Below are 57,220 nucleotides of genomic sequence, written 5' to 3' on the forward strand. Positions count from 1 at the left end.
TCCCCTCCTACGGGGCGGTGGTGGTGCGGGTTGTGTGGTTGGCGGATATTCCTCGTCGGCCAGCTGTCGTGTTCGTCTCGGCGCGGACTTGTCCGCGAAGGTTGTCGGCTCAGGGCACAGCATCGCGGACAAGTCCCCTCCTACGGGGCGGTGGTGGTGCGGGTTGTGTGGCTGGCGGATATTCATCGTCGGTCTGCGGTCGTGTTCTTGTGGGAGCGGACTTGTCCGCGAAGGTTGTCGGCCCAGGGCAGAGCATCGCGGACAAGTCCCCTCCTACGGGGCGGTGGTGGTGCGGGTTGTGTGGTTGGCGGATATTCATCGTCGGCCTGCGGTCGGGCTTTTGTGGGAGCGGACTTGTCCGCGAAGATTGCCGGCCCAGGGCAAAGCATCGCGGACAAGTCCCCTCCTACGAGTCAGTCTTGATCTTTCGGCTTCCAGGTTTTCAGCAGCAGCGCGTTGCTGACTACGCTGAGGCTGGACAGGGCCATGGCGGCGCCGGCGAGCATCGGGTTGAGCATGCCAGCTGCGGCCAGGGGAATACCGATCAGGTTGTAGACGAAGGCCCAGAACAGATTCTGCCGGATCTTGTTGTAGGTACGCCGGCTGATGTCCAGCGCCGCCGGCACCAGGCGCGGGTCGCCGCGCATCAGGGTGATGCCGGCGGCATGCATGGCCACATCGGTGCCGCTGCCCATGGCGATGCCGACATCAGCGGCCGCCAGCGCCGGGGCGTCGTTGATGCCGTCGCCGACCATCGCCACCACGCCGGTTTTCCTGAGGTCGCCGATGATTGCCGCCTTGTCTGCCGGCAGCACCTCGGCATGCACCGCGTCGATGCCCAGGGCACCGGCCACTGCGTTGACGCTGCCGCGGTTGTCGCCGCTGATCAGGTGGCTGTCGATACCTTGCGCCTTGAGCTGGGCAATGGCCTCGGCGGCCCCGGGTTTAAGGGTGTCGCCAAAGGCGAACAGGCCCAGCACCTGCGGCGTTGGCGCCAGCTCCATCAGCCAGGACAGGGTACGGCCCTCGGCTTCCCAGGCCAGGGCGTCGGCGGCCAGGCTCGGGTTGTGCAACCAGCGCTCTTCGAGCAGGCGTTTGTTGCCCAAGGCCAGTTGCCGTTCGCCGATCTGCCCGGCAATCCCGCGCCCGGCCAGGGCCTGGCTGTCGAGCACCTCGTCCAGTGACAGCTGGCGAGCGCTGCATTCGTCGAGCACCGCCTTGGCCAGTGGGTGCTCGCTGCCGCGTTGCAGGGCGCCGGCCAATTGCAACAGGGTCGTGGTGTCGCCATCGAGTGCCGTCATGTGGGCAATCTGTGGGGTGCCGGAGGTCAGGGTACCGGTCTTGTCGAACGCAATGGTCGTGACGCCATGGGCGACTTCCAGGGCCTCGGCATCCTTGATCAGAATGCCGTGGCGCGCCGCCACCCCGGTGCCGGCCATGATCGCCGTCGGCGTGGCCAGGCCGAGGGCGCAGGGGCAGGCGATCACCAGCACCGCCACGGCATTCAGCAGCGCGGTTTGCAGCGTGGCGCCCAGCAGCAGCCAACCGAGCAGGGTGGCCAGGGCGATCAGCAGCACGGTTGGTACGAACACCTGACTGACCTTGTCCACCAGCTTCTGGATTGGCGCCTTGGCGGCCTGGGCGTCCTCGACCAGGCGGATGATCGTGGCCAGTACGGTTTCCGCGCCCAGGGCTGTGGTCTCGATCAGCAGACGGCCTTCGCCGTTGATCGCCCCGGCGGTGACCTTGTCACCCGGTTGCTTGGGTTGCGGCAGGCTTTCGCCGCTGATCAGGGCCTCGTCGGCGTGGCTCTGGCCTTGCAGCACTTGGCCGTCGACCGGGAAGCGTTCGCCAGGCTTGACCAACACCTGATCGCCCAGCACCAGAGCACTCAATGCCACCCACTCCTCGACGCCATCGCGCAGGCGCAATGCCTGATCCGGGCGCAGAGCCTGCAAGGCGCGGATGGCGCTGGTGGTCTGCCGTTTGGCGCGGCTTTCCAGGTATTTGCCGAGCAGGATCAGGCTGATGATCACCGCCGAGGCTTCAAAGTACAGGTGCGGCATCGTGCCGCTCGGGGTGATCGCCCATTGATACAGGCTCAGGCCATAGGCGGCGCTGGTGCCCAGGGCGACCAGTTGATCCATGTTGCCGGCACCGGCGCGCAGGGCCAGCCAGGCGGCGCGGTAGAAGCGCGCACCGAGGATGAACTGCACCGGCGTGGCCAGGGCGAACTGCAGCCAGGCGGGCAGCATCCAGTGGGCGCCGAAGGGCTCCGCCAGCATCGGGATCAGCAGCGGTGCGCTGAGCAGCAGGGCCAGCGCCAAGGCCCAGCGTTCGCGTTGCAGATGGCGCTCTGCAGCTGGCTGGACGGATTTGTCGCTATCCAGCAGGGTGGCCGTGTAACCGGCCTTGGTGACCGCCTGTAACAGGCCTTGCGTGTCGAATCCTGGCGTGATCTGCAGCATCGCGTGCTCGGTGGCCAGGTTGACGCTGACCGAGAGTACGCCCGGTAGTTGCGCCAGGGCGCGCTCGACGCGGCCAACGCAACTGGCGCAGGTCATGCCGGCGATAGCCAGTTCCAGGCGCTCGCTGGGCACCTGATAGCCGGCACTGGTAACGGCAGCGAGTAACTGCTCGAGGCTGTCCGATGGCGCCTCGATGCGCGCTTGTTCGCTGGCCAGGTTGACCGTGGCGCTGGCGACGTTGGGCACTTTGCGCAAGGCGCGTTCGACCCGGCCGGCGCAACTGGCGCAGGTCATGCCGCTGATGGGCAGGTCGAACGTAGTCATATCAGGCATGTGGGAGCCTCCGTTGAGTTCCACTACAGGATTAACCTTGACCACTTGGTAAGGTCAAGTGCTGTTTTATGCCTGACCTTACCGATGGGGGAAGACGGACGCGGCGCATATCCCGCAAAATGGCGCATACACTTAATCAGGAGATTGCAGATGCAAACAGTAAAGGTTCACACATTCAGGATCGAAGGCATGACCTGTGAACATTGCGTCAAAACCATTAGCGAAGCCCTGCAGGCGCGTGATCCGGCGGCCGATGTAAAGGTGAAGTTGCAAGGTGGAGAAGCACGGGTGAGCAGCAGCCTGTCGAGCGACGAGCTGATCATCGCGATTGCCGAAGCGGGCTACGGGGCGGGCCTGGCGTAAGGTCTGATTGGGTTCGTTATTGCCATGCGTAGCGATCAGTCTGCGCCATGGCATTGGCTGCCGGTGCGCACGGCGCACCCTACACAGGTTGCTCTGCTTAGCCAGGCAGGGTGGATGACGTTTCACCCATTCACCAAATAGCGGTGGCGGATGAAAAAAGCGTCATCTACCTTGCGGTGTTTATCCTTGTTGCCAATCCTGCACCAGGCCGCGAAAGCAGGCGTCGATCATGGGCGCGGTGTCGCTCAGCGGGTCGAACAGCGTTGGGTCGCGTAACCAGTCATTGAGCAGGCCGATGATCATCGCGTGCAGGATGCGGGCGGCTAAACGTGGGCTCATGCCCGGTTGCAGGCGCGGCCTGACGCAGGCGTTGTCGAACTGCTGTTCGCACAGGCTGATGAATTGAGCAATAAAGGCCGCGTGCCGCTGCTCTGCCTCACGCAGTTCGTCGGTGAATTCGCAGCGGCGCAGGAGGATGGTGAAAATCCGCCGCTTCTGCTCGTCGCGGGCGAGGTTTTCGATGGCCTCGACACACAGGTCGCGCAGTGCCAGCAAGGGATCGCGTTCGGCGCAGGCGCTCAGGCGCATAGCCATCTGCTCGGGCGGCAGGCGTACCTGATTGAGCATTTCGTGAAACAGGTGGGCTTTATTCTCGAAGTGCCAATACACCGCGCCACGAGTGACCCCGGCGTGGCGGGCAATATGCTCCAGGCTGGAGTGAGCCACCCCTTTTTCCAGAAACAATTCCTCGGCAGCCATCAGGATGGCCGTGCGGGTTTGTTCGGCTTGTTCTTTGGTTCGACGCATGGCGGTAAGGGGTATTCCTTCCAGGTTCTTATTTTGGGCAACTGCAGCCTAGCGATTTAAGCATGATTATCTGTTTACAGACGCCGGTGTATGTAACTAGGATTGCCGCTTTCACGCGTTGCGCATTCTTTCCTTCATCTGTACCTGTGCGCAGGCTCGCGGCGCTGGCGACTGTCCTGGTCCCGATATTCTTCCTGTTAGTGGAGTCGTGATGGCCACGGAGAGCTGCATGGGCGTTGGCTGGTGCAGTTGTTCCCAGGCATGGAATAGTAAAGGAAGGGTTGAGAGCGCGTAATGATACCGCGGGCTGTCGCAGGCCTACGCCGCTAATCCGGCCTGCGCCAGGGGGGCCAACATTTACCTCATTTTAACGGGATACCAATGCCGCTTCGCCTTTTGCTGATCCTCGGCGCCTTGAGCGCGTTTGGCCCTTTGGCCATCGACTTTTACCTGCCGAGTTTCCCGACCCTGGCGCGGGTCTTCACCACCGACGTCGAGCATGTGCAGTTGACGCTGGCTGCCTACTTCATTGGCTTGGCGCTGGGGCAACTGATCTATGGCCCCTTGGCCGATCGCTTCGGCCGGCGCAAGCCGCTGCTCGCCGGGGTGCTGTTGTTCAGCCTGGCCTCGCTGGCCTGTGCGCTGGCGCCGAGCCTGGAGTGGCTGATTGTTGCGCGTTTCGTCCAGGCTCTCGGTGGCTGCGCCGGCATGGTGGTGACCCGCGCCGTGGTGCGCGATTTGTGCGATCCGATCACCTCGGCCAAGGTATTTTCCCAGCTGATGCTGGTCATGGGCCTGGCGCCGATCCTCGCGCCGTTGGCCGGTGGCGTGCTGCTGAGTTGGTTCGGTTGGCAGTCGATCTTCATCTGCCTGTTCGCGTTCAGTGTGCTCAGTTGGCTCGGCGTGGCGCTGTGGTTGCCGGAAACCCTGGCAGCCGATGCGCCCAGGGCGCCGTTACGTGGCGCCTTGGGCGAGTACCGGCGATTACTCGGCGACTGGCCGTTTCTCGGTCATGCGCTCACAGGTGGCTTATCGATTGCCGGGATGTTCGCCTACATCGCCGGTTCGCCCTTCGTCTTCATCGAGCTGTACGGTGTGCCTGCCGAGCATTACGGCTGGCTGTTCGGCAGCAATGCCCTGGGTTTTATCCTGGTGGCGCAGCTCAATGCCTGGTTGGTGGCGCGGCATGGGCCGGGCTACTGGCTGCGCTGCACGGTATGGTTTTACCTGGCTTGCGCGCTGCTATTGCTGGCGGTAGCGGCTTCACACCCTGCGGCGCTGTGGCCGCTCATGATTCCCTTGTTCGGCTGCATCGCCTGCCTCGGGATTCTCCTGCCCAATGCTTCAGCCTGCGCCATGGCCGGGCAAGGCACGCATGCTGGCAGCGCGTCTGCATTGCTCGGTTTTTTACAGTTCAGCATCGCCGCCAGTGCGGCGGCGCTGGTGGGTGCGTTGCATGACGGCAGTGCCTGGCCAATGGCGCTGGTGATCTGCGGCTGCGCAGCATTGGCCGTGCTTTGTTCGCGCTTGACGCATTGGGCCGAGCGGCGGAGCGGGCATCCGGGGTGGTGAGCCGGGTCGCACCGTCGCCGCCCGCCCCGACCTGCCCGCGCGATCCCTGCTCGGATGTATACGGCGCGCACATCGCCCGGCCGGAGTAGTCTGCGGGCTCACCTCAGGCAGTGCATCCTGGCTCTGTAAGCCTGCTGGCTGCGTTGCTCAGCTGGCTGCGCGTTGCTTCGGCCATTGATGAGGGGCCTGCAGGCGCGCTTCGAGGGTGGCAACGAATTGTCGGGCTTCGGCTTCGCTGCGGAAGGTCACGCTATGGCCAACAAAACGTACTTGCCAGCACATACCTTTACCTTCGGCTTTTTTCAGTGGCTGAATGCTGATGTTCATGAATGGCACCTCCGCTGGTTAGACGGATTAGTCTAGTCGCTACCTCTAGGTTTTTGCTGACATGGATCAACGGTCCGACTGCTGTTTTGCCCGCTATCTACCGTTCACGGCTGTAGTCGTTGCACGGCCAGACTGGCCAGGCGGGTGAACTCGGTTACCAGTGCTATTTCGGCCTGGCTGGGCCGCCGGGGCTGGTGGTAGTAGATGCCGAAGGTGCCGAGCACTCGGGCGTTATCGTCCTTGAACGGCAGTGACCAGCAGGCATGCAGGTCGGCGGCCTGGGTCTGGGCGCGAAACGCCTGCCAGTAGGGATGAGTCGCGAGGTTCTCGGCGATCACCAGTTCGCCGCTGCACGCGCAGTGTCCGCAGGACCCGAGTTCGAGCTTCGCCTGCAGGCCGTCGATGGCCTGTCGATAAGGTTCAGGTAAATCAGGCGCGGCTATCAAGTGCAGGCATTGCTGCTCGTCCAGCAGCATGATCGACACCAGCATGTGCGGATTGAGATCCTGCAGCCGTCGGCTGATGCCGTCGAGGATGTGCGCCAGGGGGCGCTGGGCCAGCAGTTCATCGAGCACCGCATTGCGTGCGTGTTGCAGTTGCTGGCGCTGATGGCGCTCGTGGATGTCATGCAGGCTGCCGTTGAGCATGTCGCCTGACGGGCTGGCGCTCAACTCGATGTCTACCCAGTGCAGTTGGCCCTGACGGGTGAGTAGGCGAAATTCGCCACGCAGGCTGGTTTGCTGGCCCGTGTCGAGGGCGCTGATCTGCCGGTTGAAACGTGCGGCGTCGGCGCTTTCGAGAAACTGCGCGAGCGGACGACCGAGGCACTCGTAGCTGGCATAGCCGCTGATTTTTTCCCAGGCCGGGTTGAGGAACGCCAGGTGCCCGCTGATGTCCGTCTGCACGATCACATCGCTCATACGCTCCACCAGTTCACGATAACGCGCCTCGCTGGCTTGCAGCTCCAGGTGGATTTGCTTCTGTTCGCTGAGGTCGATGTCGATGCAGTACAGCTCCATCTGACCGCGGTTATTGCGCAGCATCGAATGGCTGGAATAGACCCACACCTTGCTGCCATCCTTGCGCTGCAATTGCAGCTCTGCAGCAGCAATTGGCGGGCCGCCGAGCAGCCAATGATTGATTGCGCTAATGACCTTGTTGCGTGCGTGCGCAGGGATGATCAGATCTTCCAGGTGTCGGCCCATGGCTTCCTGCAGGCTATAGCCATAGAGCTGGGTGCTTGCCTGGTTCCAATAAATCACCCGGCGTTCGCGGTCGTAACCCTGCACGGCAATCCGTGGGACTTGCTCGAACAGTTGGCGGAAGCGCTGCTCGCTTTCGCGCAGAGCGTTTTCGTCACGTTTCTGGTTGCTGATGTCTTGCACGGTACCGAGAATCTGACGATTGCCATCGACCTCGCCTCGCAGCATCAGCCAGGTGGTCTGATGCTGCTGCGGTTGATGCAGGCGTGCAGTGATTGCCATTGGCGTGTGTTGCTCAAACAGAGCCCGCAGTGCTCGCTGCACCGCCGGCCGCTCGGCAGGGTAGAGCCAGCTGAGCAGTTGCTCGGCGCTGCTGTATTGACTGCCCAGGTCGCGGCCAAGCAGTTGCAGGGCTTCAGGAGTCCAGTGCAGACGCCCGTCGTATTCCCAGCTACCGAGGGCTGCGGTGCGCTGGGTTTGTTGCAGCAGGCGGCTGTTGCGCGTCAGCGCGTCGAGCAGCTTGCGCTGGACGTGCCGGTCACGCTGGCTGACAAAAAAAATCAGCGCGGTGCTGAGGAGGATAAACAACAGGCCTTTTGCCGTTTGCACTTCGGCTGTCAGTTCACTGTCTCTGGTCAGTAGATGCAGCAGGTAATCACTGCCCAAAATCCACAGGGCACTGAACAGGAGGTATACGCCAGCCAAGCGTATTGGGCCTTGATAATTGGGTCGCATCCCTTACCGCCAATGGTTAGCCAGTCTTAAGGTTGAAAGGGCTGTTGCCAGCAATACAGCAGGAGGTGATGGGCAGAGTTTAGCTCGCCCTGCATAGAATGCAGGGCGTGCGTTTAAAAAACCACCCGGCTTGCACTGATCGCGAGCCGGGTTTTTTTAGAAGCCTTCGAGGACGATCTTGCCCCTGGCTGTACCGCTTTCCAGCAAGCCGTGGGCGCGGCGCAGGTTGGCGGCATTAATGCTGCCGAAGTGTTCGCCAAGGGTGGTTTTCAGGGTGCCGGCATCAACCAGTTCGGCAACGCGCTTGAGCAGTCGATGCTGCTCGATCATGTCTGCGGTCTCGAACAGTGAGCGGGTGAACATCAGCTCCCAGTGCAGCGATAGGCTTTTACGCTTGAGCTGCATGATGTCCAGCGCCTGCTCCGGGTCGTCAATCAGTGCCAGGCGGCCTTGTGGGGCGAGGGCTTCGACCAGTTGTGCAAAGTGTTGATCGGTCTGGGTCAGGCTGGCGACATGGGTGACCTGGCTGATGCCGATACGCTTGAGCTCTTCGCTCAGCGGTTGGCGATGGTCGATTACATGGTGTGCGCCCAGCTCGCGCACCCAGGTCTGGGTCTCGGGCCGTGACGCTGTGGCAATCACGGTCAGGCCGGTGAGTTGGCGAGCCAACTGCACCAGCATCGAGCCAACGCCGCCAGCCGCGCCGACAATCAGCAGGCTCTGGTTCTGGTCTTCACTGCTCTGGCTGATTTGCAGGCGCTCGAATAGCAACTCCCAGGCAGTGATTGCCGTCAGTGGCATGGCGGCAGCTTCGGCAAAGGTCAACGTCTGCGGCATAGGCCCGACGATGCGCTCATCGACCACATGCAGTTCACTGTTGGTGCCCGCGCGGTTGATTGCCCCGGCGTAATACACCCGATCTCCCGGCTGGAACAGGCTGACATGACTGCCCACGGCTTTGACGATGCCGCTGGCATCCCAGCCGAGGACCTTGGCTGCACCGCCTTCGGGTGCCACGTTGCGGCGGATTTTGGTGTCCACCGGGTTGACCGCAATAGCCTTGACCTCGACCAGTAAGTCGCGCGGGCCAGGCATGGGTGCCGGTAATTCGACATCCAGCAGGGCGTCTGTGTGCTCGATGGGCAGGGACTGGTAATAAGCGACGGCTTTCATACGGGCGGCTCCTTAGGCAATGCGGTGCATCAGTTGATGATCGACCTGTGCCAGCAAGCTGCCGCAAGTCTCTCCAAAGTGCAGGAAATGCGCGGTCTGCTGGTGTGCGCTGAGGGCGGCGGCGTCCTGCCATTGTTCGACCATGACGAAGCAATCTGGCTGCTGCTGATGGCGGTGCAGGTTGTATTGCAGGCAACCGGTTTCAGCCTGGCTGGGTGGTACCAGCAAGCGCAGGCCAGCCTCGACGGCATCTGCCTGGCCGGGGAGGGTGGTGAGGGTCGCGATCAGGGTCAGTGGGCTCGGCATGCGTGGGCTCCGGTTAAATAGGCGGTCATGCTCGGTTATTTGATTGACGAGAAAAACAGGCTGCGAATAGAGTCTCTTTCAATATTATTTTGATAATAAGTCGCCATGCTGCGTTTTGATGATCTTCAGCTGTTTGTGTGTACCGCCGAGCTGGGCGGTCTCTCTGCGGCGGCGCGGCGCCTGGATATTTCTCCGGCGGTGGCCAGTGCCGGGCTTAAACGCCTGGAGCAGCAACTGCAAGTGCGCCTGTTTAACCGCTCCACCCGCAGCCTGCGCCTGACGCCTGAGGGTGAGTTGTTTCTCGGCCATGCGCGCCTGGCGTTGCAGAGTCTGGACGATGGGCGCCAGCAATTGGCGGGCAGCAAGGTTGGCATCCGCGGCCCGCTGCAGTTGTCCGCGCCCTCGGACTTCGGCCGCAATACCCTGTTGCCCTGGCTGGATGAATTTCAGCAGGCGCATCCGCAACTGCAGTTACGGTTGCTGCTCGGCGACCGGGTGGCTGATCTGTTTCGCGACCCTGTAGACATCGCCCTGCGTTATGGCGCACCAGAGGATTCCAGCCTGGTAGCCCTGCCGGTGGCCGCATTGAACCGGCGGGTGTTATGCGCTGCGCCGCAGTACCTGCAGCGGCACGGCATCCCTGATTGCATACCGGCCCTGGCTGAGCACAATTGCCTGCTTTATATGCTTGGCGGGCGGGTGCATGACCGCTGGCACTTCAGCGATGGTCGGCGTGAGCAGAGTATTTGCGTCAAGGGTGACCGGGTCAGTGACGATGCGGATGCAGTGCGGCGTTGGGCGGTGGGTGGCGCGGGGCTGGTCTATAAATCCTGGCTGGATGTGGCCGCTGATGTGCGGGCCGGGCGACTCAAGGTGCTGCTGCCCGAACTGCGTGGCGAGTCGGCACCGCTTAACCTGATCTGCGCGCACCGCGCGCAGCTGAGTAAGCCCGTGCTGTTATTGCGTGAGTTTGTCCAGGCGCGTTGCGCCGAGTTGTTGGCTTATGCGCCTTGGCCGCATTAGTATTGTGGCCAGCCAACTGCGGCAATCAACCGCAGCCGCGCAGCGCGAATCACGCGCATGAGCAATGCTAGAGTCGCGCCCCATGAAACTGACCCGCACCGACCGCTCGCTGATTGCCTGGATGCTGTATTTCAGCGTTCTGTTCAGTGCGTTCGGCTGCAGCATCAGTCATGGGCAAATGGCCGGTTTGCAACTCAGTGGGCTGGGCAGCCAGTACTGCTCCTTCGACGGTAATTTTGGTGCCGGTGCCGACCTGGAAGGCTCCGGTGTGGTAGCGCCCAATCCTGCGACTGGCTCCGGCTGCTCCCTGAGTTCCACCTTTAGTGCCATCATCCTGGCCGCGTTCTTCGGCCTGCTGGGCTTGCTGGTGGCCAACCGCGCGCCGCTGCTGACGTTCTTCTTCACCCCGCGTCCCGTCCGCTACCTCTGGCCTTCGGCCAACCCCCGCGCTTCTCCACTTTCCTGATGCATGGCGCCTTTGGGGCGCTCCCATGGTTTGCATGTGGCGATGTCATGCCGCGTGCGCTTGGTTTGGTTTTCAGGAAAACAACACGCTATGTCTATGCCGTCCTCGCGCGCCTTGAGCGCCGCCTTGCTGTGCGCTGTAACCCCTGCGCTGTGGGCCGAAAACGCGCTCACCTTACCCGACACTGAAGTCCGGGCCCGCGCGGCGTTGGCGTCTGAGCTGTCACTCGACACCCCGGCCGAGAGCGCATCACGTCTGGGCCTGACGCCCAGGGAAACGCCGGCCTCGGTCAGCATCGTCAACCGCGAGCAGATTGAACGTCGCGGTGCCGATAACACCCAACAGATGCTTAACGGTGTGCCGGGTGTGGTGGCTGCAGCGCCGCCAGGCTTTGCCGGTGCCGTGTCGTGGCGTGGCTTTACCGGCAGCCAGGTCACGCAGATGTTCAACGGCATCACGGTGCAGTACGACTCCATTGCAGCGCGTCCGGTGGACAGCTGGATTTATGACCGAGTTGAAGCGGTCGGCGGTGCGTCCAGCTTTCTCAATGGCTCGGGTGCTGTCGGTGGTTCGATCAACTACCTGACCAAATTGGCCACGCGCGATCAGGCGTTTAGCGAAGGACGCATCCGCTACGGCTCGTTTGATGCCAACGAACTGGCCTATGGTTTCAACCAGCCGCTGGGCGAGGCCAATCACCTGCGCATGGATGTCAGCCGCACCAGCAGCAATGGCTATGTGGACCGTGAACAGCGCGAAGCCTGGACCAGTGCATTCTCCCTGCTGACGGACTTCAATGAGCAGCTGTCGCACACCCTGGCGTTTGAGTATCAGGAAGAACAGGTCGACAGCCCTTATTGGGGCAGCCCGGTGCTCAAGGGCCGCACCGGTGACTTGAAGGTGGATGAGAGTCGGCGTTTCGAGAACTACAACGTTGCAGACGGGCGCTATGAACAGCGGGTGCGCTGGGCACGCTCCATCACCGAGTATCAGCTGACGGACGCCACCCGCCTGCGCAATACGCTCTATCACTACAACGCGCAGCGTGATTACCGCAACCTGGAGACCTACGCCTACACGGATGCCAGCAATAGCGCCGTGCAGCGCAGTAACGCACTCTTGCAACGGCATGATCAGGAGCTCAACGGCAATCGATTTGAGCTGCTCCATCAGGGCGGCTTGTTTGGCCTGTCGAGCGAGTGGGCAGCCGGGCTGGATTACAGCCATAACGTGCAAACCCGCTATCCACGCTCGGTCGCCGGTCCCTTCGGCGTGGTGGATGCTGAACACTTCGAGCCGGGGCATTTCTTCGACCTGCCTGGTATGACCCCTGGTTACGCACGCCAGCGCACCAATCAACTCGACACCTGGGCATTGTTTGTCGAAAACCGTCTGGCGCTGACTGAGCGTCTGTCCCTGCTTACCGGCCTGCGGCATGACCGCATCGACCTGGAAGTGACCAACCACCAGGCTGCCAGCCTGACCAACCCGGCGTTTTTCGCCCGTGAGTACGAGCCCACCACTGGCCGTGTCGGTATGGTCTATGCCTTGAGTCCCGCTGCCAATCTGTATGTGCAATACAGCACCGCTGCCGATCCGCCTGCTGGCATCCTCACCACCGCGACCCTCGGCCAGGTGCAGGATTTTGACCTGACCAAGGGCCGTCAACTGGAGGTTGGCAGCAAGTTTGATTTCCTCGATGGGCGCGCCTCCACCACCGTTGCTGCGTACAAGATCGAACGTGAAAACTTGGCCACACGCGACCCCGCTAACCCCGGGCAAACGCTGCCGGTGGGCAAGCAATCGACGCTTGGCGTAGAGCTGGCAACAGCGCTGCGCATCACCCCGCGCTTGCTGGCAGAAGCCAATTTGGCGTGGATCGATGCTCAATACGATGAGTTCAATGAAAGCGTGGTCGGGCAGTCGGTCTCGCGTAAGGGCAACACGCCGAGCAACGTGCCCGATCAGGTTGCCAACCTGTGGCTGACCTATGACTTGACCTCACAGTGGCAGGTTGGTGCAGACAGTCGTTATGTCGCTTCGGTGTATGCGGATGCGGCCAACCAGTTAAAGGCACCGGCCTATACCTTGTTCGGTGCATTTTTCAGCTACCGCCTGGATGCCGACAGCCTGCTGACCTTGCGGGCGCGCAACTTGACCGACGAGGTATACGCCAGTTGGGCCAGCAGCGACATGCTGTTCCTCGGCGCGCCACGTTCGTTTGAGTTGGCCTTGCAGTCACGCTTTTAAGAGGTCGCCCGATGAAGCGCTATCTCTACTTGTGGCATCGCTGGCTGGGGATTTTCCTCTGCCTGCTGATGGTGCTTTGGTTCGTGTCTGGCTTGGTGATGATGTATGTCGGCTATCCCAAACTGACCCAGCGCGAGCACCTGGCCCATCTGCCCCCGTTGTCGTTAGCGGGCTGTTGCGTACCGCTCGAGCAGGTGCTTGCCGCCACGGGCGAGAAAGCCGCCCCGGCATCTATTCGGTTGACCACGGTGGCCGGTGAGCCGCGCTTTGTTGTGCGGTTTGCGACGGGCGCGGTGGCGGTTGATGCGCGCAGCGGTAAGCGTATTGACTCGGTGACCCCAGCAGAAGCTGTGGCCGCCGCTCAACCCTTTGCCGCTGAGCGTGCGGTGCACTTCCAGGCCTCCATACAGGAGGATGCCTGGACGCACTCGCGCGCCCTCGACGGCGATCGGCCGCTGCATCGTGTGGGGCTGGATGACGGCACGCTGCTGTATGTCTCGGGGCGTAGCGGCGAAGTGGTGCGCGATGCCACTCTCACTGAGCGTACCTGGAACTGGCTGGGCGCCTGGCTGCACTGGCTCTACCCCCTGCGCGGCGGTGTGCTGGATCGCTGGTGGAGTGATGCGGTGATCTACCTGTCCGTGGCCGCCACCCTGATGACGCTCCTGGGCATTGTGGTAGGCATTCTGCGTTGGCGCTTTGCCAAACCTTATCGCAGTGGCGCACGCAGCCCTTATAAAGGGCTGGCACGTTGGCACCACATCGGTGGTCTGCTGTTTGGTGGGTTGGCGTTGGCCTGGATTTTCAGCGGCTTGATGTCGATGAACCCCTGGCGGCTGCTGGACAGCGCGACTCCGTTGAATCTGGCGCCCTACCAAGGCGCAGCGTTGCAGGCTGAAGCTTTTCCTCTCGGGCCTGAACAGGCTGTGTCGCGTTTCAATGCGATGGGCCTGCCGGTGCGTGAGCTGCATTGGCGTTTGTTGGCTGGCCGTGGCTATCTGCTGGGAGTGGACAATACCGGTGCCAGCGCGCTGCTGGCCATGGATGCATCCACACCGCAGTGGGGTTTGGATGAAGCGGACGTATTGCGCGCCGCTCAGGCGATTCGGCCAGAGGATGTACCGACAGTCGAGCGCCTGACAGCCTATGACTTTTACTACTACGCACGGGCCGAACACAGCATGACCGGGCACCTGGAGCGGCCGTTGCCAATCCTGCGGGTGCGCTTCAATGATCCGGCCCAGACCTGGCTGCACCTTGACCCGCGCACCGGTGCGCTGCTTGGCCGCATGGATGAAGGGCAGCGCACCTCGCGCTGGTTGTTTGCCCTGCTGCACAGTTGGGATTGGTTGCCGCTGCTGCAAAACCGGCCCCTCTGGGATGGCTGGATGTGGCTGGCCAGTCTGGGCGGTTTGCTGATTTGCCTGAGCGGCACGGTGATGGGCTGGCGGCGGTTGCGTGGGCGGCGCCCTGTGCGAGTCAGCAAACAGCCGCGCGTGCATCCATCCAGCGTATGAGTTTCGAGGATATGCCGCACTTAAGCGGCCTGAGCTGCTCAGGCTTGGCCCGCATCAACACTTTGCGTTACAACAGGTTTATTGGACATTTAGTCCACCACCGGAGGAACACCATGTTGCTGAAAAAGACCCTGCTGATCGCCGCACTGCTTAGCCCAAGCTTGTTTGCCAACGCTCACGACTACAGCGTCGGCAATCTGCACATCGAACACCCCTGGTCGCGCGCCATGCCGCCGGTTGCGCCCACTGCAGCCGCTTATTTTGTGGTGCACAACAAAGGCAGCGACGCCGATCGTCTGCTCAGTGCCAGCACACCGGTGGCCGGTAAGGCCGAACTGCATGAACACATTCACGCCGATGGCCTGATGAAGATGCAGCAGGTGCAGAACGTGGAGATTCCCGCTGGCGGCGAGGTGAAGTTCGAACCCATGGGCTATCACGTCATGCTGTTTAACCTGAAGCAACAAGCCAAAGACGGCGAACGCTTCCCGCTGACCCTGACCTTCGAGAAGGCCGGTGCTGTTGAAGTGGATATTGCTGTGCACACGGACGCGCCAGAGGCGGCGGGGCACGTTGAAGAGCCTCATCAGCACTGATGATCAAGTCGTCACAAGGACATCCTCTGGGGGCAGCGCTCGGCTTGCTGGCGCTTGCCCTGATTGTCCTTGCGCCGCTGTTTTCCCAGCTGCGCGCGGCGCCACAAGAGTGGTCGTGGCTGGCTGAACTGGCCTGTCACGATGGTGTGGCGCAGGCACCTGAGCAGAGGACCATGTTGCCCCAGGCCAGCATGCTGGATGCCTGTGGTTACTGCTCGCTGCTGATCCACAGTCCGGCCCTTGGCGGCCACGTATTCGCCCTGGCTGTCCATGCTCCTCACGCCGCGTTATCGCCCGTTCAATGGCGAGGCCCGCGGCTGGCACTGCGTTTCCCCGCGGCGCAATCACGCGCGCCACCTGCTGCGCTCGTTTGAGGTGAGTCTGCGCAACGTTGAGGGTTTCCCGGTTGCGTGTCCCCGGTCCGTGAGACCGGCCTTGCAAGGAGCGTGAATCATGCAGTTATGCAAACCCAGGGTGATTCCTGCGCAAAAGCGTGTCGCCCACGAATTGATCTTTCCGGACTACCCCAGCAATGCGCGGTCTTTTATCGCACTTGATGGCAAGCTGCTGCCTTATTGGCACCTGCTGTTTGACCTGTGTCCGTCGCTGCTCAAGCTTGATCCGCCCGAGGGATTGAACCTGTTTCGGCGGTTCATGGTGTGGGCTTATCGCCATCAGCCCGCGCAGGACTGGACCTTCCATATCAGTGTCTGTCGCTGGTTATTGCTCTCGGACTTTGCACCCAGGGTCAGCGCTGAGCAGGTGGAAAGTCTGCTGTCTGCGGCAGCTGCACGCTGGGTCAACTGCGACCACAGCTCTGCGCAAGGCATTCTGCTGGCCTGCCGGGAAAAGCCCATGACCTGGGTGGATTGGAAGCACCGTAATGTCGGGCAAAGTGAGGCCGTTGAGGTGCCGCCGCCGGCGCGTTTCGACTTTGCCTGGTCACCGTTACGCGGTACAGGCATTGCCGGTTTCAGCCGCTGGCTGCGAATTGCGCACTAACGTCTGCGACAGCTTGCCGCAGGCTGAGCTGCGCGCCCTGAGTAGGCGGTCGCAGGTTGCGTTGTGGTGAATTGTCGCAGTTGAGGGCGGCCGGCTGCCCTCATAGGATGCACTGACTTCGGGTTGGAATATGTCTTGTCTGGGCATCCACGGTTAAGCCCGGGGTCACTTTATCGGCTTAGGCTCGGTATCAGGCTCTCCCGCCAGGGAGAGCCCTCTTTTTACCCACTAACTTACGAAATATAGGCTTCCTGCTAAGCGCTGCCGGGTCATGGTTGTTCGTTGTCTGAAACAAGTATTTTTGGATGCGTTTACGCTGTTACAGAACGCGGTAGCGTGGGTCTGATGTTTACAACAACAGGTGAACCGATGAGGTCTTGATATGAAGAACGTTGTCTTGCTGGCATTCGCTTTGTTGTCGATGGGGGCGGTGCAGGCCGCTAAGGACCCTGAAGCGGTATACAACCGTTCCTGTGGCGTGTGCCACAACGGTCAATTGCCTACTGCGCCTCAGAAGGGTGATGCCGCCGCGTGGGCACCGCGTATGGCTGTGGGCATGGAAACCTTGGTCAAGCACGTGACCGAGGATTTCAACGCCATGCACGCCCCGTGGCTTGTGCAGGGATTGCAGCGCCGAGGATTACCAGGCGGTGATCCAAGTAACACGCGCCTAGCCCCGGCGCAGGGCGAGGTGTCGGCAAAGCGCGACAGCAGGTACTCGGCGTTGGTCACTGTTGGCGGCATCCGAGCAATTCGGTAGGCCGCTCACTTCGCTATCGCGGCTCGGAAAAGAGCGGCATGAAACCGCAGGCAGGCGAGCGCTTTCCCCCTGATCCTGAGCATCGCTATGGCTGAGCCAGCTAGCCATGACGCGCCCCATCAATATTGTTGAGTGCTGTATTGACCGGGGACAAGGAGCGCTTGACCACGCTTGGCGATAATTACGACTGGTGTGGAACTATTCAACATAAGTGCGCAGTGGGTTCGGCAGGTTATCGCTGCGTTTCGTGCGGGCTGCCAATGTTTGAAACAGTCGCTGCAGGCGAGAGCTTTCGCCAGCGTTCATGGACACTGATCGATGCAGGCATCAGCACATCCGGTTAACCGTCGCAGAGGGCTGATGCCGGCATTGCTGGCTATGCTGTTGCTCTGTGTCGGGCCGCTGCTCTCGCAGTTACTGGTGCCTAGCCAACCCGCCTGGCTTGCGGAACTGAGTTGCAGCGAGCACCCGGCCAGCCATTCGCCGACTACCAGCGACAGCCATGGGCATGATCCGCTGTGGGCCAAGTGCGGTTATTGCACCCTGCTGTTCAGCAGCCCGGCGCTGACCAGTTCCCTGCTGATGCCGATTGGCCCGCTGGCGTTCGCGGTACAACTGCTTCGCCTGCGCGCACCGCAGCACGTCCCTGCGTTGGCGATATTTCCTGGCTCGCGCAGTCGCGCGCCACCCGTGCGTTCCTGATCGTTTTTGCTGCTCTCGCGCGCCAGCCCTGCCTTTAAGGCGACTGTGGCGGTGCGTCGGATTGTCTCGATCTTGGAAATCATATGCCTGCCATTACCTGTGCCCGTATTCCAGGCGCCTCGCGTCTGCCTGTACCTTTTCGTCTGACGCCGCTGTGTGTTGCCCTGACCGCTACCATGCTCTGCAGCTCTCTAGCGCTGGCCGATGAGGTTGCCATCGAGTTGGCGCCGCTGGTCATTACCGGGGCCAGTCATCATGCGCCGCTGACCGTGATCACCGACCCGAAACAACCGCGCCAGCCGATGCCGGCCGCCGATGGTGCGGACTATCTGAAGACCATTCCCGGCTTCAATGCGATTCGTAACGGTGGCGCCAATGGCGATCCGTTGTTTCGCGGCATGTTCGGCTCGCGCCTGAACATTCTCATGGACGGCGGCCAGATGCTCGGCGCCTGCCCCAATCGCATGGATACGCCGACCTCTTACCTGTCACCGGAAAACTTCGATCAGCTGACCGTGATCAAGGGGCCGCAAAGCGTGCTCTGGGGGCCGGGCGGTTCGGCGGCTACGATACTTTTCGAGCGCGACACTGCGCCTTTCAATGAGCTCGGCGGGCGGGTCGATGGCAGCATCCTGGCTGCATCCAACGGCCGTTTCGACCGGCGCATCGACGCCACTGCCGGTGGCAGCCAGGGTTACCTGCGCGTGCTGGCGAACAAGGCCCAGGCCGATGACTACCAGGATGGCAACGGCGATAGCGTGCCGTCGCGCTGGGACAAATGGAACAGCGATGTGCTGCTCGGCTGGACCCCGGATGACGACACCTTGATCGAACTCAGTGCTGGCCGTGGCGATGGCGAGGCGCGCTATGCCGGGCGTGGCATGGATGGCAGCCAGTTCCTCCGTGAGAGCCTGGGGTTACGCTTCAAGAAGGACAACATTGGCGAGCTGTTCAGTGCCCTGGAAGGGCAGGTTTACTACAACTATGCCGATCACGTGATGGACAACTTCAGCCTGCGCAGCCCTAACCCACTGGACGTGATGGCGCCGATGCGCAACCCGATAGCCAGCAATGTCGACCGGCGTACCCTGGGTGGCCGGCTGGTCGGCACCTGGGACTGGCAGGCGGTCGAACTCAAGGCCGGCGTGGACGGGCAAACCAACGAGCACCGTAAGCGCGCATCCAGCTTCAACATGCTGAGCCGCACCTATACCGACTACGATCAGGCCGCCTGGGACAAGGACGCGGTGTTTCATAACTATGGCTTGTTCGGCGAGCTGACCTGGAAGATCGCCAGCCGCCAGCGCTGGATCGCCGGTGCGCGACTGGACCGCGCCTCGGTCAAGGATTACCGCCAGACCCTGGGCAGTGGCATGACTCTGCGGGCCAACCCGACGGCCGACGAAACCCGCAGCGCTACCCTGCCCAGCGGCTTCCTGCGTTATGAGCGGGACCTGGTCGGCATGCCTGCAATTGTCTATGCCGGCCTCGGGCATACCCAGCGTTTCCCTGATTACTGGGAGTTGTTCTCCGCCAGCCCCGGCCCCATCGGTTTTGTGCAGCCGATGGAAAGCCTCGACCCGGAAAAAACCACCCAGCTCGATTTCGGCGCGCACTACCGTGGCGCCAAGCTGGATGCCTGGGCGTCGGCTTACGTCGGCCAGGTGCGTGACTACATTCAGTTCAGCTATGGGCCAGGCATGATGCCGGGACATACCCGCTCGCAGGCGAGCAATATCGATGCGCGGATCATGGGGGGCGAGTTGGGCGCCAGTTACCGCCTGAGCCGTAACTGGAAAACCGATGCCAGCCTGGCGTATGCCTGGGGCAAGAACAGCTCGGACGGCCGCCCGCTGGCACAGACGCCACCGCTGGAGGCTCGCTTCGGCCTGGGCTATGAGCAGAGCGACTGGAGTGCCGGCGCCTTGTGGCGGGTGGTTGCAGCACAGAACCGAGTGGATGAGGGTAAGGGCAACGTGGTGGGTAAGGACTTTGGCAACAGCAGTGGTTTTGCCGTGTTCTCGCTCAATGCCGCTTATCGCCTGACTCCTGAGGTGAAGCTCAGTGCTGGCGTCGACAATCTGTTCGATAAGACCTACAGCGAACACCTGAACCTGGCGGGTAATGCCGGTTTCGGTTTCTCCATGGACGACCCCCAGGCGTTTAACGAGCCAGGTCGTACCCTGTGGACCAAGGTCGATTTCAGCTTCTGATCCGGCCGGGCTGCGCCTGTTCTTGCTGACGACGCTTCGAATTGCGGTTAAAACCAATCGTGGCTAAAGCCCCTCCCACGGGACGTGCTGTTCACTTAAGCCAAGTGAGCAGCACTTATTTGTAGTCCGGATGAAATCCGGGGGAAGTTGGTGCCCGACAAACAGCGCCCGGATTGCATCCGGGCTACGCGCGGGGAACCAGGCTGACGACAAGCGCCCTGACATGGCCCACCCACGGGACGCGTGCGGAGTGGGAGGGGCTTTAACCGCGACGTTCAGTCTCAGACCAGCCGTGCATCCAGGCTGTTCTGCGCCAGGCGTGTGGCCTGCTCCTTTGTCATGCCCAGGCTCTCGTGCAGAGCGGCAAAGTTCTCGGTGACGTAGCCGCCGAAGTAGGCCGGGTCGTCGGAGTTCACCGTCACTTTCACCCCGCGTTCGAGCATCTGCAGGATGTTGTGCTGGCGCATGTCGTCAAACACGCAGAGCTTGGTGTTGGACAGCGGGCAGACGGTCAGCGGGATCTGCTCGTCGATGATGCGCTGCATCAGCCGCTCATCTTCGATGGCGCGCACGCCATGGTCGATGCGCTTGATCTTCAGCAGGTCCAGGGCTTCCCAGATGTATTCGGGCGGGCCTTCTTCGCCGGCGTGGGCGACGGTCAACAGACCTTCGCTGCGCGCTTTATCGAAGACGCGCTGGAACTTGCGCGGCGGGTGGCCCATCTCCGAACTGTCCAGGCCGACGGCGATAAACGCATCGCGAAACGGCATGGCCTGCTCAAAGGTTTTGAAGGCTTCCTCTTCGGACAGGTGACGCAGAAAGCTCAGGATCAAACCGTGGCTGATGCCCAGTTGTTTCTCGCCATCCACCAGCGCCTGTTTGATGCCGCGCAGCACCACTTCAAAGGGAATGCCGCGGTCGGTGTGGGTCTGCGGGTCGAAGAACGGTTCGGTGTGGATCACGTTCTGCGCCTTGCACTTGAGCAGGTAGGCCCAGGTCAGGTCGTAGAAATCCTGCTCGGTGCGCAGCACGTCGGCCCCGGCGTAATACAGGTCGAGGAACTCCTGCAGGTTGTTGAAGGCATAAGCACTGCGCAGCGCTTCGACGTCGTTCCAGGGCAGGGCGATCTTGTTGCGCTCGGCCAGGGCAAACAGCAGCTCGGGCTCCAGCGAGCCTTCCAGGTGCAGGTGCAGTTCGGCCTTGGGCAGGGCATTGAGCCAGTCGTACATGGTCAGATCTCGTTATCAGGCGTAGTTGCGACAAAGTTTAACCGTAAGGACAGGATTTCGCTGAATCGGTACGGGTTGTTGACGACGTGGGGCGCTATGTAGGGTGGACATCGCTTTTTATGTCCACCAAGCGGGCTGCGTGACGCCGCTGATCGTAGGATGGGTTGAGCGCAGCGATACATATCGGTGGATGGTGCGAGTTTGATGGGTATCGCAAGCTCAACCCATCCTACGGTCTAGGTTTGGCTTGGCTCTTCGCGCCGATACGCATAGGTATCGGCAAAGCGCGACAGCAGGTACTCGGCGCTGGTCACGCTCGGGTACTTGGGTGGATGGGCTGCATCCGAGCAGTTGGGCAGGCAGCTGATCTCGGTGTCCGGATGCGGTTCGGCGAAGAACGGCATGGCGTAGCGGTCCACCCCCAGCGGGCTGATCACCCGGTGCGGCGTTGAGGTGTAACGGTCGTTGCACCAGCGCGCGAGCATGTCGCCGATATTCACCACAAAGCTGTCGGCAACCGGCGGCGCGTCGATCCACTCACCGTCACGGTTACGCACCTGCAGGCCGCCGGCGTCGTCCTGATAGAGCAGGGTGATGCAGCCGTAATCGGTGTGTTCACCCGCGCCTTGCTGTTCGGCGCTGCTGGCGGTGTGGCGCGGCGGGTAGTGGATCATGCGCAGCACGCTGATCGGCTGATGAAAGCGCGTGTCGAAAAAGTCGCGGTCGATATCCAGGGCAATCGTCATGGCGCGCAGCAGGGTTTGCGCCAGCGCCTGCATGTCGGCGTAGTGCTGCTCCATCAGTGCAGTCCAACCGGGTAGGTCGGGATGCCGATTGGCCCCGCGTAGCGGTTTGCCGGCCAGTACCTCGGGGTGGTTGAGGTCCATGTGGAAACCCATGTCGAAGGTTTCCTTGAGATCGCTGGGTTTGCTCGGGTCCAGCTGCTCGGTGGCAATCGCGCCGTAGCCACGGTGATGGGCAGTCTGGGTGATGTCGATCTTGAGCTTTTCGGCCGCCGGCAGGGCGAAGAAGGTCTTGGCGGCGCTGAGCAGTTCTTCTATACGCGTCGGACTGATCGGGTGGCCGGTGATGTAGAAAAAGCCCCATTCGCGGCAGGCGCGGTCAATTTGCTCAGCCACGACGGGCCAGGCGTCCTGATCGTCGCTGTAGAGCGGGGCTATGTCGATGATGGGCAGGCTGTTCATAAAAGCTCCGGGGTGTTGCTGCGAGTCTTCTCGTACCCAGGGCAGCGAATAAGAGCGCCCCGTATACAGGGCACCCTTCTGATGCGGTTCTGCCAGACGGCAGGGACGGCATCGGTCATTGTGGGAGGGGCCGGGCGGCGATCCGTTTTAGCCGCGACAATTAAACAGTTCGCGGCTAAAGCCCCTCCTACACAAGCTAGCCAGCCGCTTACTTCGGCAACTCGGCCTTTACGTTTTCCACGTAGTAGTTCATTGAGGCCAGTTCGGCGTTGGTCGCGGTGACACCGGCCGGGATTTTCTCGACGCCGCTCTGGTCCTTGATCGGCCCGGTGAACGGGTGCAAAGCGCCGCTCTTGATGTCGGCGATGATCTGCTCGGCTTCGGCTTTGACCTCCGCTGGCAGCAGGTCGCTGAGCGGCAGGCGGATAGTGTCTTCGGTCAAACCGCCCCAGAAATCTTCGGATTTCCAGGTGCCGTCGATCACTGCCTGGGTGGATTTGACGTAGTGCGGGCCCCAGTCGTTGACGATCGAGGTCAGCACGGCTTTCGGCCCGAAGTGCGCCATGTCCGAGGCATAACCCACGGCATACACGCCACGACGTTCGGCGGTCTGGATCGGTGCCGGGCTGTCGGTGTGCTGGAATACCACGTCCACGCCTTGGTCGATCAGCGCGTTGGCCGCGTCGGATTCTTTGCCCGGATCGAACCAGGAGTTGACCCACACTACTTTGATCTCGGTGCCAGGGTTGTACTTGTCCAGGGCCAGCTGGATGGCGTTGATGTCGCGGAGCACTTCGGGGATCGGGAAGGAGGCGACGTAGCCGACTTTCTTGGTCTTGGTCATCTTCGCCGCGAGGAAGCCGCCAACGTAACGGCCTTCATAGGAGCGCGACAGGTAGGTGCCGAGGTTCTTGTCCTGCTTGTAGCCGGTGGCGTGCTCGAAGGTGACTTTGGGGAATTGCTTGGCCACTTTCAGCGTCGGGTTCATGTAGCCAAAGGAGGTGGTGAAGATCAGGTCATAGCCGCCCTTGGCCATGTTGCGAATCACCCGCTCGGCGTCCGCACCTTCCGGTACGTTTTCCACATAGCTGGTTGCCACCTTGTCGCCGAGCTGATTGATCAGCGCCTGACGACCCTGCTCATGTTGGTAGGTCCAGCCATGGTCGCCAATCGGGCCGATATAGACGAAGCCGACCTTCAACGGATCAGCGGCGGAAGCGCTCAAAGTGGCGCTGAAACCAAGTGCGGCGACAAGGGCGCGCAGTAGCAGTTTTTTGCTGTTCTTCTGCATGGTCGATGGAACTCCAGTGTGGATTGAGGTGGCCTGTTGAGTGGCTGCTCACTGGGTTGCAAAAAACTGACCAACAAGACAGATAAGCCTGGCCGCGCAGTTTGCAGGCGTCGGTGTGATCCGCCCCGAGCTGCCTTGGTGCGCGGGGGGTATTTTTTGCTGTTTCATGGTGCGGCCCCATTGCCCGTAGGGTGTGCCGCGCGCACGGCGCACCCTACTGGTCAGCCGTTTACCAGGTGCTTGGCCGCCTGGCGGTGGTCGGCGATTAGCTGCGCCACGTCCAGGCCCTCAATCTGCCCGTCGATGACCCGCCAGGTGCCGCCGATCATCATCCGGTCGGCGCGGTCGGCGCCGCACAGCAGCAACGCCGAGAGCGGATCGTGGCTGCCGGAGAAACGCAGCTCGTCGAGCTTGAACAGCGCCAGGTCGGCCTGCTTGCCGACGGCCAGTTCGCCGATGTCGGTGCGCCCGAGCAGGTGCGCCGAACCGCGTGTGGCCCAGCCCAGCACCAGTTGCGGGGTGATCTTCTCGGCGCCATAGCGCAGGCGCTGAATATAGAGGGCCTGGCGCGTCTCTAGGATCAGGTTCGAGGCGTCGTTGGAGGCCGAACCGTCAACCCCTAAGCCAATCGGCGCGCCTGCCGCCAGCAGATCGAGAGTCGGGCAGATGCCCGAGGCCAGGCGCATGTTCGAGCTGGGACAGTGGCAGATACCGGTGCCGGCTTGGCCCAGGCGGACGATCTCATCCGGGTTGAAGTGAATGCCGTGGGCCAGCCAGGTGCGCGGGCCGAGCCAGCCGACGCTGTCCAGGTAATCCACGGTGCGCAGGCCGAAGTGCTGCAGGCAGAAGTCTTCTTCATCGAGGGTTTCGGCCAGGTGGGTGTGCAGGCGCACGTCCAGTTGTTCGGCCAGTTCGGCGCTCTGGCGCATGATCTCCGGCGTCACCGAGAAGGGCGAGCAGGGCGCCAGGGCGATCTGGATCTGCGCCCCGGCACCGCGCTCATGGTACTGGCGAATCAGGCGCTGGCTATCGGCCAGGATCACCTCGCCCTGCTGCACGGTTTGCTGCGGCGGCAAGCCACCATCGGCCTCGCCCAGACTCATCGAACCGCGGGTGAGCATGGCGCGCATGCCCAGTTCGCGCACGGCCTCGACCTGCACATCGATGGCCTGTTCCAAACCGTCGGGGAACAGGTAGTGGTGGTCTGCTGCGGTGCTGCAACCGGACAGCAGCAGCTCGGCCAGCGCCACCTTGCTGGCCAGCGCGAGCTTCTCGGGCGTCAGTCGCGCCCACACCGGGTAGAGCGTTTTCAGCCAGGGGAACAGTGGCTGGTTGACCACCGGCGCCCAGGCGCGGGTGAGGGTCTGATAAAAGTGGTGATGGGTGTTGATCAGCCCCGGCAGCACGACATGCTCGCGGGCGTCGAACGTTTGCGCGCAGGGCTGCGAGGGCTGTTGGCCGGCACCGAGCAGTTCGGCGATGACACCGTTGTCGATCACCAAGCCGCCAGCGGCGTCGAGGTTATTGGCGGTGAAAATGGCCAGGGGGTTCTTGATCCAGATACGGGTAGCTGCCATGAGCAGGCTCCTCTGAGGGTGAGTTCAGGTTAGCCAGCTCAGTGTTGACCCTGTCTGCTGATCCAGGTGCGCGTCTCGTTCAAGCCGCGCGGCGGTGACGATACCTGTTGCCGCGCAGTGACCGCAAGTCGCGCGGGTTACCAGGCTATGGTCTGGCCCTGATAATCGATGAAATGGTGCCCGCCCCGCCCGCTGTACTGCTCGACCTGCCTCACCAGGCCTCGGCAGCTGTCGGCAATTTCGACGTTGGCGCCATCGCCACCCATGTCGGTCTTGACCCAGCCTGGGTGCAGCGACAACACCGTGGGACGAGGCTCGGCAAGTTCGCAAACGAAGCTGTTGGTCAAGGAATTGAGAGCGGCCTTGCTCGCCTTGTACAGCGCCAGGTTGTTGCCTGCAGGGTTGGCCACGCTACCCAACGAGGAACTCATGAATGCCAGCACCGCGCTGTGCGGCCGCAGCTGTTCGATAAAGCGCTCGGCCAGACGAATCGGGGCAGCCACGTTGGTCATGAACAGGTGGCCCAGCTCAGCTGCTGTGGCAGCGTTGGCCGACTGATGGTCAGGTCCGAGAATGCCGGCGTTGACGAACAGCAGGTCGAACACTTGGTCCTGTAACTGCCTGGCCAGAGCATCCAGCGAAGCACTGTCGTCCATCTCCAGGGACTCGATGCAGACGCCAGGTACAGCGCGCAAGGCCTCGGCGCGTTGCGGGTCGCGCACGGTAGCGGTGACCTGCCAGCCATCGGCGCGCAACTGTTGCGCCAGGCCCAGGCCCAGCCCACGTGAGGCGCCAATGATCAGGGCGGTTCGAGTCGCGTTCATGAGGTTCTCCTGCTTGTAAAGCTGGCCATCATACCGGTCGCAGGTCCCGCAGACTCACCGCGATGCGGCTCGGATGGCCAGCAGGATTCAATAGGCCTGCTGCCCGAGCCGTTGTTGCCGCTCGTGGTGCGGGCAACTTGCCTCGCAGTCGACCAATAGCGGCGACAGGTGCATGCCAGATAACCCTGGTCTTTGCCACGCCCTGACGTCTGGCCGCGATTAACGGCCTACCCCATTGAGGCTGGTGAAAATCGCCGACGCCCGTCCCTCTCTGGCAAGGCCCAAGGGGCTCTGCTAATGCCCCGGCTGCCAGGGTTTGCCCAGTGACACAGGGGCAAACAGGCGGGTCTTGATCGCGTCGCGCGACAGTAATACCAGCACCAGGATGGTCGCCACATAGGGCAGCATCGCCAGCAGGTTGGAGGGGAACGATAGGCCGAAGCCCTGGGCCACCAGATGGATGATGCTGGCCAGGCCGAACAGGTAAGCGCCCAGCAGCAGACGGAACACCCGCCAGCTGGCGAACACCACCAGTGCCAGGGCGATCCAGCCGCGCCCGGCGGTCATGTTTTCTGCCCACATCGGCGTGTAGGCCAGCGACATATAGCCTCCAGCCAATCCGGCCATTGCGCCGCCGAACAGCACCGCCAGGGTGCGCACGCGCAGCACCGGCAGGCCCATGGCGCTGGCCGCGTCGGGGTTTTCACCGACCGCCTGGATGATCAGGCCAATGCGGCTTTTCAGCAGCACCCAGGCCACCAATCCGAACAAGGCGAAGGACAGATAAACCAGGATGTCCTGGGCAAACAGCATGCGCCCGATCAGCGGGATCTCACTGAGCAGCGGAATGGCGATGGGCTCAAAACCCGCCAGCGGCTTGCCGACCCAGGCCGCACCAACAAAGGTCGACAGGCCGACGCCGAAGATGGTCAGCGCCAGCCCGGTGGCCACCTGATTGGCGTTAAAGCCCAGCGCCACGGCGGCGAACAGCATCGACAACAGCATGCCGGCTGCCATTGCCAGCAGCACGCCGAGCCACAGGTTGCCGGTGCTCAGTGCGACGATAAAACCGATCACCGCGCCGAACAGCATCATGCCTTCCTGGCCGAGGTTGAGCACGCCGCTCTTTTCGCAGATCAGTTCACCCAACGCCACCAGCAGCAGCGGCGTACCGGTGCGCACCATGGCGTAGAAGATATTGCTTAATAGGTCGAGATCCATCGGGAATTCCTAAAGGTTTGTTAGGCCAGGGCCTCGGTGTTGGTTTTGGCTTTGCGCTGCGCCCACTGCAATTTCAGCCGTGGCCGATAGAGAATCAGCACGTCACAGGCGAGCAGGAAGAACAGCATCATGCCTTGGAACAATTGGGTGATCGCTTGCGGCAAATTCATGGTCATCTGTGCGTTCTCGCCGCCCAGGTACAGCAGGGCCATCAACAGGCTGGCAAACAGAATGCCGAGCGGGTTGAGGCGGCCGAGAAAGGCCACGGTGATCGCCGCGTAGCCGTAACCGGGGGAGACCTGCGGCACCAGTTGGCCAATCGGCCCGGCCACTTCACCGACACCCGCCAACCCGGCCAGGCCGCCGCTGACCAGCAGGGCAAACCACACCAGGCGCTTCTCGCGAAAGCCGACAAAGCCGGCGGCGCGGCGGTCGAGGCCGAGCACCTTGATCTGAAAACCGAGAAAGCTCTTGTGCAGCAGCACCCACACCGCCACCAGCGCCAGCAGGGCGAAGTAGAGGCCGCCGTGCAGGCGGCCATCCTCGCTGACCAGCGGCAGGCGGCTAGCATCGCCAAACATCGCCGACTCAGGGAAGTTGAAGCCAGCCGGGTCCTTCAGCGGGCCATGCACGAAGAACAGCAGCAGGTTCAGCGCGATGTAGTTGAGCATGATGCTGGTGAGGATTTCGTTGGCATTGAACTGGGTGCGCAGCCAGGCGGTCAGGCCGCCCCAGGCCGCACCGCCTACCATACCCGCCAGCACCACCCACACCAGCGCCCAGCGGCTGTCCCAGTCGATCAGCTGGATGGCCATGGCGCTGCCGGCCAGTGCGCCGAGCAGCAGCTGACCTTCGGCGCCGATATTCCAGATGCGCGCCTGGTAGGCCACCGCCAGACCAAGGGCGCAGAGCAGAATCGGCAGCGCCTTGACCAGCAGTTCGGAGACGCCATACCAGTCGGTCAGCGGCGCGATCAGCAGGGTGTGCAGGGTGTCCAGCGGGTCGTGGCCGAGCAGAGCGAACAGCAGTGCGCCGCTGCACAGGGTCAGTACCGCCGCGAGCAGCGGCGACAGCCAGAGCATGGCGCGTGATTGCTGGCCGCGCGGTTCGAGGGATAGCAGCATGGAAAACTCCGTCAGCTCAGGCGTGCAGCAGGCGCTGCGAGCGGGCTTGTAATGAGGGGCAGTGGAGCGAATTCACCGGCCATCCAGCGGCCGACTTCAACGGCCTCGGTGGTGGCCGTGGCTGCCAGGGGCGAGAGCTTGCCGCTGCACAGCGCGCCAATGCGGTCGCTGATCTGCAGCAGCTCATCCAGGTCTTCGGAGATCACCACAATCGCCGCACCCGCATCGCGCAGGGCAATCAGCGCGCGATGAATCGCCGCCGCCGCGCCCACGTCCACGCCCCAGGTTGGGTGCGCGGCGACCAGCAGCTTGGGCTGCTGCAGAATCTCGCGGCCGAGGATAAATTTCTGCAGGTTGCCACCGGACAGGCTGCGCGCCGGCGCATCGGCATCCGGGGTTTTCACCGCAAAGCGCTGGATGATCTGGTCAGCCAGGGCGCGTACCTTGCCGCGCTGAATCAGCCCTTTGCTGACTAAACCTTGCTGAAACGCGGTGAGCAGCGCGTTGTCGCTCAGGCTCATGTCCGGCACCGCGCCATGGCCCAGACGCTCGGCCGGGACAAAGGCCAGGCCCAGTTTGCGCCGTGCATCCGGGTACAGGTCGGCAATCGGTTGCGTGTCCAGGCTGATGCGTTCGCGCTCGCTGCGCGGCAGGCGGGTTTCGCCGCTGAGCAGGGCCAGCAGCTCGTCCTGACCATTGCCGGCGACCCCGGCGATGCCGACGATTTCGCCGCTGCGCACCTCCAGGCGGATCTGGCTGAGGGTGCAGCCGAACGGGTCGGCGTTGTGCCAGCTGAGGTCGTCCACGCGCAAACGCGGCAGGCCGCCCGTGACTTTCGGGTAGCTGCTTTCCAGCCCTTCAGCGTCGCCGACCATCAGCCGCGCCAGCTGTAGGTCGCTGCATTCGGCCGGCACGCAATGCCCCGAGACCTTACCGCCGCGCAGCACCGTGGCGCTCTGGCACAGGGCGCGCACCTCGCCGAGCTTGTGGCTGATAAACAGAATGCTGCAGCCCTCGGCCGCCAGACGGCGCAGGGTAACGAATAGCTCGTCGGCCTCCTGCGGGGTCAGCACCGAGGTAGGTTCATCAAGAATCAGCAGTTTGATGTCCTGCATCAGGCAACGGACGATCTCCACCCGCTGCCGCTCGCCGATGGACAGGCTGTGCACCAGCCGGCCCGGTTCCAGGGCCATGCCATAGCGCTGCGAGACTTCGCGAATCTTCGGCTCCAGCTGCTTCGGCGTACCGGCCGCTGCGCCCATGGCCAGGGCGATGTTCTCTGCGACCGTCAGGGTCTCGAACAGCGAGAAATGCTGGAACACCATGCCCACACCCAGACTGCGCGCCATAGCCGGATCACGCATCTTCAACATCTCGCCCTGCCAGCGAATCTCGCCGCTGTCAGGTTGGGTAACGCCGTAGATGATCTTCATCAGGGTGCTTTTGCCAGCACCGTTCTCGCCGAGCAGCGCATGGATTTCCCCAGGCGCAATGCTCAGGTCGATACGGTCGTTGGCCAGGCAGCCGGGGTAGCGCTTGCTGATACCGCTCAGCTGCAAGCGTGGAATAGCAGGGGAACTGGACATGGACAGAGGCTCGGAAATGACAACTGCCCGAGCTAAAGCAAAAAGCTGGCCAGTAAGTCAGAAAATAAATCGCTGCGGCACGCGGGGCCTGGGGCTGGCGCTGCATTGCTGCTGTGCCCTGTGCTGGTGCGCAATCAGGCTTATGTGGCTCCAGATTAGGTCGCGCAGCGACATATCCGCTGACAAACGGGCCTGGTTACAGGCTTCGGCTAAAGGTTGGTGAAAGGTTAGTGAAAGGTTCGGCCTTTAGCGTGCCTGCGGTTGTGCGTACGCACGCCAACTCACAAGAACAAATAGGGGTATTCGGTTTGTTGACTCTGATTGGTCTGTTGACCATTTGTAGCCTGGTAGTGCTTTTACTTATTGGGCGCATGTCGCCCGTCCTGCCCTTGATTGTGGTCCCGTTGCTCGGGGCGCTGGCCGCCGGCTTCGGCCCCGAGGCCATTTCCGGATTCTTCACCGATGGCGTCGGCCGGGTCATGGCGATCGCCACTATGTTCATTTTCGCCATCACCTTCTTCGGGGTGCTGCAGGACACCGGCCTGTTCCGCCCGCTGATCAACGGCATGGTGAAACTGACCCGTGGCAATGTGATCGCGGTGACCGTCGCCACGGCGGTGATCGGCATGCTCGCCCACCTCGATGGGGCCGGTGCGACCACCTTCCTGCTGACCATCCCGGCCCTGCTGCCGCTGTACAAGCAATTGCGCATGAGCCCCTACCTGATGCTGCTGTTGCTGGCCCTCGGTGCCGGTATCTTCAACATGCTGCCCTGGGCCGGCCCGCTGGGTCGCGCTTCGGCCGTCACTGGCATCGATGTGACCGAGCTATGGCGCCCGCTGATTGCCGTGCAGGCGGTGGGGGTGGTGTTGCTGGTCGCCCTGGCCGCGTTGCTTGGCTGGCGTGAGCAGCGGCGCATTGCCTCGGGGGCTGCCTTGGCCGATGACGGTGTACTGGTGGAAACCAGCAATGCCCTGGGCGAGATCAGCGACGAGGAGCGCGCCCTGGAACGCCCCGCACGGCTCTGGCTGAATAGCGGGCTGTTTCTGCTGGTGCTGGTGTCGCTGTTCGCCGGCGTGCTGCCGGCCGGCTACATCTTTATGATCGGCCTGTCGCTGGCGTTGCTACTCAACTACCCCGGCGGTAAGGCGCAGATGCAACGCATCGCGGCGCATTCGCCCGCGGCGCTGAGCATGGGCATGATCATCCTGGCGGCTGGCTCGATGCTCGGTATCTTCACCGGCACCGGCATGCTCACCTCCATCGCCCAAGATCTGGTGCAGGTGCTGCCCGCACCGCTGGTTGGCCAATTGCATATCGTGCTCGGCCTGTTCGGCTTGCCGATGGAGCTGATGCTGAGCACCGACGCCTACTACTTCGGCCTGCTCCCGGTGACCCTGGAAGTGGTCGGCAACCAGGGCGTCGACGCCGCCTCGGTGGTCTATGCGCTGATCATCGGCAACATCATAGGCACCTTTATCAGCCCGTTCTCACCGGCGCTGTGGCTGGCCCTGGGCCTGGCTGGCCTGGATCTGGGCCGACACATTCGCTACTCGCTGTGGTGGATGTGGGGCTTCTCGCTGGTGCTGTTCGGCGCGGCTTGGGCTATGGGGCTGTTTTAAGCCGCGAGGCTCCGCTGCCCAGTCGCGGCTAAAGCCCCTCTCACAAAGTGTATTGATCAGTTGGCGGCACTCCGCTTTAGCCCCGACTGAGTGTCGCCCAGCCCGCTCTCACAGCGCGCGTTGAATCGTGGGAGGGGCTTTAGCCGCGACAGGATCTAGAGCGGCAGTAACTCAATCCGCCCACGGCTGATATCCGCCAGCAGTCGTTGCAGCTCGGCGAGGCGTGGTGCAGGGATGGCCAGGTGCAGTTCGGCGCCAGTGGCGTCGTAGTTTTCTTGTTGCAGCAGGCAGTCAAGGTCGTTCAGGCGCGCTTTCAGCAGCGGCAGTTCGGCGAACAGGCAATGGCAGCGGTATTGGTCGCGGGCCACCAGTTGGATGCGCGAGGCGGCTTGCAGGCATTTGTTGGCGCTACCGCCATAAGCGCGGGCCAGGCCGCCGGTGCCGAGCTGGATGCCGCCGTAAAAGCGAATCACCAGCACCGCCACCTGATCCATCTCCTGCGCCTCGATCGCCGCGAGTATCGGTCGGCCTGCGGTGCCGCCGGGTTCGCCGTCATCGCTGAAACGGTACTGCTGGCCCACTTTCCAGGCCCAGCAGTTGTGGCTGGCGCTGGCATCGCTGTGGGCTGCGATAAACGCCTGCGCCTCGGTCGCGCTGGCAACCGGCGCGGCGAGGGCAATAAAGCGGCTTTTGCGAATCTCCTCGCGGTACTCGCAAGGGCCTGGCAGGGTAAAGGGCATCAGGCGTCTTTGGCCGGCGGCGTCAGGCCGCAGCCCTTGAGGATGATGCGGATCAGGTTGTCGCCGGCCTCTTGGTAATCCTGCTTGGTCAGGCGCGAACGGCCGCTAACGCGGCAGATCTGCGAGGTGAAGTCGGCGTAGTGTTGGGTGCTGCCCCACAACAGGAATATCAGGTGCACAGGGTCGACCGGGTCCATCTTGCCGGCGGCACTCCAGGCTGCGAATACCGCAGCCCGGCCGCGGAACCAGGTTTGATAATCCTGGCTGAGCATCTGCGAGAGGGTTTCGCCGCCGCTGATCACCTCCATGGCGTAAATACGCGAGGCTTTCGGGTGGCGACGGGAGAACTCCATTTTGGCGCGAATATAGCCGGCCAGTGCTGTGGCCGGATCATCGTCGACGGTCAGGTTGTTGAAGGTGCTGTCCCACAGTTCGAGGATGTTACTCAGCACCGCTTGGTACAGGCCCAGCTTGTTGTTGAAGTAATAGTGCAGGTTGGCCTTGGGCAGGCCGACGTTCTGCGCGATGGTGTTCATGCTGGTGCCTTTGAAACCGTGACGGGCGAACTCTTCTTCGGCGGCCTTGATGATTGCGTCTTCGTTTTTCTGCCGAATACGTCCGGCCGGTTTGCAGGTTGGGTCGGCACAGTGCGCGAGTACTTCAACAGTCATGGGCGATTCCGCAGTGGTCAGGTTTTCGGACGCTTGCACTGATACCCCAGCGCCGCTCAGGTGACAAGCGCAAGGGGCAGAAAAACCGATGCAGTTATGCTGCAACCCGGCTTGTGCACCAGGCTTGTGCGTGTAGGTGGCGTGCTGCGGCCCTGGCGGTGTGTCTTGGAGATCGCTCAACCGCTTGCCGCCAGGCCCTCAAGAAAGCTTTCCAGCACCAGGTGCGGGCGGCGGCCCTTGCGGGTGACGGCGGCCAGGCTGACGTCGTAGAAGCGCGAGTCTGCTTTCAGCGCACGCAGGCGACCCTGCTGTACCCAGGCTGCCGCGTAGTGGTCGGGCAAGTAGCCGATAAAGCGTCCGGTAAGAATCAGAAAAGCCATGCCCTCACGGTCCGAGGCGCTGGCGGTGCAGTTGAGCACCTGATAGTGGCTCTGCACCTCAGGCGGCAGGCGAAAGGTCGGTGCAATGGCGTCCTGGTCATTTAAACGCGGGTCTTCAAGCTGCTGGTCGTCGACATAGAACAGTGGGTGACCAACTGCGCAGTAGAGCAGCGAACGCTCGTCGTACAGCGTCTGGTAGTCCAGCCCCGACAGTGCGCCGGCCTGCGGCACCACGCCGATATGCAGGCGGCCGTCGAGCACGCCTTGCTCGACCTCGCTCGGCGGGGTCATGCGGATGTGGATGCGCACGTCCGGGCCGCGCTCCTTGAGCCGTGCCAGGGCATTGGTGATGCGCATGTGCGGCACCGTCACCAGGTTGTCGGTCAGGCCGATATTCAGCTCGCCGCGCAGGTGTTGATGGAGGCCGTTGACCTCGGTGCGAAAGCTTTCCAGCGCCGCCAGCAGTTGCTGGGTCGACTGGTACACCTCGCGGCCTTCCTCGGTCAGGGCAAAGCCGGCGCGGCCGCGCTGGCACAGGCGCAAACCGAGGCGTTGTTCGAGGTCACTCATCTGCTGGCTGATCGCCGAGCGGCCGATCCCCAGTACGCTCTCGGCGGCAGAAAAACCGCCGCACTCGGCCACGCTGCGAAACAGCTTGAGCAGGCGGATATCGAAGTCACTGACCTGGGCCAGGGGAGCTGGGCGGCGCGTGCTCATTGTTTAGTAACCAGTTAACTAAAGTTAAGAAGAGTGTGGTTTTACTGAATGTATGCCCGTGGCACCTTGTATGGCAACAGATTCGCTTTTGCTTGGTGGGATCGCCGTCCAGCCGCTCCCGCAAAATAATCAAGTCGCCCATACGCGAGGCCGCCGATGAACATGCCGCAAACCGCCACCCCGTCACTGGCCAGCCAGCTCAAGCTGGATGCCCACTGGATGCCATTTACCGCCAACCGCAGCTTTCAGCGCGACCCACGCCTGATCGTCGCCGCTGAAGGCAGTTGGCTGACCGACGACCAAGGTCGCAAGATCTATGACAGTCTGTCCGGATTGTGGACCTGCGGCGCTGGTCACTCGCGCAAGGAAATCCAGGAAGCGGTGGCCAAGCAGCTTGGCACCCTCGACTACTCGCCGGGCTTTCAGTACGGCCACCCGCTGTCCTTTCGGCTGGCCGAGCAGATCGCCGACCTGATGCCGGGCGACCTCAATCACGTGTTCTTCACCGGCTCCGGCTCCGAGTGTGCCGACACCGCAGTGAAAATGGCCAAGGCCTATTGGCGCCTGAAAGGCCAGCCGGCCAAGACCAAGTTCATCGGTCGCGCCCGTGGCTACCACGGCGTCAACATCGCCGGCACCAGCCTCGGCGGCATGGGTGGCAACCGCAAGATGTACGGCCAGTTCATGGACGTCGACCACCTGCCGCACACCTTGCAGCCGCACCTGGCCTACACCAACGGCATGGCCGCGACCGGCGGCGTCGAGTTGGCCAATGAACTGCTCAAACTGATCGAGCTGCACGATGCCTCGAACATCGCCGCGGTGATCGTCGAACCGATGTCTGGCTCGGCTGGCGTAATCGTGCCGCCAGTAGGCTATTTGCAGCGTCTGCGTGAAATTTGCACCCAGCACAACATCCTGCTGATCTTCGACGAAGTGATCACCGCCTTCGGCCGCTTGGGCACCTGGAGCGGTGCCGAGTACTTCGGCGCGACCCCGGACATCATCAACGCAGCCAAGCAGATCACCAATGGCGCGATTCCCCTGGGTGCGGTGATCGCCAGCAGCGAGATCTACAACACCTTCATGCAGCAGGCCACGCCCGAGCACATGGTCGAGTTCACCCACGGCTACACCTACTCGGCCCACCCGGTGGCCTGCGCCGCCGGCCTGGCCTCGCTGGAGCTGCTCAAACGCGAGAATCTGTTGCAGCAGTCCGCCGAGTTGGCGCCCAAATTCGGCGCCGCCTTGCATGGCCTCAAAGGCAGCAAGCATGTCATCGACATCCGCAACTGCGGCCTGGCCGGCGCACTGCAGATTGCCCCGCGCGACGGCGACCCGGTGATCCGCCCGTTCGAGGCCGGCATTGCCCTGTGGAAGGCCGGCTTCTACGTGCGCTTCGGTGGCGACACCCTGCAGTTCGGGCCAACCTTCAACGCCAAAATGGAAGACCTCGACCGGGTGTTCAACGCCGTCGGCGACGCATTGAACAAGCTGGATTGAGGCAACGACAACACAACTACTTGGCTGGATGCTGCGACCTTCATCCACCCTACAGAATTCGATCACGGAGATCTTTATGAGCCATATTCCACACCTGATCAACGGCGAACGTGTTGCCGGTACCGGCCGCACAGCCGACGTATTCAACCCGGCTACCGGCGAGGTGATCCACCAGGTCGCCTTGGCCGACCGTGCCACTATCCAGCAGGCCATCGACGCCGCCAAGGCTGCCTTCCCGGCCTGGCGTAACACCCCGCCGGCCAAGCGCGCCCAGGTGATGTTTCGCTTCAAGCAACTGCTCGAACAGCACGAAGGCGCCATCGCCCAACTGATCAGCGAAGAACACGGCAAGACCATCGAAGACGCCACCGGTGAACTCAAGCGCGGCATCGAGAACGTCGAGTTTGCCTGTGCCGCCCCGGAAATCCTCAAGGGCGAATACAGCCGCAACGTCGGCCCGAACATCGACGCCTGGAGCGACCTGCAGCCGATCGGCGTAGTCGCCGGTATCACCCCGTTCAACTTCCCGGCCATGGTGCCGTTGTGGATGTACCCACTGGCGATCGTCTGCGGCAACTGCTTCATCTTGAAGCCGTCCGAGCGTGATCCGAGTTCGACCCTGTATATCGCCGAGTTGCTGATCGAAGCCGGTCTGCCGAAAGGCGTGATGAGCGTGGTGCACGGCGACAAGGCTGCGGTCGATGCGCTGATCGAAGCGCCGGAAGTCAAAGCCCTGAGCTTTGTTGGCTCCACGCCAATTGCCGAATACATCTACAGCGAAGGCACCAAGCGCGGTAAGCGCGTGCAGGCCCTCGGCGGGGCGAAGAACCACGCCGTGCTGATGCCCGATGCCGACCTGGATAACGCTGTCAGCGCACTGATGGGCGCGGCCTACGGCTCCTGCGGCGAGCGCTGCATGGCCATCTCGGTGGCCGTGTGCGTCGGTGACCAGATCGCCGATGCGCTGGTCGAGAAACTCGTCCCGCAGATCAAAGCCCTGAAAATTGGCGCTGGCACCACCTGCGGCCTGGACATGGGCCCGCTGGTCACCGCTACCGCGCGTGACAAGGTCAAAGGCTACATCGACGCCGGCGTAGCCCAGGGCGCGAGCCTGGTGGTCGACGGTCGCGACCTGGTGGTCGCTGGCAACGAAAACGGCTACTTCGTCGGCGGCACCCTGTTCGACCAGGTGACCCCGGAAATGAGCATCTACACCGATGAAATCTTCGGCCCGGTGTTGTGCATCGTCCGCGTCGGTAGCCTGGAAGCCGCCATGCAGCTGATCAACGATCACGAATACGGCAACGGCACCTGCATCTTCACCCGCGACGGTGAAGCCGCCCGCCTGTTCTGCGATGAGATTGAAGTGGGCATGGTCGGCGTCAACGTACCGCTGCCGGTGCCGGTGAGCTACCACAGCTTCGGCGGCTGGAAGCGCTCGCTGTTCGGCGACCTGCACGCTTACGGCCCGGACGGTGTGCGCTTTTACACCCGCAAAAAAGCCATCACCCAACGCTGGCCGCAACGCGCCTCGCATGAAGCCGCGCAGTTCGCGTTCCCCAGCAATGGCTAAGAGTGGGTAGGGTGGTAAACGAGAAGGTCAGTCGCGAGACTGGCCTTTTTGCTTTTGTGGAGCAACGCATGATCCGACCTGCACCGCGTAGGATGTGGTTGAGCGGAGCGATACCCATCAAACTCTGGAACGCAACAGCGATTACTGGCTCGGATTGCGTTGTATATGTACCCGCCGCAAAGGCGGTGCCTCTGATATTGGTTTCGCCCTTACGGCGAGTCACTTTTTGAAGTCGCCAAAAAAGTAACCAAAAACGCTTGCCCCGCCATCCGGCCCGCCTGCGGCGGGTTCCCTCACTCCATCATTGCTCCGAGGGCCCGCCGCGAAGGGCCATCCCTGGCCCATCGCGGCTTTCGCGGCATCCATGCCGCTCAACCCTCTCCGCAACGATTCCGTTCGGCCTCCTGAAGGGGCGCTTGGCATCGCCTGATAGATCTCACCCAATTACTAAACAAATCAAAAGCACCGCCCACGCGAAGGGTGGGCGGTGCCGGCTTGTGATCGTGCCCACGCTCCAGCGTGGGCACGATCGGAGCTCTTCGCTGTTGATTCCACAAATCCCCCAGGCGACGCGGTCCCTGATCCCGTCAGGAGGCGAGTGGAGGTGCTGTGTAGAGGGGCGTTTGGCATGGATGCCAAACGAGGAGCGATGGGCCAGGGATGGCCCTTCGTGACGACCCTCGGAACAGTGCCGGAGCGAGGGAAGTTGAGCGAAGCGAAACCCGTATGCCGGGCGCGCTTTCTCTTTGGTTACTTTCTCTTTCGCGCGAGCAAAGAGAAAGTGACTCGCCGTAAGGGCGAAACACGTCGTGTCGTGTTGGCGCATGTTTTGTGAGGCTCAATGGTGGACAAGCTTCGCGTTGTCCATCCTACGGATGTCCAGGCTACTTGCTGCTGATTGTTCTGCAGGGGCTGTCAGGCAAGCTTGATCAAGCTCGTGACTGTCCCATAAAAGTGTTTCCCGAATGAAATATTCCTGTTCCATCATCGAACGCGAAAAACGCGCTATGTCGTCTCAAGATTGATCGAAGCTCCGCTAGCTCAAAGGGATTGCTGGGATTCTCGACTATCAAAGTGCGGATAGAGTCTTCAAACTCCTTGAGCGGCGTTACAACATATGTAAACCCGGCGAGCCGCTGGGTTAGCGACATAAATGGGCAGCCAGAGCGATGGATACCTGCATGGCGCGTGAGAACAAACGCGACTGCTGCCCGGATCGGTTCAACACCACCCTCGTCAGATTCGCCAGCCTTGCCATTGCCCGGATACAGCACCGGGGTGTCGGAAATGTACTCGATCGCAATGTTCTTAGAGCCCTGCCGATAAAGCTCAATGGTTGAACGCGCCTCGTGAAGGCCGCCCAGAACCGTTGCGCTAATACTGAATGCGAGCAACGAAATCTGAGCAAATTTCTTCAGCGACTCAGACTTCCGCCGACTCACTTCCCCACCTTCCTATTCCTCACATACAACGCCTCTCCCCCCGTCGCACTGCTCCCGCGCACCTGCAATTCAAAGCGCTTGGGATGCCCCTTGATCAAATCGCTGAGTTTCTTGAACCCATACAACCGCGCATCGAACGCTGGGCGCAGTTTGCTGATGTTCGAGCCCAGCAGGCCGAGCTGGACCCAGCCGTCCTCGTCGTTGATGTCTTCGATGACCTTGGCGATAAACTCCGTCGGCACTTTCTGCGCTTTCGGTTTGGCGGGCGCCTTGGCCGATTCGTCGGGTTGTTCGCTGGGCGCGCTCGGTTGGGGTTTGTCGCTGCTGGCGGCAGGCTCGGTTTGGGCCTCGATGGCATCGGCGCGCAGCAGTTCTGTGTAGATGAACTTGTCGCAGGCGGAGACGAACGGCGAGGGGGTCTTCTCTTCGCCGAAGCCGTAGACGGTCAGCCCTTCCTCGCGCAGGCGGGCGGCCAGGCGGGTGAAGTCGCTGTCGCTGGAGACCAGGCAGAAACCATCGAAACGCCGGGTGTAGAGCAGGTCCATGGCGTCGATGATCAGCGAGCTGTCAGTGGCGTTTTTGCCGCGGGTGTAGGCGAATTGCTGGATTGGCTGGATCGAGTAGTCCAGCAACACCTTCTTCCAGCTGCCGAGGTTGGGCTGGGTCCAGTCGCCGTAGATGCGCTTGACGCTGGCGACGCCGAACTTGGCGATTTCCTCGAACAGGCCTTCAACGATGGCGGCGGAGGCGTTGTCGGCATCAATCAGCACCGCCAGCAGTTGTTGCTGACGCGCAGGGTGGGCTTTGCTGGCCATGGGGGTCATCCTTGAAAAGACGTGCCCTGAACATACTGCGGATGCTGGCAGGGCGCCATAGGCAGCCTTGGGTAATGGTTGACTGCCGCACCCGCTTTGGCTCTGCCCGACTGCTGATACTTGAGGATTGCTATGGCAGGCCGTAATCTTCCGCTCGCGCAAACAGGGACGATTCGCATAGCGGGGCTCTTTTGCTTTCCGCCTGTTCCTGGCGCGGTCGGCTCTGCCGACCCCACCCAGTTGTTCGGTCAGCGTGACCGCTAAGGAAAGTTCATGCCCATATTCCGTTTACTGTTCGCTTGTGTATTTGCCATCGTTCTCACTGGTTGCGCTTCGCCGGCGAAGATCGAAGGCATGACTGTCAGCGATAACCAAATGCAGGCACTTCAGTTTGACAAGCCGCTGCACGACAACTTGCACCTGAGCGAAGTCAATGGCGGCGACAAGACCAATCCGCTGTGGACTTCTGAAATCGAGGGCGCCGATTTTCATGCGGCGCTGAGCCAGTCGTTGGATAAAGCCGGTTTGCTGAGCGCCTCCAGCGAAGCGCCCTTCACCCTGCGCGCCAACCTGCTGAAGGTTGACCAGCCGCTGTTCGGCCTGGATTTTGAGGTGACAACCGAGGTCGAGTACACCTTGGTGGAAAAGGCCAGCGGCAAGGTATTGTTTCGCGAAACGCTACGCACCCCCTTCACTGCCGGCGTGGGTGATGCCTTCGTTGCGATCAAGCGTTTGCGTTTGGCCAACGAGGGCGCGGCCAAGGAGAACATTGCCGCGCTGCTCAAGCGTTTGAGTGAGTTCAAGGTCGAGACCAGCCAGATTTCGCTGAGTCAGTAATAGCGAAGAGGCGGTAAACAAAAAGGCTATGTGTGCGCCGTTATGTGTTGATGGCAAAACGTAGGGTGGGCTTCAGCCCACCCTACAGAATCGACTTTCAACAGCTAACGGGTACAGAGCCAACAAAAAGCCCCGGTCCATGCACTGGGGCTTTTTCGTTTGCGCCGCCAGTTGATTGGGGGTGTGGTGCCAAGGGCATCAGGCCCAACGCCTGGGTAGCTATCCCGCCGCGATACCCGGCTATCTGCCATTTGCTTGACCTGCGCCGGGGTACGGCTGGGCGGTTACACCTATAGTCGCCATTTTTAACGCTCGTCCTTTCGAGCAATTCAGGCAAAGGTCTCCCGCCATGCGCGTACTCGCCCTTGTGTTCCTCTGTTGCATCGCCGGCCTGGCCCAGGCCAGTGACGAGGCCATGCAGCGCTTTACCCAGCTCAACGCCGACCCCGCGCTGCGCGAGCAGGCCTACGCTGCCGGCCAGGAGCGCATCCGTTTCTGTGGTCATTGCCACGGCGAGAACGGCAATAGCAAGCGGGCGTATATCCCCAATCTGGCTGAGCAGAATCCGGTGTATCTGTTCAACGCCTTCGAAAAGTTTGCCAGCGGTGAACGCAAGGATTTCGTCATGTCCCAGCTGGCGCCGAGCCTGACCCTGGAGGACAGGGTCAACGTCGCCATTTACTTTGGTCAGCAGAAGCTGCTGGCACACAGTGAGCCGGTCGATGCGGCGCTGCAGCAGCAGGGTGAGGTGACGTTCAAAACCGTTTGTACTGGTTGTCATGGCGTGAACGCCGAGGGCCGCGACAACACTCCGCGGCTGGCCGGCCAGCCAGCCGAGTACCTGCGCAAGGCGCTGACGCGTTTTCGTGACCAAGACCCGAGCCGCGCCGGCTCGGTGATGATGTCGATTGCCGCCAACTTCAATGATGCACAGATCGGTGCGCTTGCCGTTTATCTGCAGCAACTACAGCCCTGAGCGGTTGCGAAAAAATCGGGCTGCGGGACGGCAAATAGCATCGCAGGCGCTCGCGCCGCGCCTACGATTGCCATGTCCCGTGAGGCGTGTGCATGAGCACTGGGCCTGCGCGCGGAGCGCTTATTTGATCGCCTTCAACACCACGAACTTGGGCGTGGCCGCGACCTGCTCGACGCCGCGGAACAGGCGTTTGAGTTTGGCGTGGTAGCCCAGGTGGCGGTTGCCGACTATCCATAGCTCACCGCCGGTCACCAGTGCGGCGCGGGCCTGCTGGAACATGCGCCAGGCGAGAAAGTCACCGACCACCTGTTGCTGGTGGAATGGCGGGTTGCACAGCACCAGGTCCAGCGAATCCGCCGGCTGCTCGGCCAGGCCATCGCCCGCGCGGATCTCTACCGGCCGCTCGTCGAGCGCCGCCTGCCAGTTTTCCTGGGTCGATTGCACCGCCATATAGGATTCGTCGACCAGGCTCAGCTCGGCTTGCGGGCTGCCCAGCGCGTAGGCAATCCCCAGCACGCCATTGCCACAACCGAGATCCGCCACGCGCATGCGGCTGAGGTGTTTCGGCAGGTGGGGGAGGAAGGCGCGGGTGCCGATGTCGAGGTCTTCGCGGCAAAACACATTGGCGTGGTTGAGCAACTCGATGGCCGGTTTGTCCAGGCGATAGCGGGTCGGGTAGGGCGAGACGGGTGCAGGTTTGACACTCGGGGTGGCGACCAGCAGGCGCGCTTTTTTAACCGCCAGCGAGGCCTGTACCGGGCCGATGTATTTTTCCAGCAGATCGCCTGCCGCACGGGGCAGGTGCTTGACCATACCGGCGGCGATCACTTGTGCGTCGGGCGCGAGTTGGCCATGCAGGCGGATCAATTGTTCTTCCAGTAAGGCCAGGGTCTTGGGCACCCGGACCACGACCCTGTCGAACGGGCCCTGGGCGGTTGCGCTGGCCGGTACAAAGCTGACGGCGTCTGTCGGCAAGTGATTGCGCGCCAAGTTGGCTTGCAGGCCCAGGTAGCCCAGGTGCGAGTCGCCGCTGCTGGTGACCTGGGCATGGCCGGCCAGATTGGTCGCCAGGGCGCCGAAGCTGTCGTTGAGTACCAGAACGCGTGTGTTGGCAGGCAAGCCCTGTTCATGCAGATGATTGAGCAGGTACTCGTCGGCCGCGTCGAAGGCCTGCAAGGGTTCAGCCTGCTGTTCGGGCTGGCGGATCAGGTCGAGTTGGGCAAAGGGCGTAACGAATATAGGCATATAGATCGCTGGTGTTTGTGGGCAGCACTTGGCGCGACACTGCAGGGACAGAGTTGATGGGGTGAAGTATGACCGGGGCGCCAGACAACTTCACCCCGCAGTTCGCCCAGCCGGTTCTCGCTGCACTCAACCTACGCGGCCCGCACCAACCTACTCATTGCGGCAGCACCTGACGGGTACAGTTCCAGCAGTTCTCCAGTCCGTTGCCGGGCGCTGAGTGCAGCGCGCTGCTCAGTCTGATTGTTCAGCTGGTGCAGGTAGCGAAAGCGCTGTTGCTCGGGCTACCTGCTGTTCGCCCGAGGGCGCGCAGATGGGCAGGCGAATGGCGAAGCGCGCACCCCAGCCCAGTTGGCTGGCCACCTCCAGTTTGCCGCCGAGCACCCCGGTGACCAGGTTGTGCACGATATTCAGGCCTAGACCACTGCCGCCCTGGCCTAAGCGGGTGGTAAAGAAGGGATCGAAAATCTTCGGCAGGTGTTCCTCGGCAATCCCATGGCCGTTATCCGACAGCGCCAGCTCAATCCAGCCCGGCTCATAGGGGAAGGCATACAGGCCAATCTTGCCGTGATCCATGCCCTGCAGGCCATGGATCAGCGCGTTGTTGATCAGGTTAACCAGCACCTGGCCCAGGGCGCCGGGGTAGCTGTCCAGTTCGATGCTGTCGTCGATGTTGCTGTCGATGACAAAGGGCGTCTTTTTCAGCGTTGGGCCAAGGGTGATAAGGATTTCTTTGATTACTTCGCTCAGCTGGAAGCGCCGGCGCTGCGAGCCTGCCTGATCCACCGCCACTTGCTTGAAACTGGTGATTAACTCGCTGGCTCTGCGCAGGTTGCGCACCAGGATGTCGGTGGCGGTTTTGTTGTCCTCGATAAACTGCTCCAGGGTGGAGCGCTTCAGTGCTCCGGCGCTTATCGCTGCGGCGATCCCGCGGCTATGGTCTTCCAGGGTGCTGGCGGCCATCAGGCTGTTGCCCACCGGGGTGTTCAGCTCATGGGCGATGCCCGCGACCAGAGACCCGAGGGCCGCCAGTTTCTCGCTCTGTACCAGTTCGTTCTGAGCCATTTGCAGGGTATCCATGGCCTGGCTCAGCTCGGTATTGCTCTGGCTGAGTGCCTCGGTGCGCTCTGTCACGCGCTGCTCCAGGCAGGCATTGAGTTCACGGTAGGCTATTTCAGCTCTTTTCTGGTCAGTGACGTCGATATCCATGCAGACAAACATCTGCCGGCCATCGCTGCCAGGGATGGCGAAAGAAGTAGCGAGGATAAATAACTGACGCTGATCAGGCAGCAGCAAGTCGCTTAGGTAGGGGCCAATACTGGCTCCCTTGGCGGCCTCTTGCAGTATGGCCATGAACAGCTGTTGCTGTTCTGCGGTGTAAAACAGCTTGTCGAGGGTCTGACCCAAGGCCTGGTCGCGGCTTATGCCGTAGAGGGTTTCGCTGGCATGATTCCACAGTACAACCCGGCCTTCGGCATCGAACCACTGGATTGCCACGTTGGGCGTTTTCTCCAGGGTAGCAAGCAGTCGGTCCTCGCTTTCGTGCAGGCTTTGGGCGGTTGCCAGCAGCGCCTCCTCGCGCTCACGGATGGCGCCAACCATGCGCTTGAGGCTGGCGCTCAGGGTGTTGAGCTCGCTGATTGAGGTGGTATGCATCGGCAGGTCGTAACGGCCGTTGGCGATCTCCCGAACCTGGCGGCTGAATAATGAAATCTTGTTAGCCAGGCTCCAACTGGTCAGCGCGGCAATGGTCATGGCCAGGGCAAGCGTAGCTGCCAGGGTCAGGAACAGGCGTTGCCAGGTCGAACTCAGCAGGGCATAGGCCTGTTCGCTGGGCTGGGCAACCAGTACCTGCCACCCGGGGCCGCTCACGGTGCGGGCCAGACCGATCATCTCGCGGTTTTCGATCTGCAGGCGCTGGGCTTTTTGATTTGTACTCTGGAAGACGGGCAGGTGGCCCATGTTGAGTTGCTGGCTAACCTGATTGCTCTGAGAACTGGCGATCAGTTGGCGCTGACGGTCGACGATCAACACCTGCAGGGCGTCGTCCTGGCTTAACTGCCTGGCCAGTTCGGGCAGCGGGCTGATGGCGACTTCGCCGATCAGGATGCGCTGGCCGACCGGCCTGGCCAATGCTACTGCCAGGCGGGAACTGACAGTGGAAAGAAAACTGTTGGACCAGGCGCCGGCTTGATCAGCCTGGGCCTTGCGAACAAAGTCACGGGCAGAGACGTCCAAGCCATAGAGGTTTTGCCTCAGGTCGCGCTTGTCAGCCGGCATGCCGATGGCGCGGATACGCCCTTGCGCATCGCTCAGGTAAATGGCTTCGTAGAAATCCGAGGTATCGGCATAGGTGTCCAGCAGTGTCTGTATCTGCGCCTCGCTCAGGTCCGTCGTGCTGTCGAACAGGCTTGCCAGAGAACCCAGCTCGCGCTCGGCAATCGCAAAGTGGCGTTCCAGCTGGCGGGCAATGTTATCGGCAGCAAAGCCTTGGCGGTCGTCGATGTCCTCGAGCATTAGCGGCTCGTAATGCAATCGAAACAGCAGTGCGACAGCCAGAATCGGCAGCGCAGCCACAATGATAAAACGGCTGGCCAGGGTCAGCAGAAGGGGGCGTGCCCTGAGCAGATTACTCAGGGTCGATAAAGCGACCATGGCTGACCACTCTTAGATAGATACGGTTGCTGCTGTCACCGAACTCGTCGAAGACGATCGGTTGTTGCAGACCTTCGAAGCGACGGATGCGTAACAGGGTTTGTTTGAGGTGCTCATTGGGCTGGCGAGCAGCGATGGCCTGTAGCAAGACTTGAGTGGCGTTGTAGCCGGTGACGGCAGCGGTATCAACGTCCTGACTGAAGCGTGCCTGGTATTCACCGCGGAATGCTTTGAAGTACTGGCTTTCATCGTTCAGGTCGAATACCTGGGCGGTGATCAGGCCCTCAACCGCTTGGCCGCCCATTTCCAGCAGTGCGTCAGCAGCAGCCCAGGCTGGTGTAGCGAGCACGATGCCAGGTTGTTTTTGCCGCAGGTGTGAGGCGAGCATGGCCGTGTCGAGAGCGCTGCTGACGATCACCACGGCCGCTAAGCCTGGTACGAGGACGGAGTCGGCCAGCTCGGCATACTGCACTTCAGGGCTGCGTTGGAAGTTGACCTGTTTTACAACCTGCCCGCCAAGTGCTGCGAAATAAGCCGTGAAATCGGTCACCCACGGCGTGGTGAAGGTGGCGTTGCTTTGCTCAACCAGCAGTCCGACCTGTCTGATATCGAGGTGCTGGCGCAGATGTGTGGCAATGGCGCGGGCATCCGGGTTTTGGTGGCCGAGGGTGCGGAAGAACATGTCGTCCTTGCCTGCCAGCAGGGGCGATAGCGGCGTAATACCCATGAGCAGGATATTGGCCTCGGTGAACGGCTCGGCCAATGCTTCGGCAATCACACTGGTCATGGGGCCCAGTACGGCATCTACCTGATTGTCGATAAGCCGTTTAGCGGCCTGCCTGGCCCGCTGCGGATCAAAACCGTCGTCGTGCAGGAGCATTTCAATGGGGCGACCCAGGATGCCGCCACGGGTATTGTGCTGTTCGATGGCCAGTTGGACGCCATTGCGCCCGGCAATCCCCAGACTGGCGCTGGCGCCTGAGCTGTCCACGATGACGCCCAGGCGAACCGGTTTGATTGGGGCGCTTGGCTCGCCGCAGGCGACCAGCAGGCTGCCGATTATCAGGCTGGCGAGTGCGTACCTAATCTGCATGCTGATACTGGCCATTACGAATATAGGTAATGAACGTTGGGGTGATGGTGTCGCCGTAGGCGTCGAATTCGATAGCGCCCTGCACGCCAGCAAAGCGGCGCAGGCGTAGCAGGGTCTGTTTGAGTGTTTCGTCGGAGCGCTGCTCGGCCAGGCCTTGCAGCACCACGCCAGTGGCGTTGTAGGCGGTCATTGCCGGGAAGCCTGGGGCCTCGCCAAAGCGCTCGGCAAAGGCATCACGGAACGCGGTAAAGGTCGGCGAGTTGTCCTGTGTGTTGATGTACTGCGCGACGATTACGTTCTCGGCCGCATTGCCGCCCATTTCAATCAGTTTGCCACTGCCGGCCCACTCGGCCGCGGCAATGATGAGTTGTTCTTGCTGCTGGCGCAGTTGATTGATCAGCAGGGCGGCGTCCAGGGCGCTGGTGATCAGCAGCACGGCCTGGGGCTTCTGGCTCAGTGCCTGGCTGGCCACCTGGGCGTAGTCGAGTGCAGTGGACGACTCAATTGCAGTGGTCTGTACAATGCGTGCGCCCAGCGCCTCGAAGCGTGCGCTGAAGTGCCCTGCCCATGAGTCGGTGTAGGCCTTGTTGCGGTGATCGACAACCAGGCTGACACGCTCGATGTTGTGTTGTCGCCGCAGGTAGGTAGCCATTACGCGGGCGTGTTCATCATTGCTGCCAATGGTGCGGAAGAATTGGTCATCGCGACCGTTGAGCATGTCGGTACTGACCGGACCGCCCATCAATAACACCCCAGCCTCATTGGCTAGTGGGGCAATAGCCATGGCGACAGCGCTGGTCATCGGGCCGATCACGGCGTGAACCTGTTGCTCCAGCAGCTCCGTCAGCGCTTTTTTGCCCTGCTCCGGGTTCAGCTCATCGTCGCGAACGATAAGTTGCGCGGGACGGTCACCTTTCTGCGCGGCGGTATTGTGCTGCTCGACTGCCAGCTGGGCACCATTGCGTGCGGCAAGACCGAGGTCGGCGTTGGTCCCGGAGAGGCCTCCAATAAAACCAAGCCGAATCGGCTCGGGATCGCTACAGGCGCTGATCAGCAGCGTGAGCGCGAGGAGGGCAATACGGTGCAGCTGAGGGCTGGGCATGGCTTACTCGCTCTGGCGGGTTGCGATAAAGGTCAGGAGATCACCCAGCGGCAGCGGCTTGGCGAAGAGGTAGCCCTGGCCCTCGTGACAGCCCATCTGTTTGAGCAGTTCAGCCTGGCTTTGCTGCTCAATACCCTCGGCAATCACCTCAAGGTCGAGGATCTGGCCTAGCTGGATAATGGTTTCGACGATGCGCCGGCCGCCCTCGCTCTGTTCCAGTTGGCGAATAAAGCTGAGGTCGATTTTCAGACGATCCACGTTCAGGCGTTCCAGGTAACTGAGCGATGAAAACCCCGTACCGAAATCGTCCACGGCCAGGGTCAGGCCCAGTGCCTTGATTTGCTCGATCAGCACGGTCATCAGATCGGCTTCAAGCATGGCCATGGACTCGGTGATCTCAAGCTCAATCAGCTGCGGCTGTACGCTGCTTTCAGCCATAACACTGCTGAGCATGCCAATGAAGCCTGGATGCCGCAGTTGCGCAACCGAGACATTGATCGCCATGCGCAGCGGCCTCTCGCTGTCTCGGTTGATCGTGCCGAGGTCATGGCAGGCCACACGCAAGACCCACTCGCCCAAGGCCACGATCAGCCCGGAACTTTCGGCAAGGGGGATGAACTCGGCAGGGGAGATGAACCGGTTGTCTTCGGTGCGCCAGCGCAGCAGGGCCTCGACACCCACCAACTGGTTGTTCTGCAGATTGAATTGGGGCTGGTAGACCACGAACAGACGCTCGTGCTCAAAAGCCAGGCGCAGGTCTTGCAGCAGTTGTACCCGTGCTCGGGTTTCGAACTCCATTTCGCGGCTGAAGTGGCTGATGCTGCCGCGCTGGTGTTGTTTGCCGTGCTTGAGGGCGATGCTGGCCGCTTTCAGCGCGTCGCTGCCTTTGCCGTCCACGTGGCTCAAGCGGGCAAGGCCGATGGTGGCGGTGATGCGCTGGCTCAGGTCAGCAAACTGCAGAGGGTCCTGTAGCACCAACTGAAGGCGTTCAGGGCAAAGCGTGCTGTGTTCGGCAAGGATGCCGAAGACGTCGCCATCGACCCGTGCCAGCAAGCTGCTGCTCGGCAGTGAGGCCTGCAAGTGGGTGCTCATGGCTTGCAGCATCGCATCGCCAAGTTTGTGTCCCAGGGTGTCGTTGAACTCCGAAAAGCCATCGATATCGATCAGGGCCAGGGTGAGTTCGTCGGCGGCGCTACTCGCCAACGCGCGATCGAGGGCATGGATCAGCGCCAGGCGATTGGGAATATGCAGCAGCTGGTCGTTATAGGCATGATCCTTGAGTTGGCTGAGCAGCAGGACGTTGTCCAAGGTGATAACGATATTGCTGCAAAACACCTCAAGCAGTTGCTTATCCAGTTCATTCAGCGAGCGCTCGGTCTGCAGATAGGCAGCCATATGATTGTGCCCCTGACCTTGGAAGAACAGGGTAGTGCTGGTCTCGCCATGAAGGTTGCGTCGTTCGCTGAGCGCCTGCTTGAGTGCGCTGGCCACCTGCCGGTCGGGTAGCTCGCTCAATTGCTTGTCGATGCAGGCGGTCAGGTTGCCAGCGGCGGCGACGATCATCGCGCTAGCAGGCGAGAGCTCATGGTTATAGGCGCACACCACACCCTCTGGGGGCAGGCCCAGCAAGCCGCAAATCTGGGTGATGATGCCGGCGGCAAACTCGCTGACGCCCTGGCGAACGAGTAACTGGCTGCTGGCGTGGATGACCATGCTCAGGCCGCGCCGGCTGGCATTGATGGCGTGGATCTGGTCATACGAGCGAATCGCGGTTGTCAGCGAAGTGTACAGGCGGTTGCGGGTCAGTTCGGACTTGGTTTTATAGTCGTTGATGTCGTAATCGCGGATCGCTTCCAGTTCCGGGGCGTAGCCGGGTTGGCCCGTGCGCAGGATGATGCGCGTCTCGCTGTTGCCCAGCTCCTCGCGAATCTGCTTTACCAGATCCAGGCCGGCATGCTCGGATTCCATCACCACATCCAGCAAGATAACCGCCACTTGGGCGTTCTCACTCAGCAGTTCGATGGCCTGGCTGGCCGAGTAGGCGTGCAGGAACTCAAGCTGGCGATCAAGGATTTGGGTGTTAGCAAGGGCGAAGCAGGTGGACTGATGAACATCCTGATCGTCATCAACGATCAGCACTTGCCAGACTTGTCTGGATTTCTCCACCGGGGCATGGCCTGTTTCGGCGTCGAAGTTGAATAAATCGTCGTCGAAGATTTCGCTCATAAAGTCGGCCTTCAATGATGGAAAAATTCCAGCGTGCTAAAGGTCAATGCTCTGCGGGCCTTTGATCACGAACGGCGTGGGGGCTGGCCAAGCATTTGATCTTGCACGTCGCGGTATTCCTGGTGCGGCCGCTAGCTCCTGGCAGTCGGGTGACGAACTGACCGCGCCCGTTGGCAAGGGCGCGGTGATCGGCTAATGGGTTATTTCAGCGTCTTGTCAGGGGGCGTTTGCTGGCTTTTCAGCAGGTCGCGGATTTCGCTGAGCAGTTCCTGTTCTTTGGACGGGGCAGGTGGTGCGGCGGGTGCGGCTTCCTCCTCACGCTTGAGACGGTTGATCACCTTGACCCCCATAAAGATGGCAAAGGCCACAATCACAAAGTCAATTACGCTCTGGATAAACTTGCCGTAGGACAGGGTCACGGCAGCGATATCGCCTTGCGCAGCCTTAAGCACGATAGCCAGGTCGGAAAAGTCCACCCCGCCAATCAGTACGCCCAGCGGCGGCATGACCACATCGCCAACAAAGGATGAAACGATCTTGCCAAAGGCGGCACCGATGATGATGCCCACGGCCATGTCGACCACGTTGCCTTTGACTGCGAAGGCCTTGAATTCACTGACTATGCTCATGCTGCGTTCCTGGTAGGTGAGGTTGAACTGAGTGTAATCCAAGGCACGCCGCATGCCAGCGCTCTTTCAGGTCGGGTAGTGCACGTCGGGAAGCGACTCGAAACCTGGTTTGGCGAATAGATAGCCCTGAAACAACTCCACGCCCATGTCGCGCAGCGCATTGAGTTCGCCGGTGGTTTCGATACCTTCGGCGATCACCCGGATATTCAGCCGGCGACACATCTGCAGGGTGGTATCGACCAGAATCTGTCGCACGCTGTCCTGGTCGACGTTGCGGATCAGCGCCATGTCCAGTTTGATCAGGTCGGGCTGGAAGTCGGCCAGCAGATTGAGCCCGGCGTAACCCGCACCGAAGTCGTCGATAGCGGTCATGAAACCCTGCTTGCGGTAGGCCCGCAGGATGCCGGTGAGGTGGTCGATGTCCAGCACCTGCTCCTGCTCGGTGACCTCGAAGATGATCCGTTCGAGCGGGAAGTTATAGCGCTCAGCCGCCTCCAGGGTGGCGCGGATACAGGTTTCTGGGCGGTACACCGCGTTTGGCATGAAATTGATCGAGACCATCGCCGGTACGCTCAGCTTCGCCGCCCACTCCACGGCCTTGATGCGGCAGCTCTGGTCGAAGGCGTAGCGGTTCTCGGCATTGACCCGGGCCAACAGACTACCGGCAGACTCACCCGTAGTGCCTCGAACCAGGGCCTCATGGGCAAATATTTGTTGCTTGGCCAGGTCGAGGATTGGCTGGAAGGCCATGGTAATGGGGAATTCCAGTTTCTCCCCGTCTCGGCAGGCGGCACAGCCTGAAGACGTGTTCATGCGCAATATCTCGTGTAGGTCATGGCTGCTAGCTAAGCAAAAAATGCGGCGCGTGTCCTGCTTGTTCGCCAGTAGTCTAGGATTTTGGTGTGAGGCCTCGCGCCAAACCAGTCCGATACATATAGCAGGAGGGCGTCGTCATGGCATTGCAATATCATCCACTCAGTCGTGAGTTTCCGCAGTTTGAAACGCAAATGCGAGCCTTGTTGCAGGTCGATGGTCACTTTGCCAGATTGGCTGAGGAATATGACCAGTTGGACAGGCGCATCTATGAAGCAATGGATGGCCGGCTGGCAATGGATGAATTGCAGCTGCAGGGCCTGAAGATGCAGCGAGTCATCCTCAAGGACGAAATCGAGACGCTCCTGCGTAAGGGCGCTGCGGGTTGATCCGGGTCAAGAGGTGAACCGGTGCAGGGGCATATGCTGGCTCCAGTCATTCCTAGGAGTAACAGCATGCATATCGAACATCATCCCTTGATTCATGATTTCCCCGAGCAGCGTGCCGAGATGCATGATTTGCGCCAGGCTGATCCGAGTTTTGCCCGTTTGGCCGAAGAATACGAAGCGCTGGACAAGCGAATTTGCCGCGTCGAAGACGGTGTTGAATTGCTCGCCGACGACGCCTTGACGCTACTCAAGCGCGAGCGCGTAGACCTCAAGGACCAGGTTGCCAAGCGCCTGGCGCCGGCTGCGGCTCAATGCTGCGGTAGCTGCAAGGGCTGAGGCGTGGTGACACAAGACTTGCAGCCACTGCGACCGTCGTCGGGTGGTTGCTACGACTTGCGAGCTGACTGCACTCCCGATTGCAGGCTGGTAAGGGCTATGATGCGGGCTTTCGTTTGAGGGAGTCCGCTTCATGGCCAAGGCCAAACGCATGTACGGCTGCACCGAGTGTGGCGCCACCTTCCCCAAGTGGGCCGGGCAATGCGGCGAGTGCGGCACCTGGAACACCCTGACCGAAACCATGATCGAGGCCCATGCAGTCGCGCCCAGCGGGCGTAGCGGCTGGACCGGCCAGCAGACCCAGCTGAAAACCCTGGCAGAAGTCAGTGTCGAGGAAATGCCCCGCTTCTCCACCGCCTCCGGTGAACTGGACCGGGTGCTCGGTGGCGGCCTGGTAGATGGCTCAGTGGTACTGATCGGTGGCGATCCGGGGATCGGCAAGTCGACGATCCTGCTGCAGACTTTGTGCAACATCGCCCAGCGCTATCCCGCGCTCTATGTCACTGGTGAGGAATCTCAGCAGCAGGTCGCCATGCGCGCCCGCCGCCTGGGCCTGCCGGAAGACAAGCTCAAGGTCATGACCGAGACCTGTATCGAAAGCATCATCGCCACCGCACGCTTGGAAAAACCCAAGGTCATGGTGATCGACTCGATCCAGACCATATTCACCGAGCAACTGCAGTCGGCTCCCGGCGGCGTGTCCCAGGTGCGCGAGAGCGCGGCCCTGCTGGTGCGTTACGCCAAGCAGAGCGGCACGGCAATCTTCCTGGTTGGCCATGTCACCAAGGATGGCTCGCTGGCCGGCCCGCGGGTGCTTGAGCATATGGTCGATACCGTGCTGTATTTCGAGGGTGAGTCTGACGGTCGCCTGCGCCTGCTGCGGGCGGTGAAGAACCGCTTTGGCGCGATCAACGAGCTGGGTGTGTTCGGCATGACCGACAAGGGCCTCAAGGAGGTCACCAACCCGTCGGCGATCTTCCTCACCCGCGCCCAGGAAGAAGTGCCGGGCAGTGTGGTGATGGCAACGTGGGAAGGCACGCGGCCGATGCTGGTAGAGGTGCAGGCGCTGGTCGACACCAGCCATATGGCCAACCCGCGGCGCGTTACCCTGGGGCTGGATCAGAACCGCCTGGCCATGTTGCTCGCCGTGCTGCACCGTCACGGCGGTATCCCCACCCACGACCAGGACGTATTCCTCAATGTGGTCGGCGGGGTCAAGGTACTGGAAACCGCCTCCGACCTGGCGCTGATGGCGGCAGTGATCTCCAGTCTGCGCAACAAGCCGCTGGCCCATGATTTGCTGGTGTTCGGCGAGGTTGGCCTGTCAGGCGAGGTGCGTCCGGTGCCGAGCGGTCAGGAACGCCTGAAAGAAGCCGCCAAGCACGGCTTCAAGCGCGCCATCGTACCCAAGGGCAACGCCCCCAAAGAGGCGCCGCCAGGCTTGCAGGTGATCGCGGTAACCCGCCTGGAACAGGCGCTGGATGCATTGTTCGACTGAAGCCGCCGGCCCATCTTTGACGGAGCGCTGTCGCGCAGCAGGCTGTAGGAGCCAGCTTGCTGGCGATCTTTGTCGGTCGAAAGCATCGCCGGGACGCCGGACCGCAGCAACAACCCGGTGCGCCCTGGTTCCTGCGGGAGCAGTCAGTCCCCGTCGCCCAGCGCTGCCAATTCGCGCTCCAGCAGGGTCTCATCGCCGAGGTTGAGTTCCACCAGACGGCGTAGGTGGCTGATCGAGTCGAGATCAATGTGCCGGCAGACGAAGCCGAGCAGCTCGTCATGGGTGCGGGTCAGCACCACTTCCATCTGCACGCTGGCGTCTTCGGCTAGCTGGATGCTCACGCTGAAGGGGTGATTGGTGTCGCCATTCCACTGCTGCGGACGTTTGATCAGCAGCCCCTTGAGCGATACGTCATGCAGCTCCGCAGTCCAATGCCGTTCACCCTGAACGATTTCAGTGGGCGCATCGAAAGCGAAACGCTGAAAGCGCCTGCGCTCGTTGGTCGTGTCGCTCATGCAAAAAACTCCTGCGCGGTTTTACTCACTATAGACAAGGCGCATTGCGCTGGCTTGCTTTTGCGTGGCCGGGATGCACTTGGGTGGTAAGGCTACAGGTATATCCTGGGCGCAACGCTGCGATTTTAACCGCGAGGCGCAGCCTGTCGAGCCATCCGTGGCTAAACGTATGCAATAAGCGCCGGCGGCTTTAGGGCTGCATTGCATCATGCGATTGTTCACGCATGCTGCTGCCAATGCGAGCTTGTTGCAGATGCGATCTCTTCAGTGGTGGGTGCCGCCGGCATCGGGTAGGCTTCACCCTCTTAATGCGTAAACGCGGGCGGCTGAAACAACAGGTCCACCAGCTGCAGCCAAGGGGTTGCAGTCGCGCATTTTGAGTCAATCTGGTTTGGGGGCCACATGTCATCAGGAAGAAAGGCAACAGAGCTGGATGCTTACCTTGAGCAAATGATGGAGGTCGAAATAGTCGACTGTCAGCGCAAATACCATGCGCTGCGTACCCGTATTGATCAGCTGATAGAGCAAGAGGGCTGGTCCATCACCGGACGCGAGCCTGTTCGGTTGGAGCGCGGTGCTCGCGTCCTGATCGTGAAAAATGGCAGCCTCATCGACAGCTGATTATCCTTGCTGTCAGTTGCATGCGTGTGACACCCATTCTGTTGGGTTGTCACTGTACACCTGAGTAGAGCGCCGCCCGGGCCGCTCATTCATCCTCGCTACCACTGCCGAATGTGGGGCATCACACCCTTGAGTACAGCGCACTCGCCGAAGGCAGTGCGCCGTAGGTTTGCCTGCGCGGGGACAAAATCTGGCGTGGCTGCCTTCCTTGGCCCATCGCTTAAACCCCACCAAAACCCTCTCCCGTGACGTCGCAGTAGGCTGAGGCGCGCCGTCGTCCAGTTCATCCTCTTATGCCGGCGGCCAGCAGCCAGTCGGCGCATGGCCAAGCCGGATGTGCCACCTGCAGTGATACCCCTAAGCTGTTGATTTGACGTCACTATGACAGCGCATAGCCATCGTTATGATGTCAAAATCAACCCTTGGTGATGCTTTTTAGGTGTCATCATGATGCCTCAAAGCCATTGCTTTAATGGCGCAGAGCTGGAATATTACCGGCCACTGAAAGTACTAACCCATCACAAAGTTAAGGAAAAAACCATGCTGAAGTCCGCTGGCACTAGCAATCTGGAATGCACCCAACACGCGGTACCGGGCCGCAAATCGCTGCTGGCCTGCGCGCTGCTGGCGATGCTGGCGGGTAATCAGGCGATGGCTGATGTGATCATCGAAGGAGAAGCTCCATACGTAGGTGCTACTTCCATCACAGTTGATGATGTTGATGGGAATCAAACTTCTATCAATGCAGGTGGGATTGATATCATTGATGAGAATAATAATTTCATTAGTATCACTCCGGGTAGCGGTATTCTTGTTTTTGGTTCTGCGGGTGACACGTTTATTACGTCAGATGGTAGTCAGCTCAATGGTGATTTGGTGGTGCAAGGTGATGTGAGTGTTGAGGCAGTTAATAGCACAACAATAAATAACTCAGGTGCCATAAGCTCTGACACAGTTACTGCCACTACCGTAAACGGCACTACAGTAAACGGCACTACAGTTAACAGTACAACTATCGCCAATACTGGAGCTATCACTACAAACACGCTTCAGGCCGATACTGTAAGCGCAACCACCATTACTGGTGGCACCATAACCGGTTCGCTGAATGCGGCCGGTACAGTCGTTTCCAATGTGGGCGATGGCGTAGCAGAAACCGATGGCGTCAACGTTCGTCAACTGAATTCCATGCAGGGCGCATCTAGCGCTGCGCTGAATAACTTCGCGAATGAAGTAGACTCCCGATTCAACGCTGTAGACCGCCGCATCGACAAAGTTGAAGAAGTTGCCTATGCCGGTATCGCATCCGTAGCCGCACTCGCGGCCATTCCTTCGCCTGCTAATGGCAAGCGCTTCAGCGTAGGTGCCGGCCTGGGTAACTACAGCAGCGAAAGCGCCATAGCCGTTGGCTTCCGTGCAGCCATCACCGAGTCCACCTCTGTGACTGCGGGCGTCAGCCGCAATACCGCCTCGAAAACAGCTGCCAACCTTGGTGTTGGTTATAGCTGGTAACAGCTGATTGCTGGGGGCGACGTTTTCTACGTCGCCCTTTTACTTATTTTTCAGATTAACGATAGCCCCACTTGATTGGGGCATTGGAGTAAAACATGGCTGTTACACTCACTACGATGAAATCGCTGGTTGGCGGCATCGAAGACCAGTACTACGCAATTACTTATGCTCGCTTGCTAATGAACGGCAACGAGTCGAGCACTACAGATGGATTTTTGGTTGAGCCAGGTACATCAGGCTCCCTGTCCTATTTCAATGCTGCCGGCGAGCGTGTTGTCATTGATTTCACGGGTAATCCTGAAGTTGTGCTGCGTCTTAACGGCCTTTATATCAACAACGTAAAGGTTAGCGGTAGCGACTCTAAGTTGTACTGGCTCAATGACGAAGGCTTTCAAGGTGGTAACGTTACAGCCCTGAATCTTAGTGCGGTCAATACGCTCGACCGTACTTGGGGTAATGGCACGCTGGGTGGTATCGAAATCAGCGATGCCCCCGTTGCCACATCGCTTTTTGTGGCGGGTGTCAATGATGCCCCGACTACCGCTCCTGTGGTACTCGCAGAAATCGCAGAAGACAGCGGTGCCCGCCTCATCACTTCACTTGAGCTGCTGGCTGCAGCGGAAGATGTGGATGGCGATGAGTTAACTGTTAGCAATCTGCAAATCAGCTCCGGTGGTGGTCAACTAGTCAATAATCTCGATGGTACCTGGAGCTACACCCCGGCAGCTGATGACGATACCGGCGTGTCCTTCACCTACACCATCAGCGATGGCACCGTCACCGTTCAAGGCTCTGCCACGCTGGACATCACCCCTGTGTCAGAGGGCGGAGAGAACATCCCTGCTGTAATCTCCGGCGACGTGAGCAAGTCGGAAGCCGAAACTGATGCAGCACTGACCATCACTGGCACGCTGACCAGCACTGACGACGACAACGTGGACAACAGCTTCGTCGCGCAAACCGACGTAGTGGGCACCCGCGGCACCTTCAGTATCACCGAAGCGGGCGCATGGACCTTCGTTGCCAACAGCGCCTTCAATGAGCTGAACGTTGGCGAGCAGGTTCAAGAAATCTTCAACGTCACCAGCATCGACGGCACCCCGGCCACTGTCACCGTGACCATCACCGGCACCAACGATGCTGCCGAGATCAGCGGCACCGCTACGGGTATGGTTGATGAAGACAGCGACATCATCACCGCCAGCGGCACCCTGACCGCAGAAGATGTAGACAACGTCGACGATGCCTTCCAAGCCAACACCGGTACTGGTACCAACAGCTACGGCACCTTCGCCGTTACCGCTGGCGGCGTGTGGACCTACACCCTGGACAACAGCAACGCGACCGTTGATGCCCTCAACGACGCCGACAGCCTGACCGACACCTTCACCGTTCTTTCTGCCGATGGCACCGCTCAGGTCGTGACCGTGACCATCACCGG

49 protein-coding genes and 1 pseudogene (1 of these 50 cut by a window edge) are annotated in these 57,220 nt (G+C 61.3%); 23 read left to right on the top strand and 27 right to left on the bottom strand.

Features of this window, described 5'->3' with window-relative positions; genetic code table 11:
- Positions 1-413 precede the first annotated feature (413 nt).
- On the bottom strand, positions 414-2,801 hold the full coding sequence (locus Q8K09_RS10110; protein WP_305254843.1) for a heavy metal translocating P-type ATPase: 2,388 nt from the start codon (positions 2,799-2,801) through the stop codon (positions 414-416).
- Positions 2,802-2,951: 150 nt separating this feature from the next.
- Here Q8K09_RS10110 and Q8K09_RS10115 point away from each other — a divergent pair, with 150 nt between their 5' ends.
- Entirely contained in the window at positions 2,952-3,164 is a 213-nt protein-coding gene (locus tag Q8K09_RS10115) for a heavy-metal-associated domain-containing protein (RefSeq protein WP_304878250.1), read from the top strand.
- Between the two features lie 180 nt (positions 3,165-3,344).
- On the opposite strand, the gene Q8K09_RS10120 is transcribed toward Q8K09_RS10115, so the two are convergent.
- Positions 3,345-3,971: a TetR family transcriptional regulator gene (locus Q8K09_RS10120; RefSeq protein ID WP_305254844.1), complete on the bottom strand. Its 627-nt coding sequence runs from the start codon at positions 3,969-3,971 to the stop codon at positions 3,345-3,347.
- Positions 3,972-4,352: 381 nt separating this feature from the next.
- Here Q8K09_RS10120 and Q8K09_RS10125 point away from each other — a divergent pair, with 381 nt between their 5' ends.
- Positions 4,353-5,543: a Bcr/CflA family multidrug efflux MFS transporter gene (locus tag Q8K09_RS10125; RefSeq protein ID WP_305254845.1), complete on the top strand. Its 1,191-nt coding sequence runs from the start codon at positions 4,353-4,355 to the stop codon at positions 5,541-5,543.
- Between the two features lie 147 nt (positions 5,544-5,690).
- Here the strand turns inward: Q8K09_RS10125 and Q8K09_RS10130 are convergent, their stop codons facing one another.
- From Q8K09_RS10130 to Q8K09_RS10145, 4 genes are all read right to left on the bottom strand, one after another.
- A complete protein-coding gene (locus Q8K09_RS10130) occupies positions 5,691-5,870 on the bottom strand; it encodes a hypothetical protein (protein WP_305254846.1) in 180 nt (59 codons plus the stop codon).
- Between the two features lie 104 nt (positions 5,871-5,974).
- Entirely contained in the window at positions 5,975-7,777 is a 1,803-nt protein-coding gene (locus Q8K09_RS10135; RefSeq protein WP_305254847.1) for a PAS domain S-box protein, read from the bottom strand.
- A gap of 186 nt (positions 7,778-7,963) precedes the next feature.
- Complete coding sequence (locus Q8K09_RS10140; protein WP_305254848.1) at positions 7,964-8,980, bottom strand: zinc-binding alcohol dehydrogenase family protein; 1,017 nt, start codon at positions 8,978-8,980, stop codon at positions 7,964-7,966.
- Positions 8,981-8,992: 12 nt separating this feature from the next.
- Positions 8,993-9,286 (bottom strand): putative quinol monooxygenase, encoded by a 294-nt coding sequence (locus tag Q8K09_RS10145; protein ID WP_305254849.1) that lies wholly within the window; start codon positions 9,284-9,286, stop codon positions 8,993-8,995.
- A 105-nt stretch (positions 9,287-9,391) separates the two neighbouring features.
- Here Q8K09_RS10145 and Q8K09_RS10150 point away from each other — a divergent pair, with 105 nt between their 5' ends.
- The 10 genes and pseudogenes from Q8K09_RS10150 to Q8K09_RS10195 all read left to right on the top strand — a co-directional run bounded on the left by Q8K09_RS10150 (position 9,392) and on the right by Q8K09_RS10195 (position 19,815).
- Positions 9,392-10,309 carry a LysR family transcriptional regulator gene (locus tag Q8K09_RS10150; RefSeq protein WP_305254850.1) on the top strand — a complete coding sequence of 306 codons (918 nt, stop codon included), beginning with the start codon at positions 9,392-9,394 and terminating at the stop codon, positions 10,307-10,309.
- An 82-nt stretch (positions 10,310-10,391) separates the two neighbouring features.
- Complete coding sequence (locus Q8K09_RS10155; RefSeq protein WP_305254851.1) at positions 10,392-10,775, top strand: DUF2946 domain-containing protein; 384 nt, start codon at positions 10,392-10,394, stop codon at positions 10,773-10,775.
- 96 nt (positions 10,776-10,871) lie between these two features.
- Positions 10,872-13,025, top strand: coding sequence for a TonB-dependent receptor (locus Q8K09_RS10160; protein ID WP_370869510.1), 2,154 nt, complete (start codon positions 10,872-10,874; stop codon positions 13,023-13,025).
- Between the two features lie 11 nt (positions 13,026-13,036).
- Positions 13,037-14,542, top strand: coding sequence for a PepSY domain-containing protein (locus Q8K09_RS10165; protein WP_305254853.1), 1,506 nt, complete (start codon positions 13,037-13,039; stop codon positions 14,540-14,542).
- Positions 14,543-14,655: 113 nt separating this feature from the next.
- The gene (locus tag Q8K09_RS10170) at positions 14,656-15,138 is read left to right on the top strand and encodes a copper chaperone PCu(A)C (protein ID WP_305254854.1); all 483 of its coding nucleotides are present in this window, start codon (positions 14,656-14,658) and stop codon (positions 15,136-15,138) included.
- Positions 15,138-15,512, top strand: a complete 375-nt coding sequence (locus tag Q8K09_RS10175) for a DUF2946 family protein (protein ID WP_305254855.1) — start codon at positions 15,138-15,140, stop codon at positions 15,510-15,512. Before Q8K09_RS10170 ends, Q8K09_RS10175 begins: the two co-directional genes overlap by 1 nt.
- Positions 15,513-15,591: 79 nt before the next feature.
- Positions 15,592-16,140, top strand: coding sequence for a putative natural product biosynthesis protein (locus tag Q8K09_RS10180; protein ID WP_305254856.1), 549 nt, complete (start codon positions 15,592-15,594; stop codon positions 16,138-16,140).
- Positions 16,141-16,522: 382 nt separating this feature from the next.
- Positions 16,523-16,814 (top strand): annotated as a pseudogene (locus Q8K09_RS10185) (cytochrome c5 family protein).
- Positions 16,815-17,260: 446 nt separating this feature from the next.
- Positions 17,261-17,602 carry a DUF2946 domain-containing protein gene (locus tag Q8K09_RS10190; protein ID WP_305254857.1) on the top strand — a complete coding sequence of 114 codons (342 nt, stop codon included), beginning with the start codon at positions 17,261-17,263 and terminating at the stop codon, positions 17,600-17,602.
- 83 nt (positions 17,603-17,685) lie between these two features.
- A complete protein-coding gene (locus tag Q8K09_RS10195; RefSeq protein WP_305254858.1) occupies positions 17,686-19,815 on the top strand; it encodes a TonB-dependent copper receptor in 2,130 nt (709 codons plus the stop codon).
- 281 nt (positions 19,816-20,096) lie between these two features.
- Here the strand turns inward: Q8K09_RS10195 and Q8K09_RS10200 are convergent, their stop codons facing one another.
- The 8 genes from Q8K09_RS10200 to Q8K09_RS10235 form a co-directional block, all read right to left on the bottom strand.
- Positions 20,097-21,044, bottom strand: a complete 948-nt coding sequence (locus Q8K09_RS10200) for an adenosine deaminase (protein ID WP_305254859.1) — start codon at positions 21,042-21,044, stop codon at positions 20,097-20,099.
- Between the two features lie 236 nt (positions 21,045-21,280).
- The gene (locus tag Q8K09_RS10205) at positions 21,281-22,249 is read right to left on the bottom strand and encodes a 2-oxoglutarate and iron-dependent oxygenase domain-containing protein (RefSeq protein ID WP_305254860.1); all 969 of its coding nucleotides are present in this window, start codon (positions 22,247-22,249) and stop codon (positions 21,281-21,283) included.
- 208 nt (positions 22,250-22,457) lie between these two features.
- A complete protein-coding gene (locus Q8K09_RS10210; RefSeq protein ID WP_305254861.1) occupies positions 22,458-23,540 on the bottom strand; it encodes a BMP family ABC transporter substrate-binding protein in 1,083 nt (360 codons plus the stop codon).
- 221 nt (positions 23,541-23,761) lie between these two features.
- Positions 23,762-25,117 (bottom strand): 8-oxoguanine deaminase, encoded by a 1,356-nt coding sequence (locus Q8K09_RS10215; RefSeq protein ID WP_305254862.1) that lies wholly within the window; start codon positions 25,115-25,117, stop codon positions 23,762-23,764.
- Positions 25,118-25,254: 137 nt separating this feature from the next.
- The gene (locus Q8K09_RS10220; protein WP_305254863.1) at positions 25,255-25,941 is read right to left on the bottom strand and encodes an SDR family oxidoreductase; all 687 of its coding nucleotides are present in this window, start codon (positions 25,939-25,941) and stop codon (positions 25,255-25,257) included.
- Between the two features lie 294 nt (positions 25,942-26,235).
- Positions 26,236-27,162: an ABC transporter permease gene (locus Q8K09_RS10225; RefSeq protein WP_305254864.1), complete on the bottom strand. Its 927-nt coding sequence runs from the start codon at positions 27,160-27,162 to the stop codon at positions 26,236-26,238.
- 20 nt (positions 27,163-27,182) lie between these two features.
- Positions 27,183-28,286 (bottom strand): ABC transporter permease, encoded by a 1,104-nt coding sequence (locus tag Q8K09_RS10230; protein ID WP_305254865.1) that lies wholly within the window; start codon positions 28,284-28,286, stop codon positions 27,183-27,185.
- 11 nt (positions 28,287-28,297) lie between these two features.
- Entirely contained in the window at positions 28,298-29,878 is a 1,581-nt protein-coding gene (locus Q8K09_RS10235) for an ABC transporter ATP-binding protein (RefSeq protein ID WP_305255058.1), read from the bottom strand.
- Positions 29,879-30,180: 302 nt separating this feature from the next.
- Between Q8K09_RS10235 and Q8K09_RS10240 the strand changes: the two genes are divergently transcribed.
- Positions 30,181-31,494, top strand: a complete 1,314-nt coding sequence (locus Q8K09_RS10240; RefSeq protein ID WP_370869503.1) for a CitMHS family transporter — start codon at positions 30,181-30,183, stop codon at positions 31,492-31,494.
- A gap of 155 nt (positions 31,495-31,649) precedes the next feature.
- On the opposite strand, the gene Q8K09_RS10245 is transcribed toward Q8K09_RS10240, so the two are convergent.
- The 3 genes from Q8K09_RS10245 to Q8K09_RS10255 form a co-directional block, all read right to left on the bottom strand.
- A complete protein-coding gene (locus Q8K09_RS10245) occupies positions 31,650-32,234 on the bottom strand; it encodes a YigZ family protein (RefSeq protein ID WP_305254867.1) in 585 nt (194 codons plus the stop codon).
- Complete coding sequence (locus Q8K09_RS10250) at positions 32,234-32,905, bottom strand: TetR/AcrR family transcriptional regulator (protein WP_305254868.1); 672 nt, start codon at positions 32,903-32,905, stop codon at positions 32,234-32,236. The genes Q8K09_RS10245 and Q8K09_RS10250 overlap by 1 nt, the downstream gene beginning before the upstream one ends.
- A gap of 176 nt (positions 32,906-33,081) precedes the next feature.
- Positions 33,082-34,002, bottom strand: a complete 921-nt coding sequence (locus Q8K09_RS10255; protein WP_305254869.1) for a LysR family transcriptional regulator — start codon at positions 34,000-34,002, stop codon at positions 33,082-33,084.
- 156 nt (positions 34,003-34,158) lie between these two features.
- On the opposite strand from Q8K09_RS10255, the gene Q8K09_RS10260 reads away from it, so the two are divergent.
- Positions 34,159-35,505 (top strand): aspartate aminotransferase family protein, encoded by a 1,347-nt coding sequence (locus Q8K09_RS10260; RefSeq protein WP_305254870.1) that lies wholly within the window; start codon positions 34,159-34,161, stop codon positions 35,503-35,505.
- Positions 35,506-35,581: 76 nt separating this feature from the next.
- Positions 35,582-37,078 carry a CoA-acylating methylmalonate-semialdehyde dehydrogenase gene (locus Q8K09_RS10265; RefSeq protein ID WP_305254871.1) on the top strand — a complete coding sequence of 499 codons (1,497 nt, stop codon included), beginning with the start codon at positions 35,582-35,584 and terminating at the stop codon, positions 37,076-37,078.
- Between the two features lie 929 nt (positions 37,079-38,007).
- On the opposite strand, the gene Q8K09_RS10270 is transcribed toward Q8K09_RS10265, so the two are convergent.
- Both Q8K09_RS10270 and Q8K09_RS10275 read right to left on the bottom strand, forming a co-directional pair.
- A complete protein-coding gene (locus Q8K09_RS10270; protein ID WP_305254872.1) occupies positions 38,008-38,520 on the bottom strand; it encodes a hypothetical protein in 513 nt (170 codons plus the stop codon).
- Positions 38,517-39,335: an NYN domain-containing protein gene (locus tag Q8K09_RS10275; RefSeq protein WP_305254873.1), complete on the bottom strand. Its 819-nt coding sequence runs from the start codon at positions 39,333-39,335 to the stop codon at positions 38,517-38,519. Before Q8K09_RS10275 ends, Q8K09_RS10270 begins: the two co-directional genes overlap by 4 nt.
- A gap of 273 nt (positions 39,336-39,608) precedes the next feature.
- Here Q8K09_RS10275 and Q8K09_RS10280 point away from each other — a divergent pair, with 273 nt between their 5' ends.
- Both Q8K09_RS10280 and Q8K09_RS10285 read left to right on the top strand, forming a co-directional pair.
- Positions 39,609-40,172 (top strand): hypothetical protein, encoded by a 564-nt coding sequence (locus Q8K09_RS10280; protein WP_305254874.1) that lies wholly within the window; start codon positions 39,609-39,611, stop codon positions 40,170-40,172.
- A gap of 349 nt (positions 40,173-40,521) precedes the next feature.
- Complete coding sequence (locus tag Q8K09_RS10285) at positions 40,522-41,148, top strand: c-type cytochrome (RefSeq protein WP_305254875.1); 627 nt, start codon at positions 40,522-40,524, stop codon at positions 41,146-41,148.
- A gap of 120 nt (positions 41,149-41,268) precedes the next feature.
- Here the strand turns inward: Q8K09_RS10285 and Q8K09_RS10290 are convergent, their stop codons facing one another.
- The 7 genes from Q8K09_RS10290 to Q8K09_RS10320 all read right to left on the bottom strand — a co-directional run bounded on the left by Q8K09_RS10290 (position 41,269) and on the right by Q8K09_RS10320 (position 50,908).
- Complete coding sequence (locus Q8K09_RS10290; RefSeq protein WP_305254876.1) at positions 41,269-42,393, bottom strand: class I SAM-dependent methyltransferase; 1,125 nt, start codon at positions 42,391-42,393, stop codon at positions 41,269-41,271.
- A 231-nt stretch (positions 42,394-42,624) separates the two neighbouring features.
- The gene (locus Q8K09_RS10295) at positions 42,625-45,045 is read right to left on the bottom strand and encodes an ATP-binding protein (RefSeq protein ID WP_305254877.1); all 2,421 of its coding nucleotides are present in this window, start codon (positions 45,043-45,045) and stop codon (positions 42,625-42,627) included.
- On the bottom strand, positions 45,020-46,138 hold the full coding sequence (locus tag Q8K09_RS10300; protein WP_305254878.1) for an ABC transporter substrate-binding protein: 1,119 nt from the start codon (positions 46,136-46,138) through the stop codon (positions 45,020-45,022). Before Q8K09_RS10300 ends, Q8K09_RS10295 begins: the two co-directional genes overlap by 26 nt.
- Positions 46,128-47,240, bottom strand: coding sequence for an ABC transporter substrate-binding protein (locus tag Q8K09_RS10305; protein ID WP_305254879.1), 1,113 nt, complete (start codon positions 47,238-47,240; stop codon positions 46,128-46,130). Before Q8K09_RS10305 ends, Q8K09_RS10300 begins: the two co-directional genes overlap by 11 nt.
- Before the next feature lie 3 nt (positions 47,241-47,243).
- Positions 47,244-49,466, bottom strand: coding sequence for an EAL domain-containing protein (locus tag Q8K09_RS10310; protein ID WP_305254880.1), 2,223 nt, complete (start codon positions 49,464-49,466; stop codon positions 47,244-47,246).
- Positions 49,467-49,666: 200 nt separating this feature from the next.
- On the bottom strand, positions 49,667-50,095 hold the full coding sequence (gene mscL, locus Q8K09_RS10315) for a large-conductance mechanosensitive channel protein MscL (RefSeq protein ID WP_305255059.1): 429 nt from the start codon (positions 50,093-50,095) through the stop codon (positions 49,667-49,669).
- A 66-nt stretch (positions 50,096-50,161) separates the two neighbouring features.
- Positions 50,162-50,908, bottom strand: a complete 747-nt coding sequence (locus Q8K09_RS10320; RefSeq protein WP_305254881.1) for an EAL domain-containing protein — start codon at positions 50,906-50,908, stop codon at positions 50,162-50,164.
- 140 nt (positions 50,909-51,048) lie between these two features.
- Between Q8K09_RS10320 and Q8K09_RS10325 the strand changes: the two genes are divergently transcribed.
- The 3 genes from Q8K09_RS10325 to radA all read left to right on the top strand — a co-directional run bounded on the left by Q8K09_RS10325 (position 51,049) and on the right by radA (position 53,131).
- Positions 51,049-51,297: a YdcH family protein gene (locus tag Q8K09_RS10325; RefSeq protein ID WP_305254882.1), complete on the top strand. Its 249-nt coding sequence runs from the start codon at positions 51,049-51,051 to the stop codon at positions 51,295-51,297.
- A 66-nt stretch (positions 51,298-51,363) separates the two neighbouring features.
- Positions 51,364-51,633: a YdcH family protein gene (locus Q8K09_RS10330; protein ID WP_305254883.1), complete on the top strand. Its 270-nt coding sequence runs from the start codon at positions 51,364-51,366 to the stop codon at positions 51,631-51,633.
- Between the two features lie 133 nt (positions 51,634-51,766).
- A complete protein-coding gene (gene radA, locus Q8K09_RS10335) occupies positions 51,767-53,131 on the top strand; it encodes a DNA repair protein RadA (protein ID WP_305254884.1) in 1,365 nt (454 codons plus the stop codon).
- A gap of 143 nt (positions 53,132-53,274) precedes the next feature.
- On the opposite strand, the gene Q8K09_RS10340 is transcribed toward radA, so the two are convergent.
- On the bottom strand, positions 53,275-53,646 hold the full coding sequence (locus Q8K09_RS10340; RefSeq protein WP_305254885.1) for a PilZ domain-containing protein: 372 nt from the start codon (positions 53,644-53,646) through the stop codon (positions 53,275-53,277).
- 402 nt (positions 53,647-54,048) lie between these two features.
- Here Q8K09_RS10340 and Q8K09_RS10345 point away from each other — a divergent pair, with 402 nt between their 5' ends.
- The 3 genes from Q8K09_RS10345 to Q8K09_RS10355 form a co-directional block, all read left to right on the top strand.
- On the top strand, positions 54,049-54,267 hold the full coding sequence (locus Q8K09_RS10345) for a hypothetical protein (protein ID WP_305254886.1): 219 nt from the start codon (positions 54,049-54,051) through the stop codon (positions 54,265-54,267).
- A 447-nt stretch (positions 54,268-54,714) separates the two neighbouring features.
- Positions 54,715-55,779, top strand: coding sequence for a YadA-like family protein (locus Q8K09_RS10350; protein WP_305254887.1), 1,065 nt, complete (start codon positions 54,715-54,717; stop codon positions 55,777-55,779).
- 95 nt (positions 55,780-55,874) lie between these two features.
- Positions 55,875-57,220, top strand: partial view of a VCBS domain-containing protein gene (locus Q8K09_RS10355; protein ID WP_305254888.1) — the beginning only. It continues 6,427 nt past the right edge of the window; 1,346 of the gene's 7,773 nt are visible here — the first part of the coding sequence; it begins with the start codon at positions 55,875-55,877; its stop codon lies off the right edge, out of view.

The sequence above is a fragment of the Pseudomonas sp. genome, from assembly GCF_030683065.1.
GTDB lineage: Bacteria > Pseudomonadota > Gammaproteobacteria > Pseudomonadales > Pseudomonadaceae > Aquipseudomonas.

Bases quoted from the DNA above. Each gene is read 5' to 3' on its own strand.
- Q8K09_RS10110 (WP_305254843.1), bottom strand. From the start codon at position 2,801: ATGCCTGATATGACTACGTTCGACCTGCCCATCAGCGGCATGACCTGC.
- Q8K09_RS10300 (WP_305254878.1), bottom strand. From the start codon at position 46,138: ATGCAGATTAGGTACGCACTCGCCAGCCTGATAATCGGCAGCCTGCTG.
- Q8K09_RS10330 (WP_305254883.1), top strand. From the start codon at position 51,364: ATGCATATCGAACATCATCCCTTGATTCATGATTTCCCCGAGCAGCGT.
- Q8K09_RS10205 (WP_305254860.1), bottom strand. From the start codon at position 22,249: ATGAACAGCCTGCCCATCATCGACATAGCCCCGCTCTACAGCGACGAT.
- Q8K09_RS10340 (WP_305254885.1), bottom strand. From the start codon at position 53,646: ATGAGCGACACGACCAACGAGCGCAGGCGCTTTCAGCGTTTCGCTTTC.
- Q8K09_RS10175 (WP_305254855.1), top strand. From the start codon at position 15,138: ATGATCAAGTCGTCACAAGGACATCCTCTGGGGGCAGCGCTCGGCTTG.
- Q8K09_RS10285 (WP_305254875.1), top strand. From the start codon at position 40,522: ATGCGCGTACTCGCCCTTGTGTTCCTCTGTTGCATCGCCGGCCTGGCC.
- Q8K09_RS10140 (WP_305254848.1), bottom strand. From the start codon at position 8,980: ATGAAAGCCGTCGCTTATTACCAGTCCCTGCCCATCGAGCACACAGAC.
- Q8K09_RS10195 (WP_305254858.1), top strand. From the start codon at position 17,686: ATGCCTGCCATTACCTGTGCCCGTATTCCAGGCGCCTCGCGTCTGCCT.
- Q8K09_RS10145 (WP_305254849.1), bottom strand. From the start codon at position 9,286: ATGCCGAGCCCACTGACCCTGATCGCGACCCTCACCACCCTCCCCGGC.
- Q8K09_RS10295 (WP_305254877.1), bottom strand. From the start codon at position 45,045: ATGGTCGCTTTATCGACCCTGAGTAATCTGCTCAGGGCACGCCCCCTT.
- Q8K09_RS10325 (WP_305254882.1), top strand. From the start codon at position 51,049: ATGGCATTGCAATATCATCCACTCAGTCGTGAGTTTCCGCAGTTTGAA.
- Q8K09_RS10115 (WP_304878250.1), top strand. From the start codon at position 2,952: ATGCAAACAGTAAAGGTTCACACATTCAGGATCGAAGGCATGACCTGT.
- Q8K09_RS10155 (WP_305254851.1), top strand. From the start codon at position 10,392: ATGAAACTGACCCGCACCGACCGCTCGCTGATTGCCTGGATGCTGTAT.
- Q8K09_RS10290 (WP_305254876.1), bottom strand. From the start codon at position 42,393: ATGCCTATATTCGTTACGCCCTTTGCCCAACTCGACCTGATCCGCCAG.
- Q8K09_RS10345 (WP_305254886.1), top strand. From the start codon at position 54,049: ATGTCATCAGGAAGAAAGGCAACAGAGCTGGATGCTTACCTTGAGCAA.
- Q8K09_RS10230 (WP_305254865.1), bottom strand. From the start codon at position 28,286: ATGCTGCTATCCCTCGAACCGCGCGGCCAGCAATCACGCGCCATGCTC.
- Q8K09_RS10170 (WP_305254854.1), top strand. From the start codon at position 14,656: ATGTTGCTGAAAAAGACCCTGCTGATCGCCGCACTGCTTAGCCCAAGC.
- Q8K09_RS10225 (WP_305254864.1), bottom strand. From the start codon at position 27,162: ATGGATCTCGACCTATTAAGCAATATCTTCTACGCCATGGTGCGCACC.
- Q8K09_RS10350 (WP_305254887.1), top strand. From the start codon at position 54,715: ATGATGCCTCAAAGCCATTGCTTTAATGGCGCAGAGCTGGAATATTAC.
- Q8K09_RS10150 (WP_305254850.1), top strand. From the start codon at position 9,392: ATGCTGCGTTTTGATGATCTTCAGCTGTTTGTGTGTACCGCCGAGCTG.
- Q8K09_RS10310 (WP_305254880.1), bottom strand. From the start codon at position 49,466: ATGAGCGAAATCTTCGACGACGATTTATTCAACTTCGACGCCGAAACA.
- radA (WP_305254884.1), top strand. From the start codon at position 51,767: ATGGCCAAGGCCAAACGCATGTACGGCTGCACCGAGTGTGGCGCCACC.
- Q8K09_RS10245 (WP_305254867.1), bottom strand. From the start codon at position 32,234: ATGCCCTTTACCCTGCCAGGCCCTTGCGAGTACCGCGAGGAGATTCGC.
- Q8K09_RS10125 (WP_305254845.1), top strand. From the start codon at position 4,353: ATGCCGCTTCGCCTTTTGCTGATCCTCGGCGCCTTGAGCGCGTTTGGC.
- Q8K09_RS10200 (WP_305254859.1), bottom strand. From the start codon at position 21,044: ATGTACGACTGGCTCAATGCCCTGCCCAAGGCCGAACTGCACCTGCAC.
- Q8K09_RS10320 (WP_305254881.1), bottom strand. From the start codon at position 50,908: ATGAACACGTCTTCAGGCTGTGCCGCCTGCCGAGACGGGGAGAAACTG.
- Q8K09_RS10160 (WP_370869510.1), top strand. From the start codon at position 10,872: ATGCCGTCCTCGCGCGCCTTGAGCGCCGCCTTGCTGTGCGCTGTAACC.
- Q8K09_RS10180 (WP_305254856.1), top strand. From the start codon at position 15,592: ATGCAGTTATGCAAACCCAGGGTGATTCCTGCGCAAAAGCGTGTCGCC.
- Q8K09_RS10260 (WP_305254870.1), top strand. From the start codon at position 34,159: ATGAACATGCCGCAAACCGCCACCCCGTCACTGGCCAGCCAGCTCAAG.
- Q8K09_RS10210 (WP_305254861.1), bottom strand. From the start codon at position 23,540: ATGCAGAAGAACAGCAAAAAACTGCTACTGCGCGCCCTTGTCGCCGCA.
- Q8K09_RS10165 (WP_305254853.1), top strand. From the start codon at position 13,037: ATGAAGCGCTATCTCTACTTGTGGCATCGCTGGCTGGGGATTTTCCTC.
- Q8K09_RS10250 (WP_305254868.1), bottom strand. From the start codon at position 32,905: ATGACTGTTGAAGTACTCGCGCACTGTGCCGACCCAACCTGCAAACCG.
- mscL (WP_305255059.1), bottom strand. From the start codon at position 50,095: ATGAGCATAGTCAGTGAATTCAAGGCCTTCGCAGTCAAAGGCAACGTG.
- Q8K09_RS10215 (WP_305254862.1), bottom strand. From the start codon at position 25,117: ATGGCAGCTACCCGTATCTGGATCAAGAACCCCCTGGCCATTTTCACC.
- Q8K09_RS10255 (WP_305254869.1), bottom strand. From the start codon at position 34,002: ATGAGCACGCGCCGCCCAGCTCCCCTGGCCCAGGTCAGTGACTTCGAT.
- Q8K09_RS10280 (WP_305254874.1), top strand. From the start codon at position 39,609: ATGCCCATATTCCGTTTACTGTTCGCTTGTGTATTTGCCATCGTTCTC.
- Q8K09_RS10130 (WP_305254846.1), bottom strand. From the start codon at position 5,870: ATGAACATCAGCATTCAGCCACTGAAAAAAGCCGAAGGTAAAGGTATG.
- Q8K09_RS10120 (WP_305254844.1), bottom strand. From the start codon at position 3,971: ATGCGTCGAACCAAAGAACAAGCCGAACAAACCCGCACGGCCATCCTG.
- Q8K09_RS10265 (WP_305254871.1), top strand. From the start codon at position 35,582: ATGAGCCATATTCCACACCTGATCAACGGCGAACGTGTTGCCGGTACC.
- Q8K09_RS10220 (WP_305254863.1), bottom strand. From the start codon at position 25,941: ATGAACGCGACTCGAACCGCCCTGATCATTGGCGCCTCACGTGGGCTG.
- Q8K09_RS10275 (WP_305254873.1), bottom strand. From the start codon at position 39,335: ATGGCCAGCAAAGCCCACCCTGCGCGTCAGCAACAACTGCTGGCGGTG.
- Q8K09_RS10190 (WP_305254857.1), top strand. From the start codon at position 17,261: ATGCCGGCATTGCTGGCTATGCTGTTGCTCTGTGTCGGGCCGCTGCTC.
- Q8K09_RS10305 (WP_305254879.1), bottom strand. From the start codon at position 47,240: ATGCCCAGCCCTCAGCTGCACCGTATTGCCCTCCTCGCGCTCACGCTG.